This window comes from Methylobacterium sp. 275MFSha3.1 (assembly GCF_900108435.1).
In the GTDB taxonomy this organism is placed as follows: Bacteria; Pseudomonadota; Alphaproteobacteria; order Rhizobiales; family Beijerinckiaceae; genus Methylobacterium.
The window spans coordinates 1-47,637 of the sequence record NZ_FNWP01000032.1 but is presented as its reverse complement, the minus strand read 5'-3'; the positions used below and the strand labels follow the sequence as shown (position 1 = coordinate 47,637).

44 protein-coding genes, 1 tRNA gene and 1 rRNA gene are annotated in these 47,637 nt (G+C 73.0%); 19 read left to right on the top strand and 27 right to left on the bottom strand.

From position 1 onward, the window contains the following. From BLW78_RS27320 to BLW78_RS27295, 6 genes are all read left to right on the top strand, one after another. A partial coding sequence (locus BLW78_RS27320; protein ID WP_139307753.1) for a helix-turn-helix transcriptional regulator occupies positions 1-855 on the top strand: 855 nt, incomplete at its 5' end. 95 nt (positions 856-950) lie between these two features. Next, positions 951-1,121 carry a CsbD family protein gene (locus BLW78_RS27315; RefSeq protein WP_020096302.1) on the top strand — a complete coding sequence of 57 codons (171 nt, stop codon included), beginning with the start codon at positions 951-953 and terminating at the stop codon, positions 1,119-1,121. Between the two features lie 90 nt (positions 1,122-1,211). After that, on the top strand, positions 1,212-1,715 hold the full coding sequence (locus BLW78_RS27310) for a CsbD family protein (RefSeq protein WP_091683262.1): 504 nt from the start codon (positions 1,212-1,214) through the stop codon (positions 1,713-1,715). 108 nt (positions 1,716-1,823) lie between these two features. Further along, positions 1,824-2,747, top strand: a complete 924-nt coding sequence (locus BLW78_RS27305) for a PhnA-like protein (protein ID WP_091683261.1) — start codon at positions 1,824-1,826, stop codon at positions 2,745-2,747. Positions 2,748-2,844: 97 nt separating this feature from the next. Next, positions 2,845-3,069, top strand: a complete 225-nt coding sequence (locus BLW78_RS27300; protein WP_091683260.1) for a CsbD family protein — start codon at positions 2,845-2,847, stop codon at positions 3,067-3,069. 80 nt (positions 3,070-3,149) lie between these two features. Continuing rightward, positions 3,150-3,545 carry a CsbD family protein gene (locus BLW78_RS27295; RefSeq protein WP_091683259.1) on the top strand — a complete coding sequence of 132 codons (396 nt, stop codon included), beginning with the start codon at positions 3,150-3,152 and terminating at the stop codon, positions 3,543-3,545. A gap of 138 nt (positions 3,546-3,683) precedes the next feature. Here BLW78_RS27295 and BLW78_RS27290 read toward each other — a convergent pair whose 3' ends face one another. From BLW78_RS27290 to BLW78_RS27275, 4 genes are all read right to left on the bottom strand, one after another. Further along, a complete protein-coding gene (locus BLW78_RS27290; RefSeq protein WP_091683258.1) occupies positions 3,684-4,013 on the bottom strand; it encodes a DUF6285 domain-containing protein in 330 nt (109 codons plus the stop codon). Continuing rightward, complete coding sequence (locus tag BLW78_RS27285) at positions 4,010-5,050, bottom strand: phosphotransferase family protein (protein WP_091683257.1); 1,041 nt, start codon at positions 5,048-5,050, stop codon at positions 4,010-4,012. The genes BLW78_RS27290 and BLW78_RS27285 overlap by 4 nt, the downstream gene beginning before the upstream one ends. 17 nt (positions 5,051-5,067) lie before the next feature. Further along, on the bottom strand, positions 5,068-6,246 hold the full coding sequence (bktB, locus tag BLW78_RS27280; protein WP_091683256.1) for a beta-ketothiolase BktB: 1,179 nt from the start codon (positions 6,244-6,246) through the stop codon (positions 5,068-5,070). A gap of 96 nt (positions 6,247-6,342) precedes the next feature. Continuing rightward, positions 6,343-7,548, bottom strand: coding sequence for an acyl-CoA dehydrogenase family protein (locus BLW78_RS27275; protein WP_091683255.1), 1,206 nt, complete (start codon positions 7,546-7,548; stop codon positions 6,343-6,345). A gap of 176 nt (positions 7,549-7,724) precedes the next feature. On the opposite strand from BLW78_RS27275, the gene BLW78_RS27270 reads away from it, so the two are divergent. From BLW78_RS27270 to rclC, 4 genes are all read left to right on the top strand, one after another. Next, positions 7,725-8,438, top strand: a complete 714-nt coding sequence (locus tag BLW78_RS27270; protein ID WP_091683254.1) for a TetR/AcrR family transcriptional regulator — start codon at positions 7,725-7,727, stop codon at positions 8,436-8,438. A gap of 85 nt (positions 8,439-8,523) precedes the next feature. After that, positions 8,524-9,507, top strand: coding sequence for a cupin domain-containing protein (locus tag BLW78_RS27265; protein ID WP_091683253.1), 984 nt, complete (start codon positions 8,524-8,526; stop codon positions 9,505-9,507). A gap of 87 nt (positions 9,508-9,594) precedes the next feature. Beyond that, positions 9,595-9,942, top strand: coding sequence for a carboxymuconolactone decarboxylase family protein (locus BLW78_RS27260; RefSeq protein ID WP_020096313.1), 348 nt, complete (start codon positions 9,595-9,597; stop codon positions 9,940-9,942). Positions 9,943-9,978: 36 nt separating this feature from the next. Next, complete coding sequence (rclC, locus tag BLW78_RS27255) at positions 9,979-10,635, top strand: reactive chlorine resistance membrane protein RclC (protein ID WP_091683252.1); 657 nt, start codon at positions 9,979-9,981, stop codon at positions 10,633-10,635. On the opposite strand, the gene gph is transcribed toward rclC, so the two are convergent. Both gph and BLW78_RS27245 read right to left on the bottom strand, forming a co-directional pair. Further along, a complete protein-coding gene (gph, locus tag BLW78_RS27250) occupies positions 10,632-11,330 on the bottom strand; it encodes a phosphoglycolate phosphatase (protein ID WP_091683251.1) in 699 nt (232 codons plus the stop codon). The two genes, rclC and gph, sit on opposite strands and share 4 nt — an antisense overlap. 142 nt (positions 11,331-11,472) lie before the next feature. After that, on the bottom strand, positions 11,473-11,817 hold the full coding sequence (locus BLW78_RS27245) for an MliC family protein (protein ID WP_091683250.1): 345 nt from the start codon (positions 11,815-11,817) through the stop codon (positions 11,473-11,475). Positions 11,818-12,263: 446 nt separating this feature from the next. Between BLW78_RS27245 and BLW78_RS27240 the strand changes: the two genes are divergently transcribed. After that, entirely contained in the window at positions 12,264-14,183 is a 1,920-nt protein-coding gene (locus BLW78_RS27240) for a putative bifunctional diguanylate cyclase/phosphodiesterase (protein ID WP_244527074.1), read from the top strand. Between the two features lie 28 nt (positions 14,184-14,211). On the opposite strand, the gene BLW78_RS27235 is transcribed toward BLW78_RS27240, so the two are convergent. The 4 genes from BLW78_RS27235 to BLW78_RS27220 all read right to left on the bottom strand — a co-directional run bounded on the left by BLW78_RS27235 (position 14,212) and on the right by BLW78_RS27220 (position 17,809). Continuing rightward, on the bottom strand, positions 14,212-15,783 hold the full coding sequence (locus tag BLW78_RS27235; RefSeq protein WP_091683263.1) for an ABC transporter substrate-binding protein: 1,572 nt from the start codon (positions 15,781-15,783) through the stop codon (positions 14,212-14,214). A gap of 60 nt (positions 15,784-15,843) precedes the next feature. After that, complete coding sequence (locus BLW78_RS27230; protein WP_091683248.1) at positions 15,844-16,464, bottom strand: glutathione S-transferase family protein; 621 nt, start codon at positions 16,462-16,464, stop codon at positions 15,844-15,846. Between the two features lie 67 nt (positions 16,465-16,531). Beyond that, positions 16,532-17,554, bottom strand: a complete 1,023-nt coding sequence (gene ruvB, locus BLW78_RS27225; RefSeq protein ID WP_091683247.1) for a Holliday junction branch migration DNA helicase RuvB — start codon at positions 17,552-17,554, stop codon at positions 16,532-16,534. Beyond that, entirely contained in the window at positions 17,555-17,809 is a 255-nt protein-coding gene (locus BLW78_RS27220) for a DUF6894 family protein (protein ID WP_020096048.1), read from the bottom strand. Positions 17,810-18,035: 226 nt separating this feature from the next. On the opposite strand from BLW78_RS27220, the gene BLW78_RS27215 reads away from it, so the two are divergent. From BLW78_RS27215 to BLW78_RS27195, 5 genes are all read left to right on the top strand, one after another. Then, complete coding sequence (locus BLW78_RS27215) at positions 18,036-19,136, top strand: SMP-30/gluconolactonase/LRE family protein (RefSeq protein ID WP_091683246.1); 1,101 nt, start codon at positions 18,036-18,038, stop codon at positions 19,134-19,136. Between the two features lie 164 nt (positions 19,137-19,300). Then, positions 19,301-19,657: a hypothetical protein gene (locus BLW78_RS27210; protein ID WP_026605381.1), complete on the top strand. Its 357-nt coding sequence runs from the start codon at positions 19,301-19,303 to the stop codon at positions 19,655-19,657. Positions 19,658-19,893: 236 nt separating this feature from the next. Next, positions 19,894-22,476: a PAS domain-containing protein gene (locus tag BLW78_RS27205; protein ID WP_091683245.1), complete on the top strand. Its 2,583-nt coding sequence runs from the start codon at positions 19,894-19,896 to the stop codon at positions 22,474-22,476. A 221-nt stretch (positions 22,477-22,697) separates the two neighbouring features. Beyond that, positions 22,698-23,258, top strand: a complete 561-nt coding sequence (locus BLW78_RS27200) for a PAS domain-containing protein (RefSeq protein ID WP_042672945.1) — start codon at positions 22,698-22,700, stop codon at positions 23,256-23,258. Continuing rightward, entirely contained in the window at positions 23,239-26,715 is a 3,477-nt protein-coding gene (locus BLW78_RS27195; RefSeq protein ID WP_091683244.1) for a CheR family methyltransferase, read from the top strand. The genes BLW78_RS27200 and BLW78_RS27195 overlap by 20 nt, the downstream gene beginning before the upstream one ends. A gap of 204 nt (positions 26,716-26,919) precedes the next feature. Here BLW78_RS27195 and BLW78_RS27190 read toward each other — a convergent pair whose 3' ends face one another. The 14 genes from BLW78_RS27190 to BLW78_RS27125 all read right to left on the bottom strand — a co-directional run bounded on the left by BLW78_RS27190 (position 26,920) and on the right by BLW78_RS27125 (position 40,465). Beyond that, positions 26,920-27,336, bottom strand: a complete 417-nt coding sequence (locus tag BLW78_RS27190; protein ID WP_020096054.1) for a DUF1236 domain-containing protein — start codon at positions 27,334-27,336, stop codon at positions 26,920-26,922. A 44-nt stretch (positions 27,337-27,380) separates the two neighbouring features. Next, positions 27,381-27,611: a hypothetical protein gene (locus BLW78_RS27185; protein ID WP_056524541.1), complete on the bottom strand. Its 231-nt coding sequence runs from the start codon at positions 27,609-27,611 to the stop codon at positions 27,381-27,383. Between the two features lie 166 nt (positions 27,612-27,777). Next, positions 27,778-29,190 carry an amidase gene (locus tag BLW78_RS27180; RefSeq protein ID WP_091683242.1) on the bottom strand — a complete coding sequence of 471 codons (1,413 nt, stop codon included), beginning with the start codon at positions 29,188-29,190 and terminating at the stop codon, positions 27,778-27,780. Continuing rightward, entirely contained in the window at positions 29,171-30,103 is a 933-nt protein-coding gene (locus BLW78_RS27175; protein WP_091683240.1) for a DUF1028 domain-containing protein, read from the bottom strand. Before BLW78_RS27175 ends, BLW78_RS27180 begins: the two co-directional genes overlap by 20 nt. Positions 30,104-30,252: 149 nt before the next feature. Then, positions 30,253-30,996: an ABC transporter ATP-binding protein gene (locus BLW78_RS27170; protein WP_091683238.1), complete on the bottom strand. Its 744-nt coding sequence runs from the start codon at positions 30,994-30,996 to the stop codon at positions 30,253-30,255. Continuing rightward, positions 30,989-32,830 carry a branched-chain amino acid ABC transporter ATP-binding protein/permease gene (locus tag BLW78_RS27165; RefSeq protein WP_091683237.1) on the bottom strand — a complete coding sequence of 614 codons (1,842 nt, stop codon included), beginning with the start codon at positions 32,828-32,830 and terminating at the stop codon, positions 30,989-30,991. Before BLW78_RS27165 ends, BLW78_RS27170 begins: the two co-directional genes overlap by 8 nt. Continuing rightward, complete coding sequence (locus BLW78_RS27160; protein WP_020096060.1) at positions 32,823-33,656, bottom strand: branched-chain amino acid ABC transporter permease; 834 nt, start codon at positions 33,654-33,656, stop codon at positions 32,823-32,825. Before BLW78_RS27160 ends, BLW78_RS27165 begins: the two co-directional genes overlap by 8 nt. 357 nt (positions 33,657-34,013) lie before the next feature. Beyond that, positions 34,014-35,180 (bottom strand): substrate-binding protein, encoded by a 1,167-nt coding sequence (locus BLW78_RS27155; RefSeq protein WP_020096061.1) that lies wholly within the window; start codon positions 35,178-35,180, stop codon positions 34,014-34,016. A gap of 37 nt (positions 35,181-35,217) precedes the next feature. Further along, complete coding sequence (locus BLW78_RS27150; protein WP_020096062.1) at positions 35,218-36,063, bottom strand: nitrilase family protein; 846 nt, start codon at positions 36,061-36,063, stop codon at positions 35,218-35,220. A gap of 175 nt (positions 36,064-36,238) precedes the next feature. Next, complete coding sequence (locus tag BLW78_RS27145; protein WP_020096063.1) at positions 36,239-36,865, bottom strand: ANTAR domain-containing response regulator; 627 nt, start codon at positions 36,863-36,865, stop codon at positions 36,239-36,241. Further along, positions 36,862-38,016, bottom strand: a complete 1,155-nt coding sequence (locus BLW78_RS27140) for a transporter substrate-binding domain-containing protein (protein ID WP_091683235.1) — start codon at positions 38,014-38,016, stop codon at positions 36,862-36,864. Before BLW78_RS27140 ends, BLW78_RS27145 begins: the two co-directional genes overlap by 4 nt. Before the next feature lie 110 nt (positions 38,017-38,126). After that, complete coding sequence (locus BLW78_RS27135; protein ID WP_091683234.1) at positions 38,127-38,621, bottom strand: hypothetical protein; 495 nt, start codon at positions 38,619-38,621, stop codon at positions 38,127-38,129. A 10-nt stretch (positions 38,622-38,631) separates the two neighbouring features. Next, positions 38,632-39,777 carry a zinc-dependent alcohol dehydrogenase gene (locus BLW78_RS27130; protein WP_244527075.1) on the bottom strand — a complete coding sequence of 382 codons (1,146 nt, stop codon included), beginning with the start codon at positions 39,775-39,777 and terminating at the stop codon, positions 38,632-38,634. 109 nt (positions 39,778-39,886) lie between these two features. Beyond that, a complete protein-coding gene (locus tag BLW78_RS27125) occupies positions 39,887-40,465 on the bottom strand; it encodes a DNA-3-methyladenine glycosylase (RefSeq protein WP_042670544.1) in 579 nt (192 codons plus the stop codon). Positions 40,466-40,618: 153 nt separating this feature from the next. On the opposite strand from BLW78_RS27125, the gene BLW78_RS27120 reads away from it, so the two are divergent. Beyond that, positions 40,619-42,343 (top strand): adenylate/guanylate cyclase domain-containing protein, encoded by a 1,725-nt coding sequence (locus tag BLW78_RS27120; protein ID WP_056524564.1) that lies wholly within the window; start codon positions 40,619-40,621, stop codon positions 42,341-42,343. Positions 42,344-42,465: 122 nt separating this feature from the next. On the opposite strand, the gene BLW78_RS27115 is transcribed toward BLW78_RS27120, so the two are convergent. Beyond that, entirely contained in the window at positions 42,466-43,725 is a 1,260-nt protein-coding gene (locus BLW78_RS27115; RefSeq protein ID WP_091683231.1) for an MFS transporter, read from the bottom strand. Positions 43,726-43,818: 93 nt separating this feature from the next. On the opposite strand from BLW78_RS27115, the gene gcvA reads away from it, so the two are divergent. Next, the gene (gene gcvA, locus BLW78_RS27110) at positions 43,819-44,706 is read left to right on the top strand and encodes a transcriptional regulator GcvA (RefSeq protein WP_091683229.1); all 888 of its coding nucleotides are present in this window, start codon (positions 43,819-43,821) and stop codon (positions 44,704-44,706) included. Between the two features lie 210 nt (positions 44,707-44,916). Beyond that, the gene (locus BLW78_RS27105) at positions 44,917-47,061 is read left to right on the top strand and encodes a helicase-related protein (RefSeq protein WP_091683227.1); all 2,145 of its coding nucleotides are present in this window, start codon (positions 44,917-44,919) and stop codon (positions 47,059-47,061) included. Between the two features lie 67 nt (positions 47,062-47,128). Here BLW78_RS27105 and BLW78_RS27100 read toward each other — a convergent pair. Together BLW78_RS27100 and rrf are read right to left on the bottom strand one after the other, a co-directional pair. Beyond that, a tRNA-Met gene (locus tag BLW78_RS27100) sits at positions 47,129-47,205 on the bottom strand. 106 nt (positions 47,206-47,311) lie between these two features. Then, positions 47,312-47,427, bottom strand: a 5S ribosomal RNA gene (rrf, locus tag BLW78_RS27095). Positions 47,428-47,637 lie beyond the last annotated feature (210 nt).

The window sequence follows — 47,637 nt, the reverse complement described above, 5'->3', positions numbered from 1 at the left end:
GGCGGCACGATCCCGCAGATGGAGGCCTGCCTCGACCTGCCCGACGGCGGGAGCCGCTTCGTGATCGTCGCCGGGCAGCCGATCGAGATGGGCGACGAGCCCTGCATGCTGTTCACCTTCGCGGACCTGGAACTGCGCCGGAAGGCCGAGGCCGCCCTGCGCCAGAGCGAGGAGCGCTTCGCCAAGGCGTTCCGGCTGACGCCGATCCCGACCGTGCTGGTGCGGGCCGAGGACGGCCAGGTCACGGGCGTGAACGAGGCGTTCAGCCGGGTCTTCGGCCTGGGCGGGGACCGCGTCGTCGGCCGCTCGCTGGAGGAGGCCGGCCTGTGGGTCGCCGAGAAGCAGCGCCTGCAGGTCGAGGCCGCCCTGGAGCGGCAGGGCTACGTGCTGGGTCTCGAGGTGTGCCTGCGCCACGAGAGCGGCGCGAACCTCGACTGCCTGGTCTCGGCCGAGCGGATCACGATCAACGACGCCGATTTCCTTCTTCTGGTGTTGCAGGACATCACCGAGCGCAAGCACTCGGAGCGGGAGCTATTCGACGCGATCGAGACGGTGATGGCCGACACGTCGTGGTTCAGCCGCGGGCTGATCGAGAAGCTGGCGAACCTGCGCCGGCCTCGCCGGGAAGGCGGCGACGCGGCGGCGCCGAACCTGACCGTGCGCGAGCGCCAGATCCTCAACCTGATCTGCTCGGGGCTCAGCGACGACGCGATCGCGCGCAAGCTCGGGCTGTCGCGCAACACGGTGCGCAATCACGGCGCCGCCCTGTACCGCAAGATCGGCATCCACAAGCGCAGCGAGGCAGTCGTTTGGGGGCGCGAGAACGGCTTTCCCCTGAACATTTCTGACGGATGAATACCGCCATACTGGTACAACCAAACCATTGATCCGGCGCGCCCGGCGTACATCTTCCGCTCGGCAAGGGTTTTCTCACGCATGACGAGGCGCCCATGACCGAAGACAGGAAGACACCGTCCGCCGAGCACCTCAAGGGCTCGGTGAAGGAGGCCATCGGCAAGCTGACCGGCGATGCCCGGACGGAGACCGAGGGCCGGCGCCAGAAGCGCGACGCGCCCGGATCGAAGGCCGGCTCCGGGCCCGCGGGCTCCGGCCCGCGCTGACGGACGTCACCCGGCGCCTCACGGTGAGGCGCCCCCACCACGAGGGCGATCGCGGAGGCGGTCGCCGACGCGACGACGAAGGAGAACGACATGGTCGATACCAATCGGATCACGGGCGCGGCCCGGGAACTCGGCGGCAAGGTGCAGGGCGCGTTCGGCGACCTGACCGGCTCGCGGCGGGACTCGGTCGAGGGCCGCGCCCGCGAGGCCGCCGGACAGGCCGAGACCCTCTACGGCCAGGCCAAGGACACCGTGCGCGACGCGGCCGACCACGTGGCCGACGCGGCCCGCGACCTCGGTGGTCGGGTCCGCGACGCCGTCGACGATCTCGGGGCCGACGACGTCGAGGCCCGCGCCCGCCGCGCCCAGGGCGCCGCGCAGGACCAGTACGCCCGCGCCGAGCGCGGCGTCCGCCACGCCGCCGAGGAGGCGTACGACTACGCCGAGGACGCCTACGCGCGCGGCAGCCACGCCCTGCGCCGCGGCACCCGCGAGGTCGGCCAGCAGGTCGCCGAGTACCCGCTCGCCGCCCTGCTCATCGCCGGCATCGCGGGCTTCGGCCTCGGCCTGCTCGTCAGCGCCCGCCGCGACTGAGCCGCGACTGAGCCGTGTCCCGGCAGTCCCCGGGCCTTCCGGGCCCTCCGGGCCCTCCGGGGGCCGGCGGCCCCACGAATTTCAGCGATCCACCACCGGAGTGACAGCGTGACCACCATCCAGACCGTTGCAACGCCCCTCGCGCCGGACGCGCACGCCGACACGCGCGCCGTCCTGCTCAACCAAGTCTCCTGGGGCGCCATCTTCGCCGGCGCCGTGACCGCGCTGGTCACCCAGGTGATCATCAACCTCGTCGGCGTCGGCGTCGGGCTGGCCTCGGTCGGCACGACCGCCGCCGACAATCTCTCCGCCTCCACCGTCTCCATGGGCGCGGGCGCGTGGTTCGTCGCCTCGGGCCTCGTCGCCTCGCTGGCGGGCGGCCTCATCGCCGGGCGGCTCTCGGGCAAGGCCCTTCCGGGTGCGGCCGCCCTGCACGGGCTGGTCTCCTGGGCGGTCACCACCCTGGTGGTGCTGTACATGCTGACCTCGGCCGCCAGCGGCCTGGTCGGCGGCACGCTCGGCACCGTCTCGAGCGCGCTCGGCGGCGCCGGCAACCTCGTCGGCGGCACGGTGCAGACCGCCGCCCAGGCGGCGGCGCCGTCGCTGTCGAAGATCTCGAACCCGCTCGACGGCATCGAGGACAAGGTCCGCCAGCAGGCCGCCGGCCAGGACCCGCAGGCCGCCAAGGACGCGGCCGTGGCGGCGGTGAAGGCCGTCCTGACCGGTGACCCGGCCCAGAAGGAGCAGGCCAAGACCCGCGCCGCCGACGCCCTGGCCAAGGCGCAGGGCATCACGCCGGATCAGGCCAAGGCGCAGATCGACGACTACCAGAAGCAGTACGAGCAGGCGGTGGCCAGCGCCAAGCAGAAGGCCGAGGCCGCTGCCGTGACGGCGAAGTCGGCGGCCACGCAGGGCGCGTTCTACGCCGCGCTGGCGCTGATCCTGGGTGCGCTGGCGGCGTATGTCGGCGGTCGGATGGGCGCTCCCAAGCCCGCGACTCTGCTCGGCGCCTACGAGACCCGGCGCGTCTGACACCTCCCTCTGACACCTTCACCGGCCCCCGCGTCGATCGCGGGGGCCACCACCGGCCGGGGAGACCGGCCCCACCAGCGAAGCAGGAGCACACGCGATGAGCAGCACGACCGACAAGATCAAGGGCCTGGCCAACGAGGCGGTGGGCAACGTCAAGCAGGCGGCCGGCAAGGCGACGGGCAACGACAAGCTGGTGGCCGAGGGCAAGGCGCAGGAGCTGAAGGGCGAGGCGCAGGAGCTGAAGGGCGAGGCGCAGAAGACCGTCGGCGACGTCAAGGACGGCGCCAAGTCCGTCGCCGACAAGATCACCGGCAAGCACTGAATCCGTCCCGCGGCGCCGGCTCCCCGGCGCCGCCGCCCCCGCCGAGGCGGGGCTCCATTCCCCGACACCAGGAGAGCTGCATGAACCGCGACCAGATCCGCGGCGCGTCCCGCCACCTCAAGGGCCGCGCCCAGACCGCCCTGGGCGGCCTGACCGGTGACCCGGGACGCCAGGTGCGCGGCGCCGTCAACCAAGTGGCCGGCGGCGCGCAGTACGCCTACGGCCGCGCCCGCGACCGCGCCGAGGACCTCACGGAGGACCTGGCGGAGAACGGCCGCCATCTGGCCGAGACCGCCCGGAGACGGGCCGACCACCTGATCGACGAGGGCCGGGACCGCGCCCGGGACGCGCGCCGCCGCGGCGCCGATTACGGCCGGCAGGCGATCCGCACGGCCGACGCCAACCGCACCAACACCCTGCTGGGCCTGGCCGCCGTCGCTTTCGCGGCGGGATGGCTCGTTCGCCGCACCCGCTGACGGAGGCTTTTCCGATGCTGCGCAAGCTCCTGACGGCCTTCATCGTGCCGAAGCTCATCGCCTATCTCGGGCGCCGCTACGACCGGCGCCGGGGCACCGGCCGCACCTACTGACGCCCGGATCCGGAGCCCGGGATCGCTAGCCCGGGGCCTTCCAGATGCCGGCGGCGATCCGTGTCGTCTCGACGAGCGCGGCGTGGAGCGCCGCGTCCCCGTCGCGCCGGCCGGCGCGGATCGCCGCGACCAGCTCGGCCGGCGATCCGGCGCCGCCCAGCGCCCGCTCCCAGGCCCCGGCCGCCGCGCCGGCCTGCGCGATCTCCCGCATGACCACGCCCATCGCGTTGGCGGCCATCAGCAGGACGTAGCGCTGGCGCCCCGACAGGGCCGGCGCGACCTCGTCGAGGAGGCTCTGCCGGGCGACCGACAGGAGGGCGGCGCCCGCGGGCGCGTCCGGGAAGGATTCGCTCATCGGGCTCCCCACCGCTCGGGCGCGGTCTCGCGCAGGATCGCGGCCTCGAGTTCGGGCACCATCCGGCCGGTCAGCGCCAGCTCCAGCGACGTCTCCTGACCGGAGACGTGGCGGTGGCCCTGCTCCAGGGCGATCACCGCCCAGCGCAGATGCGCCATGACCTCCCAGTAGCGCACCGCCTCCGGCTCGATCGCGCGCCCGCTCTCGGCCTCGTAGCCGCGGTAGAAGGCGGCCCGCGGGGCGATGCCGCCGGCCTCCAGGTCGGGCCGGCCGAAGCGCCAGCAGGCGGCGCAGAACCAGCCGATATCTTGGACCGGGTCACCCCAGCCGGCGAATTCCCAGTCGAGGATCGCCGTCAGGCCCTCGGCATCGACCATGTAGTTGCCGGTGCGGAAGTCGCGGTGGACCAGGACCGGCCGGGGACAGGGCGGCGCGTGGAGCTCGGCCCAGCGCAGGCCCCATTCGAGGGCCGGGCGCGCGGCGCCGATCCCGTCGAGACTCGCCCGGAGCGCGCGGATCTCGGCCAGGGCCGGCTCCGGCTCGGGCGCGCCGAGGAAGGCGAGGTCGTCCGCCGGGGCGGTTCCCGGGCCGGCCACCGGCAGGATGCCGTGCGTCCGGGCGAGCTCGCGGCCGAGCCGCTCGGCCAAGGCCGCGCGGTCGCCGCCGAGGCTCGTGTCCTTGACCACCCGCGGCCCCAGCCCGACCCCTGAGACGAGGCCCATCAGCGCGAAGGGCGCCCCGACCACCCCCGGATCCGCGCAGAATCCGACCGGCTCCGGCACCCTCACGCCGGCCGCGAAGGCGGCGCGCAGGATCCGGAACTCCTCCGCCCGCGAGCGGCTCGACGCGATGGTGGCGGCCGCGTCCTTGCGCAGGACGAAGCTCCGGGGCGCGCCGTCGACCCGGCACGACAGCATCCAGTTCTCCTGGATCGAGCCGCCGGTCAGCGGCCGGGCGTCGTCGAGCGCGACCGACCCGGCCTCCAGGGTCCGGCCGATCCAGGCGCAGAGCGCCGTCCTCTGATCCGCGTCCAGCATGGTGCCTCAGGGCCGCGTCACGGGACGCGCTCGAGGGCCATGGCGATCCCCTGGCCGCCGCCGATGCACATGGTCACGAGCCCGTAGCGGCCGCCGGTCCGGGCCAGCTCGTAGAGGGCCTTGACGGTGATGATCGCCCCCGTGGCGCCGATCGGGTGGCCGAGGGCGATGGCGCCGCCGTTCGGGTTGACCCTGTCGGGATCGAGGTCGAGGGCGCGGGAGACCGCGCAGGCCTGCGCCGCGAAGGCCTCGTTCGACTCGACGACGTCGAAATCCGCCGCCCGCAGGCCGGTCCGCTCCAGCAGCCGCCGCACCGCCGGCACCGGGCCCATGCCCATCTCGGACGGGTCCACGCCGGCGTGGGCGTAGCCGACGATGCGGGCGAGCGGCGTCGCGCCGTCGCGCGCGGCCCGCGCGGCGCTCGACAGGACGAGGGCCGCCGCGCCGTCGTTCAGCCCCGAGGCGTTGCCGGCCGTGACGCTGCCGGTCTTGGAGAAGGCCGGGCGCAGCTTGGCGAGGTCCTCGGCGGTCGTGGCCTTCGGGTGCTCGTCGGTGTCGAAGGCCACCGTCTCGCGCCGGCGCTGGACCTCGATCGGCAGGATCTGGTCGCGGAACCGGCCCTCGCGGATCGCCCGCGCGGCGCGGGCCTGGCTCTCGGCCGCGAAGGCGTCCTGCGCGTCGCGGGGGACGGCGTAGCGCGCGGCCACGTTCTCAGCGGTGACGCCCATATGGCCGTTGCCGAACGGGTCGGTCAGCGCGCCGAGCATGTAGTCGACCAGCACGGCGTCGCCCATGCGCGACCCGGTCCGCCCGGTGGTCAGGAGGTGGGGCGCGCGGCTCATGCTCTCGGCGCCGCCGGCCACGGCCGTCTCGGCGTCGCCGAGCAGGATGGACTGCGCGGCCGAGACGATCGCCTGCAGGCCGCTGCCGCAGAGGCGGTTGACCGTCATGGCCGGCACCTCCTCGGGAATCCCGCCCTCCATCGCCGCGACGCGGGCGATGTAGGCGTCCCGGGGCTCGGTCGGGATGACGTTGCCGAGGACCACGTGCCCGACCGCCTCGGGCGCGGTCCCGGCGCGGCGCAGCGCCTCCGCGACGCAGCTTGCGGCGAGGACGGAGGGCGGCGTGCCGGCCAGCGCGCCGCCGAACGTGCCGATCGCGGTGCGCACCGCGCCTGTGATCACGACCTCGGTCATACTCTCGGCTTCCTCTCGGCTTCCCTGTCTGGCTCGGCCTGCCGACGCGCCCCGCGCGGCGGGCGGACGGTGTCGGCCCCGCTCAGGCCCCGACGCTCAGGCCCCGACGTCCCACGACCAGAAGGCGTCGCCCTCGGCCTCGAGATTGCGGTTCAGGACCATCTTGTGGACCTCGTCGGCCCCGTCCACGAGGCGGGCCTGCCGGGCGTAGCGGTAGATCCACTCGAGGGGCGTGTCGGTGGAATAGCCCCGCGCGCCGTTGATCTGGATCGCCGTGTCGGCGGCCGCGTGCAGGAGGTTGGCCACGTGGACCTTGGCCATCGACACCTCCTTGCGAGCGAAGCTGCCCCGGTCGAGGGCCCAGGCGGCCTTCATCACCAGGAGGCGGCCGATCTCGATCCGCATCGCGAGGTCGCCCAGCATCAGCTGGATGCTCTCCCGGTCGGCCAGCCGGATCCCGAAGCCGTGCCGCTCGGCCGCGTAGGCCCGGGCGATCTCGACGCAGCGCTTCGACAGGCCGAGCCAGCGCATGCAGTGGGTCAGCCGCGCCGGCCCGAGGCGGATCTGGGTGAGCTTCAGGCCGTCGCCCTCGTTCATCAGGACGTTCTCGGCCGGGATCTCCAGGCCCTCGAACAGCAGCTCGCAGTGGCCGCCGTGTTCCTCCGGCCCCATGATCGGGATGCGGCGCAGGATCCGCCAGCCGGGCTGGTCCCGGTGGAACAGGAAGGCGGTCAGCCCTTTCCGCGCGTCGTCGGAGGTGCGCGCCATCAGGATGAAGTGCTCGGCCTCTTCGGCCCCGGTGATGTACCACTTGCGGCCGGTGACCACGTAGCCGTCGCCCCGCCGCTCGGCCCGGGTCTGGATCATGCCGGGATCGGAGCCGCCGCCGGGATGCGGCTCGGTCATGGCGAAGGCCGAGCGGACGCGCCCGTCCACGATCGGCGCGAGCCAGCGCGCCTTCTGGTCCGGGGTCGCGACCTTCTCCAGCACCATCATGTTGCCGTCGTCGGGCGCGGCCGAGTTGAACACGACCGGCCCGAAGATCGAGCGGTTCATGGACTCGTAGCAGACCGCCATGCCGACCTTGTCGAGCCCGGCGCCGCCGGTCTGGGGCCGCAGCTGCAGGCACCACAGGCCCTCTGCGCGGGCGAGGCCGCGCAGCCGGGCCAGCTCGGCGAGGCTGATGTTGCCGTGGCCGTCATAGGCGGCCGGATCGGCCTCCAGCGGCAGGATGTGCGCGTCCACGAAGGCCGCGATCCGGGCGCGGTAATCCTCGACGCGCGGGGAGATGGTGAAATCCACGGGGCCACCTCCTGGGTCGGTGCCGACGACGAAAATCGAGCGAGCGCTCGCTTTTTATCGCCTGGATTCGCGCCTGGCAACGGGCTAGACCTCGGGAGCCGCTCCCGGTCGTGGCCACCGCGGGCTGGCGCGACGACGAAACGACGACGGCGCGACGACGGAGCGACGATGGATCGATGAGCCCCGCAGACGCTCTTCCGGTGAACTTTCCGGCGCACCTTCCGGCGAAGGACGCCTACGCCACCGAGGCGATCTGCGCGCGGATCCTGGCGCGGCACCGGGACCGGATCAGCGTCCGGAAGGACCACGTCGCCGTCGCCAACCTCGCGCGGATCATCGAGGCGGTGCTGAAGCTGTCGAGCCGGCAGGGCTTCCACGAGACGAGCCTGCGCGACCTCGCCCGGGCCTCGGGGCTCAGCATGGGCGGGCTCTACTCGTACTTCGACAACAAGAACACGCTGCTGGTGATGATCCTCACCGAGGTGGCCGAGACGGCCGAGGCGGTCCTGCGGCAGGCCCCGGCGGGGCTCGCGGCGGATCCGGCCGCGCATCTGCGCTGGCTGATCGAGACCCATATCCGCCTGACCGAGGCGATGCAGCCCTGGTTCGTCTTCGCCTTCATGGAGGCGAAGGGCTTCCCGGCCCCCGCCCGGACGATGGCGACGGAGAGCGAGGCCGCCACGGAGCGCATCTTCGCCGAGGTCCTCGCCCGCGGCGCGGCGGCGGGCGTCTTCGCGGTCGCCGACGTCGATCTCACCGCGGCGCTGATCAAGCCGCTCCTGCAGGACTGGTACGTGAAGCGGGCCAAGCACCGGAAGCGCGGGATCCCGATCCAGCGCTACATCGCCGGCGTGACCGCCTTCGTCGAGAAGGCCATCGCGGCGGCCTGAACCGGCGCGGCGGACGAACACCCCTGGTCGAGGCCGCCGCGCGCCCTTATGCCGGGCCCGGAGGGCATTCCGGAGCGCGGGGAGCATGGCCGGACCGATCGGGCGCCGCGCGGACGCACACGGAACCGCCGGAATCGACGATCCGCTGAGCGGCCTCGCGCCGCTGCTGCGCGTGCGGCCGCACCTGGACGACGTCTGCCGGTTCGGCGGCGCCTGGGCCGCCCCGCACGCGCCGGAGCCGACGCGGCAGGCCTATTTCCACCTCGTGACGCGCGGCCGCGCCACGCTGCGGCGGCCCGGGGGCGCGCCGCTGCAGGTCGCGGCCGGGGACATCCTGCTCCTGCCGCGCGGCGACGCGCACCTGTTCCACGGCGCGGGGCCGCCGCCGTCGACGCCCCTGCCCGTCGCGGTCCGCCACGCGCACGATCTGCGGTTCAAGACCACCGTCGGGGCCGAGCCGGACGTCGAGCTGATCTGCGGCCGCCTGGCCTTCGAGGCGGCGCCCCAGACCCTGATCGTGACCGCCCTGCCCGACCTCCTCGTCCTGAGCGTCGGCACCGAGCCCCTGGCCACCCGGTTCGCGCCGCTCCTGGCGGGCATCCGCGAGGAGCTGAACGACCTCCGCGCCGGGTCGGTCGCGGTCGCCGAGAACCTCGCGAGCGCGCTGTTCATGATGATGCTCCGCGCGCATCTCGAGGCGTCGGCCCCGGCCGAGGGCCTGCTGCGCCTCCTGGGGCAGCCGCTCACCGCCCGGGCGGTGCTCGCGATGGTGCGCGACCCGGTGCATCCCTGGACGCTGGACGAACTGGCCGCGACGGCCGCCGCGTCGCGGGCGAGCCTCGTGCGCGCCTTCCGTGGGGCGGCGGGCGTCGCCCCGCTGGAATTCCTCACCGACCTGCGGCTCGGGCTCGCCCATCACCGCCTGCGCACCGAGACGGTCCCGCTGGACCGTCTCGCCGCGGAGGTCGGCTACCAGTCCGCGCCCGCCCTCAGCCGGGCGTTCCTGCGCAAGTACGGGATCCGCCCCGGACAGGCGCGGCAGGCCGAGGCGCCCCCGCATGCGGTTTGATCCGCCCGGTCATCGGCCTGCGCCGCGCGGTCATCGAGGGCGCGGCCGGCCCCGACTACCTTCCTCGTCATCACGAAGGAGGTCGTCATGCACATGATCGATTGGAACAGCTACCGCCAGCAGGTCACCGCCGGCGTCGGACACTTCGCCAAGCTCAGCCCCGACACGGTGCGGGGCTACGGCACCCTCAGCACGGCGGGCCAGAAGACCGGCCAGCTCGACGCCAAGACCCGCGAGCTGATCGCGGTGGCGGTGGCGATCTCCCTGCGCTGCGACGGCTGTATCACGGTCCACACCGACGCCGCCCGCAAGCTCGGCGCCACCGAGGCCGAGCTGGCCGAGGCCCTCGGGGTCGCCACCAGCCTCAATGCCGGTGCCGCGGTCGTCTACGCGACCCGCGCGCTCGACGCCTTCGCGGCCTCCGCCGAGGCGTAGCCCCTCCCCCCATCCGATTGAGCAAGGAATCGTGCCATGAACACGCAGGTTCGCCGCGTCCTCGGCCTCGTCTCCGGGCCGGGCTCGAACCGCCTCGGCCTCCAGGCCATGCGGGTCGCCATCGCGGTCATCTTCCTCTGGATCGGCGCGCTCAAGTTCGTGCCCTACGAGGCCGACAGCATCACGCCCTTCGTCGCCAACAGCCCGGTGATGGCGTTCTTCTACGCCCACCCCGACCAGTACGCGCAGCACCTCACCCACGAGGGCGAGCTCAACCTCGCCGCCCGCGCGTGGCAGACGGCCAACCACACCTACGCGTTCTCCCGCGGACTCGGCACGGTCGAGCTGCTGATCGGCCTGCTCGTCCTCGTCGGGCTGGCGTCGCGGCGGCTGGGTCTGGCCGGCGCGGTGCTGGCCTTCCTCACCCCGGTGGTGACCCTGTCGTTCCTCGTGACCACCCCCGAGGCCTGGGTCGCCGCGCTCGGCGACGCCGAGCACGGCTTCCCCTACCTCTCGGGCGCCGGGCGCCTCGTCCTCAAGGACGTCACCCTCATGGCCGGCGCGTGGCTCGTCCTCGCCGACAGCGCCCGCGCCGTCCTCGAGCGGCAGGCCCGGGCGCCGGGCGCCCCCGCCCGCCTCGACCTCGCGGCAAGCCGCCAGGAGGCCGCTAGGAGGCCGCTAGGAGCCCGCTAGGAGGCCGGGGCGCCGTCCCCGGGCAGCGCCTCGATCACCGCCCGCAGGCCGCCGATGTCGTCCAGGACGGCGTCGGCGGTCCGCGCGTCGTCCGGGCGCCCGTAGCCGTAGCGGGCCAGGATGGCGGCGGTGCCGGCGGCGCGGGCGGCCGCGATGTCGTGGTGCATGTCGCCGACCATGACGGCCCGCCCGGGCTCGGCCCGTAGGCGACGCAGGGCCTCCCGCAGCGGCGCGGGATCGGGCTTGCGCTCGGGCAGCGTGTCGCCGCCCACGACCGTGTCGATCAGCGGCGCCAGCCCCACCGCGTCGAGGATCAGGCCGGTGGCGCGGGCCGGCTTGTTGGTGACGATCGCCAGCGCGTAGCCCGCCGCCCGGAGGTCGCGGACCGCCGCGGCGGCGTTGGGGAACAGGGCGGTACCGGCGGCCGCGAGCGGCTCGTACACGGCCAGGAAGGCCGGCAGCAGGTCCGGCGCCCGCTCCGGATCGCCGCCCGAGGCCCGCAGGGCGCGCCGCAGCAGCGCCACCGCGCCGTCGCCCACCATGGCCCGCATCGCGGCGGTCCCGACCGGCGGCAGCCCCTCCCGCGCCAGGGTGGCGTTCAGGGCCGTCCGGAGATCGGCCAGGCTGTCGACGAGGGTGCCGTCGAGGTCGAGGAGGACGGCGTCGAAGCGCGACGGGGGCGCGGGCGCGGGCAAGGAACGTCTCCGCGTCGCGGGCGACGCGCGGCGGGACGCCGACGCCTCAATCTCCGGGACGGGCGGTTCCTAGCGGGTCCGGCGCTGCCGGGCCAGGGTCCGGCACGCGCCCCGAGCATCCCCCGGGCATCCCCCGGGCAGCCTAGCGCGGCTTGGCGTCGGCCGGCGTCCGGTCGGTGCAGGTGACCGGCGTGCCGGCGCCGTCGGTCCACGTGACCGACCGCCCCTTGCCCCGCAGCTCGTGCGTGGCGTCGGCGTAGCGGAACCCCGACCCGCTCAGCTGTACCGGCAGGGTGACGACGGCGCCGTTGTCCGGCCGGACAACCGCCCGCTCCGGCCCCGCGGCGTTCAGGAAGGTGACGGCCAGCGTCCGACCGTTCGGACAGGCGAAGGTCACGTCGATCGTCTCGGCCTGCGCGGGCGCGGCGGCCACGAGCAGCCCGCCGACGAGGATCGCCAGCCGGGCGACGCGGACACGGATTCTCATCGGCCTCTCCTGAGCCCCGCGGCCGCGGCCGCGACGACGATCATCGCCGGGATGTCCTGTCCGGGCAATCGGCGCCGACGGCACGCGAGGCGGCCGGCCGACCCCCATCCACCAGTCCCTGGAAGAGCAGATGGAGCAGCGAGGCAATTGTACGATCCTCGATACAAGTCGAACCGGATCACTTCCCGCTCAACTTGGGACGGAATCGGTAAATCGTCGGCTCGCCCGCCCGGCGGATTGTCTCCCGAGCGCCGCGATGCGGCGCTCGGGTGCGGGGAATAGAGCCGTGGACGACCGCCGTGACAGCTCGCGGCTTAAATATCTCTTTAATGTTAGGAGTATAATAATACGGCAATCTCTCAGACGCAGCTTCGATGAACCGTCCGAAATATCCTTTCTCGATATTGATCGGGAGGTCGACCGCATCCGCCCCGGGTCTGACGGCCATGCGTCAGCTCGCGGAACTGCAGAAGCATATCCCGTCCCTCTACGGACTGCTCTCGGTCAATGCCGGCGCCCTCGCGGTGACGCATTACGGTCTGGCGCCCGCCTACCTGACCCTCGGCATCCCGGGGACCGTGATCGCGCTGTGCCTCCTGCGCGCGATCCACTGGTGGCGCTTGAGGCCCGAGGCCCTGGACGAGGCGCAGGCCGCCCGCCACCTGCGGCGGACGACGGTGCTCACGGTCTTCTTCTCCGTCGCCTTCGTGATCTGGGCGATGGTCCTGAACACGTTCGGCGGCCCCTACGAGCAGGGCCACGTCGCGATCTTCGTGGCCGTCACGGTGATCGCCTGCATCTTCTGCCTGACCTACCTGCCCCTGGCGGCCTTCCTGGTCACCGGCATCGTCATGGGCGTGTTCCTGTTCTGCTGCGTGACGAGCGGGAACCACGTGTTTCTCGCCATCGCGGCCAATACGGCCTTCGTCACGGCCGTGATGGTCCGCATCCTCAACACCAACTACCGGGCCTTCGTCGCCCTCGTCGCGTCCCAGGCCGTGGCGAGCCGGCTCTCGGAGGAGAACGCGCGCCTCGCCCAGACCGACAGCCTGACCGGCCTCCCCAACCGGCGCTACTTCTTCCAGAAGCTCGACGAGGCGCTCCGGTCGTCCTCCGGGGCGGACATGGCCTTCGCCCTGGCGATCTTCGATCTCGACCGGTTCAAGCCGATCAACGACACCTACGGGCACAATGTCGGCGACCGCGTCCTGGCGGAGGCCGGCCGGCGCCTCGCGGCCTTCGCGGGGGCGGACGTGGTGGTGACGCGGCTGGGGGGCGACGAGTTCGGCGTGATCCTGCGCGCGCCGGCTTCGGCCGCGGCGGCGCTCGCCTTCTGCGACGGCGTCTGCACGGCGCTGCAGCGGCCGATCCGGATCGGCGACATCCAGGTCGTCACCGGCTGCTCGGGCGGGCTCGCCCTGCCCTGCCGGGTCTCGCACGACGCCGACGCCCTGTTCGACCGCGCCGATTACGCGCTCTACCATTCCAAGGAGCAGCGGCGCGGCGCGACGACCCTGTTCTCGCAGGAGCACAAGGACGCGATCCGCGCCGAGCAGGCGGTGGAGACGGCCTTGCGGACGGCGGACCTCGCCGCCGAGATGGTGCTGCACTACCAGCCGGTCCTCGACCTCGCCACGGGGCGGACCGCCTTCGTAGAGGGTCTGGCGCGCTGGACGAGCCCGACGCTGGGCCGCGTCGCGCCGGACCGGTTCATCGCGGCCGCCGAGCGCGGCGGCATGATCCACACGGTGACGCTGCTGCTTCTGCGCAAGGCGCTCGCCGACTGCGCGCAGCTCCCGCCCGGGACCGGCCTGTCCTTCAACCTGTCCGCCCACGACCTCGCCTCGCCCGAGACCGTCCTGTCGATCCTGGCGGCGGTGCGGGGCAGCGGCATCGACCCGCGCCGCCTGACGCTCGAGCTGACCGAGACCGCCCTGATGCGCGACTTCGACCACGCCAAGGCGGCCATCACCACCCTGCGCAGCCTGGGCATCAAGATCGCGCTCGACGATTTCGGGACTGGCTATTCCAGCCTGGGCTACGTCCACCGCCTGCCGCTGGACAAGATCAAGATCGACCGCGGCTTCATGGCCGACATCGACACCGACCGGGGCTGCAGCCTCGTCTCCACGATCCTGGACCTGTGCCGCAACCTCGGCCTCGACGGGATCGTCGAGGGGATCGAGACGGAGGCGCAGCTCGACGTGGCGCGGCGGCACGGCAGCCGCTACGCCCAGGGCTACCACATCGGCCGCCCGATGCCCCTCGGCGACCTGCTGGAGCGGCTGGAGCGCGAGGGCGCGGCGGAAGCGAAGGTAGCGGCAGAGGCAGCGGCAGAGGCCGGCACGGTGCGCCGGAGGGCCTGAGGCGGCCCCGGCGCGAGGCGGAGCCGCCTCAGGCGCGCCGGAGGTTCCAGAGGATCGGGAAGCCCGGGAGGCGGCCCGTGAGGTCGCGCCGGTAGGACGTCATCGAGCGGTAGGAGCCGACCGGCACGAACACGACCTCCTCGAGGGCGATCCGCTGCATGTCGGCGCAGATTGCCCGGCGCGCCTCCGCGTCGGGGGCCGCGAACCACGCGGTCCGGAGCGCCTCCAGCCGCGGCACCGACGGCCAGCCGAACCACGCGTTCGGCCCGCTGGCCCGGAGCGGCTGCAGGGCGGCGGGGTCGGCGTTGTCGAAGGACGAGAAGGTGGTGAGCAGCACCGACCAGCCGCCCTTCTCGACGGGCTCGCGGGAGACGCGCCGCTGGATCACCGTGCCCCAGTCGCTCAGGGCCAGGTCGACGTTGAAGCCGATCCGGGGGAGCAGGTCGGCCGCGACCTGGGTCAGCGCCGCGGGCGCCAGCAGGTCCGTGGGACCGATGAGCCGGATCTTCGCGCCGTCGTAGCCCGAGGCCCTGAGCGCCGCGCGGGCCGCCTCCAGGCTGCGCGGCCCGGTGAGCGCCTCCAGGCCGACCTGGCTCGCCATCGGCGTGCCGGGCGTGAAGATCCCGCAGCGGTCGTCGTAGGCCCCGGGATCGTCGCCGACGATCGCCGCCATGAAGTCGCTCTGGACGATCGCCGGCAGCACCGCCCGGCGCACCGCGACGTCGTCGAAGGGCGGCTGCAGGTGGTTCATCCGCAGGATCGCCGGGTTGGTGAGCCGGTCGAGGCCCTCCACCACGATGTCGCGGTTGCGGGCGAGCAGCTGCTGGAGCTCGGGCGGCGGCTGCTCGTACCAGTCGATCTCGCCGTTCTGCAGGGCCGCCGCCGCGGTGGCGCCGTCGGCGATGATCCGCCACTCGATCCGGTCGAAATGGGCGACCTTGCCGCCGGCCGTCAGGCTCGGTGTGCCGGGCGCCGGCACGTAGCCGGGGTGGCGCTCGTAGACCATCAGGCTGCCCGAGTTGAACTCGTCGGCCTTCCAGCGGAACGGCCCGGAGCCGGTGGCGTCGGTGATCTGCTTGTACGGGTCGGTCCGGGCGACCCGCTCGGGCATGACGAAGGCCGGCTGGCTGACGCTCGCCAGCGCCTGCGGCAGGAGCGGGAACGGTGCCTTCAGCCGGAACACGATGTCGGTGTCGCCGTCGTGGGCGAGCTCGTCGGTGGCGGCCATCAGGGTCTGGCCGAAGCCATTGCGCGCCGCCCAGCGCCGGATGCTGGCTACGCAGTCCCGCGCCAGGACCGGCGTGCCGTCGTGGAAGCGCAGGCCCGCGCGCAGGGGGATCGTCACCCGGCGCCCGTCCTGCTCGACCTTGAGGCCGGCCGCCATCTGCGGCTGCGGCCGCAGGTCGGCGTCGAGGCCGAACAGCGTGTCGTAGACCACGTAGGCGTGGTTGCGGGTCACGATCGCCGTCGTCCAGATCGGATCGATGGAGGTGACGTTCGCCTGGGGGACCATGCGCAGGACCCGGGCGCCCTGCGCCCGCCCGACGGAGGGGGCCGCCAGGGCCGCGGCCCCCGCGGCCAGGAAGGTGCGTCGCCTCATCGTCACTCCCCGAACGGTGGATTCCGGCGTCGCAAGCGCCGGACCAGGGGGCGCCCCGCCTCAGCTCAGCGGGACGGCGAAGCCCCGCTGCACGGCGGGGCGCTCCATCATCCGGTCGTACCAGCGCCGGACCTGCGGGTAATCGGCGAGGTCGACCTGGTGGCGCTCGTGGCGCCACGCCCAGCCGAGGATCGCGAAATCCGCCACCGAGAGCGGCCCCGCGACGTACGCGACCTGCGCGAGGCGCCGGTCCAGCACGCCGTAGAGCCGGTGCGTCTCCTTGCTGTAGCGGGCGAGCCCGTAGGCGCGGTCGGCCTCCGCGACGGTCAGGAAGTGGTGGACCTGGCCGGGCATCGGCCCGAAGCCGCCCATCTGCCACATCAGCCATTCCAGGGCGGCGACGCGCTGCCGTCGGTCCTCGGGCAGGAAGCGGCCGTTCTTCTCGGCGAGGTAGAGCAGGATCGCGCCGGACTCGAACACCGGGATCGGGGACCCGTCCGGCCCGTCCGGATCGACGATGGCGGGGATGCGGTTGTTCGGGCTGATCGCCAGGAAGTCCGGCGCGTGCTGCGCCCCTTGCGTGATGTCGACCGGGATGACCCGGTAGGGCAGCGCCATCTCCTCCAGCGCCACGCTGATCTTCCGGCCGTTGGGGGTGTTCCAGGCGTAGAGATCGATCATCGCGGGCGCCTCCGCTGTGCCGAGGGAAGCTAGGGCCCGTGACGGGATCCGGCAATTCGGCCGGCGCTCAGGCGGCGACCGGGGCCGGCTCCGGCTCCGGCAGGCCGAGATGCCGGTAGGCGTGTCGGGTGAGGACGCGTCCGCGGGGTGTGCGCTGCACGAAGCCGCGCTGGATCAGGTAGGGTTCGATGATGTCCTCGATCGCGTCCCGCGGCTCCGACAGCGCCGCCCCGATCGTCTCGATCCCCACCGGCCCGCCCCCGAACGCGCGCGCGATCAGGCTCAGGTACTTGCGGTCCATCACGTCGAGACCCGCCCCGTCCACGTCCAAGAGCTGCAGCGCCCGGTCGGCGATCGCCCGCGTCACCGTCTCGGCCTCCGCCACCACCGCGAAGTCCCGCACCCGCCGCAAGAGCCGACCGGCGATCCGCGGCGTGCCCCGCGCCCGACGGGCGATCTCGTTGGCGCCCTCCGCCGACATGCCCAGGCCCAGCACCCGCGCGCCGCGCGCCACGATCTGCTCCAGCTCGTCGATCTCGTAGAACTCCAGCCGGATCGGGATGCCGAACCGGTCGCGCAGCGGCGTCGTCAGCAGCCCCGCCCGCGTCGTGGCGCCGACCAGCGTGAACTTCGGCAGCTCGATCTTGACCGAGCGCGCCGCCGGGCCCTCGCCGATGATCAGGTCGAGCTGGTAATCCTCCATGGCCGGGTAGAGGATCTCCTCGACCGCCGGGTTGAGCCGGTGGATCTCGTCGATGAACAGGACGTCGCGCTCTTCCAGGTTGGTGAGCTGGGCGGCCAGATCCCCGGCCTTGGCGATCACCGGCCCGGAGGTCGAGCGGAAGTTCACGCCGAGTTCGCGCGCCACGATCTGCGCCAGCGTGGTCTTGCCGAGCCCGGGCGGCCCGACGAACAGCACGTGGTCGAGCGCCTGCCCGGTCTTCCTCGCCGCCTCGATGAACACCTGCATGTTCGCCCGCGCCGCCCGCTGACCGATGAACTCGGCGAGGCTCAGGGGGCGGATCGTCTGATCCGGCTCCGCGGCCGCGGCACCGGCCCCCTGCGCGACCGTCCTGATCGGCGCCGCCATTCAGGCCGCCCTGGCGCGACCCGACGCCTTCTCGAAGGGCTGCACGAAGGGCTGCACCAGGACCCGCCGGCCCGAGAGGTCGTGCACGCTCACCCGCCACTCGGCCCAGTCGGTGCGGTTGGCCAGCGAGCGCCGCACGTCGGAGGCGACCTTGCGGGCGCGGTCGACGAGGCGCGCCGTCGCGCGCACCTCGGTGCCGCGGGCGTCGAACACGCATTCGAGGCCGTTGGTGCAGTGGAACCGGTACTTGGCCATCCCTCGCTCCTCCTCGGCCGCCCCGCGCGGCGCTCACCCTGTGTTCACTATATGTTCTGTTCTCGGCCGGATCCAGCCCCGGCGAAGCGTCGCAGGCGTCCCCGGAACGGACCCGCGCCGGACCCGCGCCGGCCTCACGACTGCGGCCGATGGGACCGGACCGGAACACCGCGCGCCCCGCGGGCTTACCGGGCGAGACGCCTCACCGCCGGACCGGGATCCCACCATGCGCGCCACGCTCCTCGCCCTCCTGCTGGCCGCCGGCCTCGGCGCGCCCGGCCGCGCCGCCGAGGCGCCGGCGGGGTCCGACGCCCTGAAGCCGATGGTGGAGTCGAACGACCTCGTCTTCAACGGCATCACCCGGTCCGCGGACGGCCGGCTGTTCTCGCCGTTCCAGCGGCAGAGCCAGGACAAGGGGATCGAGCTCGGCGAGTGGCGGGACGGCAAGGCGGTCCCGTACCCCGACGCGGCCTGGAACGCCTGGAAGACGGGTGACGACCCGGCCAAGGCCTTCGTGGCGGTCAACGCCATCCGGATCGGGCCGGACGGGGATCTCTGGGTGGTCGACAAGGGCGCGCCCGGCATGGGCGCTGCGCCGCTGCCGGGCGGCCCGAAGCTCGTGCAGATCGACCTCGCCACGAACGCCGTGCGCAGGGTCTACCCGCTGCAGGCGGCGACCACCGAGAAGAGCTTCATCGACGATTTCCGGTTCAACGGCGGCCACATCTACCTGACGGATGCCGGCCAGCCCGGGCTGATCGTCCTCGACCGCGAGACCGGCGGCCTCCGGCGGGTGCTCGACGGACACTGGTCGACGATCGCGCAGCGCCCGCTGACCGGCCAGGGCCGGGTGCTCCGGGACGACAAGGACAAGCTGCTCTTCATCCACGCCGACCAGCTGGAAGTCTCGCCGGACGGCAAGACCTTCTACTACCAAGCGTGCACCGGGCCGCTCTACAGCATCGAGACCCGGTACCTCGACGACGCGGCCGTGAGCGACGACGAGCGCGCCCGGCACGTCAAGCTCCACGCCGCCACAGTGGCGACGGGCGGCACCGCCATCGACGCGGGCGGCACCATCTACGCGAGCGACACGGACGGCCTGCGGATCCTCAAGATCGCGCCGGACGGGACCGTGAGCACGCTGGTGCAGGACCCGCGGCTCGTGTGGGTCGACGCGATGTGGATCGACGAGCAGGGCGGCCTGTGGATCCCGGCGGCGCAGATGAACCGCACGCCGGCGATGAGCGGCGGCGCGGCCTCGACGGTCAAGTTCCCGACGACGATCTACCGGATGCAGATCGACGCCGAGCCGCTGCGCAACTGAGGGCGGATCGGCCCGGTCCCAGGGGCGGCCTCGCGTCGGGCGGGCGGCGGCTGACGCCGAACCCGGAACCCGGGTTACAAGTTGGATCGAGGCGGGTGCCGGGCCCGGGACCCTGTACCGGGATCCGGCACCGAGGCTCGGCACGAGGAGAGGATGGACCGACCATGCGCAGGATGCAGTCGTCGCGGTGGGCCGGCGCCTTCCTGGCTGCCGGCCTGGTCGTCGCGTTCGCCCCGCCGGCGCGGGCCGACGCCGCGCTGGTCCTGCGGGAGACCCGGCTGCACACGCCGCCGGACTCGCACGAGCCGCAGCGGGCGATGGTCAACCTGCGCAACACCGGCCCGGACCTCGCGACGAACGTGACCGTGCTCTGCACCTTCACGGGGGCCGGCGGGACGGTGCTCGACACGCAGCAGGCCTCGGTGCCGGAGGTCGTGAGCCTCGCCGACGTGCAGGCCGAGACGATCTACTACGGCTGGCCCCGCGCGAGCAGCGCCACCTGCCGCCTCGCCGAGCCGTAGCCGGCGGCCCCCGTCGCCCGCCGGGCCGGCCGACGCAGCCTTAGCGGTTTCCGCGCGTTATGGTCCCGGTCCCGTGGCGTCCCAGGTCCGTTTCCGGCAGAAGGCGCCCACGCCCCGCCCCTCTGTCGCAGCGCCAGCCCCGTGCCCGTATCCCTCGCCCTCCCGATTTTGGCGATCCGCCCCGACCGCCCCGCGCGGCCGGCGGGGGAGTCCATCGCGACGCACGGGCGCTGAGCGTGGACGAGACGGGGACCGAGGCGCTCCTGCGGCGCGCCCGCGCGCTGGAGGCGGAGGCCGCCGGGCTCCGGGCGCGGGCGGCCGCCACCGGCGCTGAGGCGGACGCCCCGACGCTCCCGCAGCCCCCCGCCGACCTGTCCGGGGCCGGCCTCGCCCTCCGGGAGGCCGAGGCGCGCCTGCTGCGGGCGCAGGAGGCGGGCGGGATCGGCCTGTTCACCGTGGGGGTCGCGGACGGGCTCCTGCACCCGACCCCGCAATTCTGCCGGCTCTACGGCCTGCCGGAGCGCGACACCTACCCGGCCGAGCTGGTCGAGGCGCTGATCCTGCCGGAGGACCGGGCCCTCGTCTCGACGGCGGCGAGCCGGCGCCGCGGCGACGCCCCGCGGGACGTCGCCTACCGGATCCGGCGGCCGGATACCGGCGAGATCCGCTGGATCGCCCGGCAGGGGGAGATCGAGCGCGACGCCGCGGGGCGGCCGGTGCGGTTCTCCGGGGTCGCGCGCGACATCACCGAGCAGCGGGAGGCCCGCGACGCCCTGCGCGCCGGCGAGGAGCGCTACCGGACGCTGTTCGAGGCCATCGACGACGGCTTCTGCATCATCGAGTTCTTCGACGGCCCGCACGGCCCGCTGAGCGACTACGTCCACGTCGAGGCCAATCCCGGCTACGAGCGCCACACCGGCATCGCCGGCATCGTCGGGCGGACGCTGCGCGACCTCGTGTCGGCCGAGGACGCGGAGGCCTGGCTCGAGCTCTACGGCGGCGTGCTCCGCACCGGTGTCCCGATCCGGTTCGAGCGCTTCTTCGCCCAGGCCGACCGCTTCATCGACGTCTCGGCGGCCCGGATCGGGCCGGCGAGCCGGCGCCAGGTCTCGGTGCTGTTCCGGGACATCACCGCGCGCCGGCAGGCGGAGGACGCCCTGCGCGCCAGCGAGGCGCTCGCCCGGACCAACATCGAGCGCGTGCAGCTCGCCCTCGCGGCCGGCGCCATCATCGGCACGTGGCACTGGGACCTGCCGAGCGACCGGTTCACGGTCGACGAGGGCTTCGCCCGCAGCTTCGGCCTCGACCCGGCGCTGGGCCGGGACGGCATCCCGCTCGCCCGGATCGTCGCGACCGTGCATCCGGACGACCAGCCCGGGCTGGCCGCGGCCATCAACGCGGCCGTCGCCCGGGGCGGCGCCTACGCGCACCAGTACCGGGTCCGCCGGGCGGACGGGCGCTACTACTGGCTGGAGGCCAACGGCCGCGTCGACCACGCGCCCGACGGCACGCCCCTGAGCTTCCCCGGGGTCCTGATCGACGTGGACGAGCGCCGCGCCGTCGAGGCCGAGCGGGACCGCGTCGCCGCGGCGCTGCGCAGCCTCAACGAGACCCTGGAGCAGCGGGTCGCCGAGCGGACGGCCGAGCTGATGCGCGCCGAGGAGGCCCTCCGCCAGTCGCAGAAGATGGAGGCGGTCGGCCAGCTCACCGGCGGCCTCGCCCACGACTTCAACAACATGCTGGCCGGGATCGTCGGCTCGCTGGAATTGATGCAGACCCGGATGCTGCAGGGCCGGGTCGGCGACCTCGACCGCTACATCGGCGCGGCGCAGGGCGCGGCCAAGCGCGCCGCCGCCCTGACCCACCGCCTGCTGGCCTTCTCCCGCCGCCAGACCCTCGACCCGAAGCCGACGGACGCGAACCGCCTGGTCGAGGGCATGATGGAGCTCGTGCGCCGCACGGTCGGCCCCGCCGTGGCGATCGAGTCGGTCGGGGCCGGCGGCCTGTGGCCGACGCTGGTCGACCCGAGCCAGCTCGAGAACGCGCTGCTCAACCTGTGCATCAACGCCCGGGACGCGATGCCGGCGGGCGGGCGCATCGTCATCGAGACCGCCAACCGCTGGCTCGACCACCGGGCCGCCCAGGAGCGCGAGCTGGAGCCGGGGCAGTACGTCACGCTCTGCGTCTCGGACAACGGCACCGGCATGACCCCCGACGTGGTCGCCAAGGCCTTCGACCCGTTCTTCACCACCAAGCCGATCGGCGAGGGCACGGGCCTCGGCCTGTCGATGATCTACGGCTTCGCCAAGCAGTCCGGCGGGCAGGTCCGGATCTACTCGGAGGTCGGCCAGGGCACGATGGTCTGCCTCTACCTGCCCCGCCATCTCGGCGAGGCGGAGGCCGAGGTGTGCCTGCCGGACCTCGCCCACGCGCCCCGCGCCGAGCAGGGCGAGACGGTCCTGGTTGTGGACGACGAGCCGACCGTGCGGATGCTGGTCACCGAGGTGCTGGAGGATCTCGGCTACGCGGCGATCGAGGCGGCGGACGGTGCCTCGGGCCTGAAGGTGCTCAAGTCGGACGTGCGCGTCGACATGCTGATCACCGATGTCGGCCTGCCCGGGGGCATGAACGGCCGCCAGATGGCCGATGCCGGCCGCCAGCACCGCCCGGACCTGAAGGTCCTGTTCATCACCGGCTACGCCGAGAACGCCGCCCTCAACCACGGCCATCTCGGCCCCGGCATGCAGGTGATGACGAAGCCCTTCGCCCTGGAGGCGCTCGCGACCCGCATCCGCGGCATCATCGGCGGCGAGGGCTGAGGCCCGGAGGCCCGGGCGGGCGGTTCGCCTCCGGCACACGGCGTCGCAGGCCCGCGCGGAACGGGTTCTCCGGCCCGGGCGTCATTGCCATACCGCGCCGGCGCGCCCATGAGGGCGACCTCGCGGGCACCATCGCGGGCGTCCTCGGCACGGGGCCCGGCGGGCGGGCCCGGGAGCGGACCGGCAGGGCCGCGCCGAACGGAGGCGACAGGGAAGCTACCGTGGACACGCAGACCATCCCGGCCGAACTCACGACCTTCTTCGAGAAATCCCACATCGCCCTGGCGCTGGCCGCGGCGGGCGACGACAACGTCCTGCTCCTGGTGAACGAGCGGTTCCACCAGCTCACCGGCTACACGGGCGCGGAGGTCGTCGGGCGCAATTGCCGCCTCCTCCAGCGCGACGCCGACAACCGGGAGGCGCGGGCCAAGATCCACGCCTTCCTGGAGAACGACCGTCAGGACACGGTGCGCACGCCGATCGTGAATTTCCGCAAGGACGGGAAGCCCTTCGTCAACCTTCTGTACATGTCCAAACTGAAGGCGCTCTCGGGCGAGGTGCGCTTTCTTTTCGCATCCCAATTCGACGTCAGCCGCTCGCAACCTGAGTTGCTTTCCGCCTACGATGCAGAACTGGGCCGGACCCTGTCCCGGCTGACCCCGACGCTTGCGGAGAGTGGGCTCGTCATCGAGGGCTCGCTGATGACGATCGCCAACACGGTCGCCACGGTCGCGCAGGCCAAGCTCACGCTCGCGGATCTCGATGCACCAGGATTTCCTTAACGCCCCCGGAGGCGAGGCCTCGGAGGTCCTGGACGGCGCCGGGACGGTGACGGCGCCGCCCTTCGCCGGGCCGGTCGTGGGAATCGGTGCCTCGGCGGGCGGGCTCGAGGCCCTGCGGGAGATGCTGGCGCGCGCCCGGCCGCCGACCGGCATGGCCTTCGTCATCGTCCAGCACCTCGACCCCAACCACGAGAGCATGCTGGCGCAGCTCCTCGACCGGCAGACCGAGCTGGAGGTTCTCCAGTGCGAGGGCGGGGAGCGGATCGCGGGCGACAAGGTCTACATCATCCCGCCCGGGCGCGGCCTCGTCATCCAGAACGGCGTCCTCGAACTCACCCACTTCGTCCAGCCGCGGGGCCTGCGCCGGCCGATCGACGACTTCTTCCTGTCGCTCGCGGTCGACCAGCAGGCCAACGCCGCCTGCGTGATCCTGTCGGGCACGGGGGCCGACGGCACGACCGGCCTGCGGGCCATCAAGGAGCACGGCGGCGTCTGCGTGGTGCAGCAGCCCGACACCGCCCGCTACGACGGCATGCCGCTCTCGGCGGTCGGGACCAGCCTCGTCGACTTCGTGCGGCCGCCGGGCGAGATCGTCGACTGCCTCACCACCTTCTTCCGCCGCCGCGGCACCGACGCCGTCGACGCCGAGTCCCGCCTCGTCGCCGACCACATCGACGACCTCTGCCGGGTCATCCGCGCGGCGGTGGGCCACGACTTCGCCGGCTACAAGCGGACCACCCTGGTTCGGCGGGTCGAGCGGCGCATGCACGTCCTCGGGCTCGAGTCCGGCCGGGCCTATCTCGGCCGCGTCCGGGCCGACAAGACCGAGTGCGAGGCGCTGTTCCGCGACCTCCTGATCAACGTCACCCGCTTCTTCCGCGACGCCGAGATGTTCGAGCTCCTCCGGGAGCGCGTGGTGGAGCCCCTGCTGCGCACCCGCGATCCCGAGGAGGACATCCGGGTCTGGATCCCGGGCTGCTCCAGCGGCGAGGAGGCCTACAGCATCGCCATGCTGTTCGCCGACGCCGCCCGCCGCCTCGGCCTGCCGCCGGCGGTCCAGATCTTCGCCACCGACATCGACGAGCGCATGCTCCAGATCGCCCGGGAGGCGACCTACCCGGCCGCCGCGCTCGCCGACATCCCGGCCCATCTGCGGGAGCGCTACGTCATCCTCCACGCCGAGCGCTTCACCGTCGCGGCCGAGATCCGCGACCTGATCCGCTTCTCCAGCCACAGCCTGGTCAAGGACCCGCCCTTCTCGCGGGTCGACCTCCTGTCCTGCCGCAACCTGCTGATCTACTTCGACGAGCGCCTCCAGCAATCGGTGGTGCCGCTGTTCCACTACGCGGTCCGGCCGGGGGGCTACCTGTTCCTCGGCCCCTCGGAGAGCGTCAGCCGCTTCGAGCACCTGTTCCCGGTCATCGACCAGCACGCCCGCCTGTTCGAGCGGCCGCCGGGCGCGCCGCAATACCCGATCGACCTGCCCGGAAGCGCCCGCCGGGGCGAGGCCCGGCGCGGCGGGCGCGAGGAGCGGCGCGGCGAGCCCTCGATCGCCGACGAGACCGTGGCGGTGCGACGCGTCATGGAGCGCTACGCCCCGCCCAGCATGGTGCTCAACGAGGACGGCGGCATCATCGCCGCCTACGGGCGCCTGAGCCGCTACTTCGACTTCCCGGTGACCCGGACCGGCGGCACCAGCGCCATCACCCTGGCGCGCCCGGGCCTGCGCGACGTCATCGGCCCGCTGCTCCGCCAGACCCGCGACGCGCGCAAGCGCGTGGTCGTCCGCGACGTGGAGATCCGCTCGGAATACGGCGTCCAGCCGGTGGAGCTGATCTGCGATCCCCTGCCCGACGGCTCGATGCTCCTGGTCCTGCGCGACACCGGCGCCTTCCGGGCGGCGGACGACCTCGACCTGATCGAGATGGATGCCGGCGGCGACCACGTCGAGGCGCTGGAAGAGGAGCTGCTGCGCACCCGCTACAAGCTGCGCTCGGCGGTCGAGGAGCTGGAGACGACGAACGAGGAGCTGAAGAGCTCCAACGAAGAAATGATGTCGATGAACGAGGAGCTCCAGTCGACGAACGAGGAGCTGTCCACGGTCAACGACGAGCTGAAGACCAAGGTCGAGCAGCTCACCATCGCCAATGCCGACCTGCGCAACTTCTTCGAATCCACCGACCTCGCCGTCGTGGTGCTCGACCGCGAGCTGAAGGTGCGCAGCTTCACCACGTCGGCCACCACGATCTTCCCGCTGCAGCCGGGCGATCGCGGCCGCCCCCTCGCCGACGTGTCGAGCCGGCTCGCCGGGCACGAGTACCTGCACGACGCCCAGGAGGTCTGCGCCGGCGGCTCGGTGATCCAGCGGCGCGTCGCCACCCGGGACGGGGAGCGCACGCTCTCGCTGCGGGTGCTGCCCTACCGCCTGCAGAACGGCAGCGTCGACGGCGCCACCCTGGTGCTCACCGACATCACCGAGGCGCTGTCGCTGGAGCGCCAGCTCGCCGCGGAGCGCGAGCGGCTGGAACTGGCCGTGAAGGCCGGGGGCATCGGCGTCTGGGAATACAGCCCCGATGCCGGGACCGTCGTGGTCGACAGCATCGCCGGCACGATGTTCGGCCTCGCTCCCGACACCCCGCACCCCACCGCGTCCCTGGCGGCCAGCGTGCTGCCCGAGGACCGTCCCGGCTTCGAGGCGGCGCTGTCCGAGGCGGCGCACGGGCTAAACGAGTTCGAGGCGCGCATCCGCGTGCGCGCCGCCGACCACGCGCCGCGGCACATCCGCAGTTACGGGCGCCTGACCCGGAGCGGCGACCGGAAGCGGATCGTCGGCGTCTGCATCGACGTGTCGCCCGAATACGCGCTCGCCGAGACCCGCGACCTGATGCTGCGGGAGATGAACCACCGGGTGAAGAACCTGTTCGCGATCATCGGCGGCATGATCTCGGCGGGCGCCCGCACGCACCGGGAGATCGGCGTCTTCGCCACCGACATGCGCGACCGCATCTCGGCGCTCGGGCGGGCGCATTCCCTGGCCGACCCGTCCGACGGCCAGGGCATGAGCGACCTCGCCGGCCTGATCGGCGCGACCCTGCGCCCGTACCGCGACCACGTCCCCACGGTGATCGAGGGCCCCCTCGTGGCGATCAACTGGCGGCACGTGTCGTCGCTGGCGATGATCCTGCACGAGTGGGCGACGAACTCGGTGAAGTACGGCGCGCTCGGGGCCGACGACGGCGCGCTGTCGGTCACCTGGGACCGGCAGGAGGCGGGACTCGTCCTGGACTGGTGCGAGCGGATGGCCCGTGTCCCGGAGCCGAGGCCCGGACGAGGTTTCGGGACGATGCTGGTGGAGATGTCGCTGCGCCAGCTCGAAGCGACCGTGACGCGCAGCCACGACGCCGCCGAGTACCGGATCACGCTGCATCTGCCCGAGGCGGCACTCCTGCGGGGCTGACGCGCGCTCAGGGATATCCGTGCGTCGGCCGTCCTTGCGAGCGCAGCGAAGCAATCCCGTCGGCGCCACGCTTGCCGATGCTGCGCGACCCTGGATTGCTTCGCTGCGCTCGCAAAGACGGCGAGGTCTCCCGATCCTTCACTGCGGGTTCGGGAGGAGTCACGATGCCGGAGGGCGCCGGACGAACCGGCGCCCCGCCCCCCCTCAGTCGATGACTTCGACGATGCGGTGGCCGCGATCGACCAGGACGGGCTGGTCGTTCACGATGGTGTAGCGGTAGCCCGGGCGCACCCGGTACTCGGTGGGCACGTCGTAGTAGGTGACGCTGTCCTCCGGCAGCACGGTGCCGACCCGGACCGGGCCGCCCCAGCTGTAGGAGCGCGCGCCGCGCTCGCGGACGTAGCTGCGGAACCGCGGGCGGTCGTCGACGCCCAGGATGCCGCCGACCGTGCCGGTCGCCGCGCCGACCGCGCCGCCGACGATGCCGCCGACCGGGCCGGCCGCGTCGGCGCCGACCGCCGCACCCTCGGCCGCGCCCCGCAGGGTGCCCTGCGCCTGGGCGGCCGCCGGGAGGGCGAGGAGGCCGGCGGTCGCCAGCGACAGAAGAAGCTTGTTGGTCATGCTGAGATCTCCAGGGTCGTCAGGGCGCGGCTGTCCGCCGAGGATCAGTTGCAGCCTTCCTTGTGGACGGTCTTGGAGTTGCCCATGCCGTCCTCCTTGTGGACGGTCTTCGAGCCGCAATCGACGCTGCCGGTGGTGACCTCGCGCTTCTCGACGACGGTGTCGCGGTGGTCGACGACGGCGGGCCCGTCGCGGCGGATGACGGTGGTCTCCTCGGCGCTCGCCGCACCGCACAGGGCCGCGAACAGGGCGCCCGAGAGAATGATGTTGCGCATTGGTAGCCTCCTGACTTCAATCGAAGCCAGCAACGGCAGCGGCGGAGAAAGGGTTCCACGCGCATTGATCGGTAGATCACGCGGATATTCGCGATGCGGCACCGTATTGGTTGTGTACAATCGACCGCCCCGGTCCCGCACAGCTTCGCGGGACCGGGGCGGCGCTTCAGCCGGCCAGGGGCGGCATCCGGGACCACCAGTCGTGCGCCCGCTCGTACTGGTGGGCGACGCGCAGGATCTCGGCCTCGGCGAAGGGCCGGGCGGCGATCTGGAGGCTGATCGGCAGGCCGCGCCGGTCGAAGCCGCAGGGCAGCGCGATGGCGGGCAGGCCCGCGAGGTTGAACGGGTAGGTCAGGCGCCAGGAGGCCGCCAGCACGCTCTCCGCGCGCCCGCCGAGCGCCACCGCCGACTCGTCCGTCCGCCACGCGGTCAGTGGCGAGGCCGGGCCGACGATCACGTCGGCCTCGGCCAGGACGGCGGCCATCTCGTCCATGATCAGGGCCCGCACCTGCTCGGCCCGCAGGTAGTCCGGCCCGGTCACGAGCCGGCCCATCTCCACGAGGTCGCGGACGTCGGCGGCGAAGCCCGCCACGTGGCCCCGGGCGAGGCTGCGGTCGTGGTAGGCGGTCGAGGAGGCGAGCTCGATGGCGTAGATGGCGCCGAGGCCGTGGCGCAGGGACGGCACCGCGACGTCGCGCACCGCGCAGCCCCGGTCTTCGAGGAAGCGGAGCGCCGCCTCGACGGCGGCGGCGACGTCGTCGTCGATTGCGTCGAAGAAGTGGTTGCGGATCACCGCGACCCGCAGGCCCCGGATCGGCCGGTCGAGCCCGGCCGTGTAGTCGGGGACCGGGGCCGCGCTGGCCGCGGGATCGCCGGGATCCGGGCCGGCGAGCGCCTGCAGCATCAGGGCGGCATCAGCCACGGTCAGGGTCAGCGGCCCGGCATGGTCGAGGGACCAGGAATGCGGCACGATCCCCGACCGGCCGACCCGGCCGTAGGTCGGCTTGAGCCCGACGATCCCGCACAGGGCGGCCGGGATCCGGATCGAGCCGCCCGTGTCCGAGCCGAGGGCGGCCGGGCAGAGGCGGGCCGCGACCGCCGCGCCCGAGCCGCCGCTGGAGCCGCCGGGCACCCGGTCGGGGTCCCAGGGGTTGCGGGTCGGCGGCGTGACCATGCCCCAGGCGAATTCGTGCATCCGCGTCTTGCCGAGGATCACCGCGCCGGCCGCCCGCAGCCGCGCCACGGCGTGGCTGTCGGCCGCCGGGAAGGTCAGCGCCTCCACCGCCGTGCCGGCCCGGGTCGGCATGTCGGCCGTGGTGTAGTTGTCCTTGATGGCGATCGGGATGCCGTGGAGCGGGCCGCGCGGCCCCGTCCGGGCGATCTCGGCATCGGCCGCGCGCGCGGCGTCGAGGGCCGCGGGCGAGAGGTGGACGACGCTGTTCAGGGCGCCGTCGAGGCGCGCGATCCGGTCGAGGCTGGCGCCGACGAGCTCGGCGCTCGACAGCTCCCGCGCCGCGATCCGCCGCGCGAGCTCGGTGATCGGGGCTTGCCAGAGGGGGTCAGTCGCGGCGGTCGTCATGGGGCACCCGGCGGTAGGGGAGCGTCGGATCGAACACGACCGGCGGGTGGATATCCGCGAGGTCGAGGTCGCGGAGCCGCGCGATCTCGGCGAGCACCGGCGCGAACTGGGCCAGCAGGTGGGCGACCCGCCGGGGCTCCTGGCGCAGGCCGACGACGTCGCGCAGGAGGTCGGGGGCTGCATCCCCGGCGGTGCCCGGCCGCTCGGCGGGGGGCCTGAGCAGCATCGCCACGACGTCGTCCGGCAGGGCGCCGGCCGGGCCGTCCTTCCGCGGCATGCCGGCCACGAACGGCACGAGCTGACGGCGGGCGACCAGGAGAACGCGGCGCAGCTCGGCCACGGGCTCGGCGTGCTCGTCGACCCGCAGGTCGAGGCGCGGGTAATCCTCGGCGGCGACGATCTTGAGCGCCGCCGACTGCTTGCCGCGCCGGTCGCCGCCGGCCGCGTCGCCGGCCTCCAGGGCGCGCATCAGCCGCTCGTCGAGATCCTGGGCGGCGCTCCCCTCGAAGGCCTCCGCCATGGCGTCGACCACGCCCGGCCCGGCGAGCATGTTGCCCTGGACGGCGTAGCCGGCCCCGGTGCGGTGACCGGCCGCCGGCGTGCAGCCGGCGCCGGTCCAGGCGGCGGCCCGCCCCTGCCCGTCGACGAGGCCGAGCTGGCGCAGGTCCGGCCGGTCGTCGGTGGCGAGGGCCGCCGCCAGCGCGGCGTCGGGATCCTGCCCGCCGGCCAGCCCGTCGAGGATGCGGGCGGCGAGGTAGGGGTTCACCCAGGACTGGGTGGTGACGGCCCCGATCCCGGCCCTGAGGAACGGGCACAGGCCGCCCACCGCCGGGACGGCGCTCGCCACCGCGACGCCGAGCTGGCCGGTCCGCGGGCAGCGGGCGGCGATCGAGAAGGTGTTGAGTTCTCTCATGCGCTTACGGCTTCCTCCTCCCTGCTCCCGATCCACCGCCGTCTTTGCGAGCGCAGCGAAGCAATTCAGCAGCGCCCCATCCGGGAGCGTGGCGCGACCCTGGGTCGCTTCGCTGCGCTCGCGATGACGGTGGTGGATCCGGGTCGATCTCACACCGCCAGATGATCGATGACGCGTGCCCGCGCGTCCGGCGCCTGGGCGGCCCCGCTGTCGACGATCTCGCCGAGCTTGAGCACCGCGTAGCGGTCGGCGAGCGCCAGTGCGAAGGCGACGTGCTGCTCCACCACCAGCATGGACACGCCCGCGGCCCGCTCGGCCTGGAGCACGCCGCGCAGGCGCTCGACCATGGAGGGCTGCACGCCCTCGGAGATCTCGTCGATCAGCAGGAGGCGCGGGCGCAGCATCAGGGCGCGCCCGAGGATCAGCATCTTCTGCTCGCCGCCCGAGAGGGTGCCGGCCCGCTGGGCCAGCCGGTCCTTCAGGAACGGGAAATGGCCGAACAGCCGCTCCAGCGCCTCCGGCAGCATCCGGTCGGAGGGTACCGCGAGGCGCAGGTTGTCGCGGATCGACAGGTCCTGGAACAGGGGCTGCTCCTGCGGCGCGTAGCCGACGCCGAGCGCGTTGAGCTTGGCCGGCGTGAGGCCGGCGAGCGCCTGGCCCCCGACCGTGATGGCGCCGCCGCGCAGGGCCACCATGCCCAGGACGGTCTTGAGCAGCGTGGTCTTGCCCATGCCGTTCTTGCCCAGCAGCGCCACGATCTCCCCCGGCCCGACCGAGAGGGACACGTCCTTGACGATGGCGACGGCGCCGTAGCCGCTCGACACCCGGTCGAGGGCGAGGGCGGCCCCCGCCGGCGCGATCTGCCGTGCTGCCCGCCGTGCTGCCTCACCCATGGGCGCCTCCCGAGTAGATGGTCCGGACCAGTTCGGAGCCCACGACGTCCTCGACCGTGCCGTCCAGGACCAGCCGGCCCTGGTGCAGCACCACGATCCGGGACGAGATCTCGCGCACGAAGTCGAGGTCGTGCTCGACCAGCACGGCGGCGATCTGGCCCTCGGCGGTGAGCGCCTTGAGGACGGTCCCGATGGTGGTGCGCTCGGCCTTGGTCAGGCCGGCGGTGGGCTCGTCGAGCAGGATCAGCCGCGGCTCCAGCGCCACCACCATGGCGAGCTCCAGCGCCTGCTTCTGGCCGTGGGACAGGAGGCGCGTCGGCTGCGTCAGCTGGCGGTCGAGGCCGGTCATGCGCAGGACGTCGAGGGCCGGCTGCGGCAGGCCCAGCGTCTCGGCCCGCCCGACCGGGCTCAGGCCGTCGTGGGACGCCCGGGCGAGGCGGAGGCAGTCGGCCACCGACAGGCTCTCGAACACGCTCGCCACCTGGAACTTGCGCCCGACGCCGAGGCCGACGATCCGGTTCGGCGTCAGCCCGGTGATCGGCGTGCCGCCGACGGCGATCGCGCCCTTGAACGGCTCGGTGCCGTCGCTGAGGCAGCGCATCAGCGTGGTCTTGCCGGCGCCGTTGGGCCCGACGAGGCTGACGAGCTCGCCCGCCCGGATCTCGAGGTCGATGCCCTCCAGCACCGTCAGGGCGCCGTAGGCCTTGGCGAGGTTCTCGACCTTGAGGATCGGGGTCCCGGTCGCCTCGGTGCCGGTCACCTCCGACCCGGCCGCCTCGGTCCCGGCCGCCCGCGCGACGAGGCGCGGCGGCGCCGGCTGCCGCCGGCCCACCGGCAGCGCCCGCCAGAGGCGGCCGACGAGGTCGGCGAGGCCGCCCGGCAGCAGGATGATGATGACCACGAAGGCCGAGCCCAGGAGGAGCTGCCAGAGGAACGGCAGGTCGCCCGAGAGATTCGCCGCGAGGTAGTCGATCGCGACGGTGCCGAGCACCGGGCCGAGCAGCGTGCCGCGGCCGCCGAGCGCCACCCAGATGACCAGCTCGGTGCCGAACAGGAAGCCGGCATTCTCGGGCGCGACCACGCCCGAGGCGTTGGCGAACAGGAAGCCCGCGAGCCCCGCCACCGCGGCGAGGGACGCGGTGAGCCGGATCTGCAGGCGCCGCGGGTTGAGGCCGAGATAGGCGCAGCGCGCCTCGTTGTCCCGGAGCGCCACGAGGGCGCGGCCGGCATCGGCCCGGACCAGGATCCAGGCCGCCAGCGTGACGGCGATCAGGAACAGGGCCGCGAGGCGGAAATAGCCCTCGGTCTCGAAGGGCAGCACGTCGAAGCCGACGAGGCCGCTGCTGGAGCCGGTCCATTCCCCGCCCGCGTAGATGAGCTGCACGACGACGATCGGGACGACGAGCGAGATCACCGAGGCGTAGAGCGGGGTCGAGCGGTGGTAGAAGGACAGCCAGCCGACCGCGAGGCCGAGCAGGGCCGGCGCGACGAGCGCCGCCGCGATGGCCGCGGCGATCCCGAGCGGCGTCGCCCCGTAGGCGGCGAGGATCATCGCGGTGGCGTAGGCGCCGATGCCGAAGAACGCCGCCTGGCCGAAGGTCAGGATCCCCGCGAAGCCCCAGAGCAGGTCCACCGTGACGGCCAGCACCGCGTAGATCATCGAGCGGGTCAGGACGTTGACCGCGAAGGTGTCGAGGACGAGCGGCGCGATCCAGAGGGCCAGCGCCGCCAGGCCCGCGACCACGAAGGGCGCGGCGCGGGACAGGCGGCGTCCGCGGGGCGCCGCGGCGGCGCGCTCGGTGGCGGGCTCGGTGGCGGGCAGGGTCTCAAGCACGGGAGAAACCTTTCGGGCTGATCCGCAGCACGAGGGCGGCGAGCACCGCGACGGCGATGCTGCCCAGGATCGGGCTCACGAAGGTGCTGATCAGGACCTGCGCGGCCCCGAAGACCAGGCAGGCCGCCGCGAGCGCCAGGTACGAGGCGTCGGCGACCATCACCAGCATGAAGGCGCCGATCAGCCAGGAGACGCCCATGTTGGGGTCGACGCTGGTGAGCGGCGTCAGCAGGACGCCGGCGAGGCCGGCGAAGCCGGCGCCGAGCATGAACACGACGAGGCGCACCCGGCCCGTGTCGATGCCGAGGCTGCGCGCCAGGGTCTCGTTCATGATCACCGCCCGGGCCGAGAGGCCGAGCCGGGTCCGCTCGATGGTGAGCGCGAACAGCGTGCCGATCGCCAGCGCGATGCCGAGCGCCACGAGGCGGTAGGCCGAGTAGTCGACGCCGAGGAACGCGACGGTGCCGGCGTAGAGGTTCGGGGTGAGCTGGACGTCCCGGCCGAAGGCCAGGGTGATGAGCTGCCCGACCACGATGCCGAGCCCCCAGGTGGCGAGAATCGCGTCCAGCGGCCGCCGGTAGAGCGGGCGGATGATGAAGTGCTCGGCGAGGCCGCCGAGCGCCGCGCCGACGACGAAGGCGAGCGGCAGGGCCAGCCACGGATTGAGCCCGAGCCGGGCGGTCACCACCGCGCAGTAGGCGCCGACCGTCAGCCACGCCCCGTGGGCGAAGTTGATGATCTTGAGCACGCCGAAGATCGCCAGGAGGCCGATCGCGACGATGAACAGGATCGCCGCCGTGGTCAGGATGTCGAGGGTGAGCAGCATCGGGGTTTCCGGGTGCGCGTGTCGTCGCGGGCTGAGGGAGGGATTTGGCGGGTGACGACGGTCCCCTCCCCCTCTGCGGGCTTGCCGAGTCACGTATCGACCACGGCACCGCGGCTTCCGGACCGGGCGCGGGTCCCCTCTCCCGTGCGGGAGAGGGACAGGGTGAGGGGTGTGACCTCTCCGGAGAAGTCTCGTCCGAGACAGCGCGACGACGGCGCGCTCGATCCTGGAGCGTCTAATCCCTCACCCCCAACCCTCTCCCGCACGGGAGAGGGGGCACGTGGCGCTCCGTCATCGACGTCGCGCGAGACGGGTGGATATCGTCGCCCGCCCGGGCGAGGCCTCGTGCCCCGCCCCTCACTGCAGCTTCGGGCACTGCTCGCCGGGATCGACGTCCTTGAAGGTGCCGGCGACCTTCACGGTGCCGTCCTTCTGGATCTGGCCGAGATACATGGTCAGCGGCGCGTGGTGCTGCTTGCTCATGGTGATCGTGCCCCGCGGCCCGGTGAAGCTCACGGTCGGGAGCGCCTCCAGGACCTTGGCGGTCTCGGTCCCGCCCGCCTTCTCGACGGCGGCCTTGTAGAGGTAGATCGCCTCGTATTCCGGCACCGAGAGGTCGTTGGGCGTGCGCAGCTCCGCGCCGAACTTCTTCTGCATCGCCGCCAGGAACGCCTTGTTCTCCGGGCTGTCGATCCCGGTGACGTAGGAGGCCGAGAGGTAGACGCCCTCGGCGTCCGCGCCCATGCTCTTGGCGGTGCCCTCGTCCAGCGCGAGGTTGGCGAAGGGCAGCGACACGCCCGCGCCGCGCAGCTGCTTGGTCAGCGTCACGTTCGGCGCGCCGCCCGCCGTCGAGGTGATCAGCGCGTCGGGCTTGGCCTCCTTCAGCTTGGAGATGATCGCCGTCCAGTCGCTGCCGTCCATCGGCAGGTACTCCTCGCCGACCACCTTGCCGCCGGTCTTCTCGACGTAGCTCTTGGCGAAGCCCAGCATGCCGCGGCCGAAGGCGTAGTCGCTGCCGATCAGGAAGTAGGTCTTGGCGCCCTTCGCCTTGAAGGCGTCCACCACCGGCGGCACCTGCTGCTCCGGCACCCAGGCGTCCACGAACATGTTCTTGTTGCAGGAATGGCCCTCGTAGAACGAGGTGTAGATGTACGGCACCTTCCCCTTGGTGACGGCGGGCAGGCCGGCGTTGCGGGCCGCGCTCGTCTCCATCGAGATCAGGACGTCGACCTTCTTCTGGTAGATCAGGCTGTCGAAGGCCTTCTGGGCGCCGGCCGCCCCCGAGGCGTCGTCGGCCACCTCCAGGACGAGCTTGCGGCCGAGGACGCCGCCCTTGGCGTTGATCTCCTCCACGGCGAGCTCGGCCGACTGCACCACCGAGGGGGCGACGACGCTGTTGGCGCCCGACAGGCCGATCGGGATGCCGATGACGATCGGCTTGCCGTCGGCGGCCTGCGCGGCCGTGGCGGCCTGCGCGGCGGCGAGGGCGAGCGCCGCGGCGCCGACGAGGGACCATTTCACCATGAACGAACTCCTTGGATGACGACGGTGCGAAGCGGGCTCAGCCGTAGATGTCGGCGCGGCGGTCGCGCAGGAGCGAGTTGAACGCGTTGAGGTCCTTGCGCCCGGCCGCGTCGAGGTCGACCAGCGCCGAGACGGTCTCGGTCCGGTCGCGGCTCGCCGGGCCGGCGAGCGGCCAGCCCTTGGGGCCGATGATCAGGCTCTGCCCCTCGAAGGGCTGGCCGCGCTCGACGCCGACCCGGTCGGCGCAGGCGATGAAGATGCCGTTCGAGTGCGCGGCGGCCCGGTGCAGGGTGTTGGCCATGGCGGCCTCACCGTCGGGCTGGTCGGGCATCGGCACCCAGTTGGTCGGGATGCAGACGATCTCGGCGCCGGCGAGCGCCAGCTGCCGGAAGGTCTCGGGGAACCAGCCGTCGTAGCAGATGGCGACGCCGACCTTCCCGAGCGCGGTGTCGAAGACCGGGAAGCCGAGATCGCCCCTGGCGAAGAACACGTTCTCCTGGTCCCAGAGATGCGCCTTGCGGTAGGTGCCGATGTAGCCCTCGGGCCCGACGATCACGGCGGCGTTGTAGAGGGTCTCGCCGGCGGATTCGGCGATCCCCGCCACGATGTGCACGCCGAGCTCCGCGGCGAGCGCCGCCCAGGCGCGGGTGGTCGGGCCGTCCGGCACCGGCTCGGCCAGCGCGGCGGCCTCCGCGGCGGATTCGAACACGTAGCCGGTGCTCGCGAGTTCCGGCAGCACGATCAGCCGGCCGCCCTCGGCGGCGGCCGCGCGGACGAGGTCCGACGCGCGCGCCATATTCGCGTCGACCGCGCCGAATTCCGGCTCGAACTGGATGCACGACACCCGTATCGGCGGGCGCGCGGGATCGTTCGCCTGGACCATGAGAGCTCCGAAACGCAAAAAGCCCCTGGGCGCGGAGACAGATCATCCGCGAACCAGAGGCTTCAAAGCCGTGATGTCGTGCAGCACTGCTGCTGCGGGGCAACCTTGCCCGGTTAGACTACGATACGCACCCCGAAACAGACCGCAAGACCATAAATGCGGCAGGCTGCTGCGATCAAGTCTTTTCCGCCAACGCGATGCGCAGGCCGAGTCCGCTCATCGCCTCGTGGGCGGAGACCACGCTCTCGGCCACGCTCGCCATCGGCACACGGGCGGCGGTGGCCCGGTCCCGGAGCATCTTGTAGGCGGCGTCCTCGTCGATCCGGTTCAGGTCCACGAGCAGCCGGACCGCCTTCTCGACGGTGCGGCGGCCCTTCATGGTCTCCTCCAGCCGGTTGATCTTGCTGGTGAGCCGGCCCTCGTAGCCGCGCCGGTAGCGGGCCAGGGCGAACTGGGTGAGCACGCCCCGCGGGTGGAGCGGCTTGTTGAGCACGCCGTGGGCGTTGACGTCCGCGATCGCCTTGAGCGAGGTCGGGCTCTCGTAGGCCACGATGGCGATGACCGCCGGCTCGATCGCCTCGATCGACGGCAGCAGGTGCATCACCTGGGCGTCGTCGAGCTGGATGAACAGCGTGTCGATGTCGGCCGGCAGGGCGGCGGGCGGCGGCCACGCCAGGGAGACCGCGCAGCCGAGGCGGCGGAGCTGCTCCAGCAAAGCGGCGGCCTCCTCGTCCCGGGGATGGATGACGAGGGCGCGGGCGCGCCGCAGGTCGTCCAGGATCTTGCGGGCGGGGGCGGTCACGCGGCGAGCCCCTCCTCCAACCAGTTCGTCTCGAACCGGGACCACGCGAGGTACGGGTCGGGCCGCACCGGCCGCCGCGCCCGCCAGACGACGTCGAACTGCCCGTCCGCGCGGGCGACCCCGATGCCGGGGGTGAGCCAGATGTGGCGCGTCTCGCCGTCGAAGGCGAGTTCGCCCTCCGGCGCCGCGAGGCGCTGCCGCAGGGCCGCCGCGCCGAGGCGCTCGGCGTCGAGGGTGCCGGCCTCCGCGAGCGCCCGGGCGAAGAGGTGGACCTGCGCGTAGGCGGTCTCCGACCACATGCTGGTGGGGCGCTCAGGCCCGAACCGGGCCTGGAAGGCGGCGACGAAGCGCCGGTTCTCCTCGCCGGGCAGCGCGCCGAAATACGGCGCCGCGAGGACGTGGCCGGTGCAGTGCTCGGGGCCGATCGCGCGGATCTGGCCCTCCGCCAGGGTGAGGCTGGCGATCGGGCAGCGGGCGCGGTCGATGCCGGACGCGGCGTAGGCGCGGTAGAGCCGCTCGGCGCCGCGCCCGACCACCGTGGAGAAGACCGCGTCCGGGGCAGCGTCGCGGATCGCCGCGATCATGGCGGCGTGGGCCGCGTCGTCCGCGTCGAGGGCCGCGTAGAGCTCGCCCGCGATGGTCCCGCCCTTCGCCTCGATCAGGTCGCGCATGACCCGGTTCGATTCCCGCGGGTAGATGTAGTCGGACCCGATCAGGAAGATCCGCGGCCCGTGCTCCTGCATCAGGTAGTCGGCCAGTGCGAAGACGTTCTGGTTGAGGGTCGCGCCGGTGTAGATGATGTTCTCCGAGTACTCGAAGCCCTCGTAGATCGACGGGTACCAGAGCAGGCCGTTGTGCCGCTCGACGGTGGACATGACCGACTTCCGGCTCGCCGAGAGCGAGCAGCCGAACACCACCTCGACCCCGTCCTCGGCGAGCATCCGCCGGGCCAGGGTGCGGTAGGCGTCGGTGTCGCCGGCGGGGTCGTAGCAGACGGGCTCGATCGGGCGCCCGAGCACGCCGCCCGCCCGATTGACCTCCTCGATCGCCAGGGCGGTGCCGAGGAAGTGCTCGGTCTCGGTGATGCCGCTCACCCCGCTGCGGGAGAACAGGACACCGACCCGCCACGTCGCTTCATCCTTGGCCGCCATGGTCCCCCCGGGCTCGCCGCAGGCACCCGGAGGGCTGCGCGCCCCGCTGTCCTAGCCGACGGAGGACCCGCCGCGAAAGCCGTTCCCCGCGCCGTCGTCCGGGGGCAGCCCTAGCGCCGCTCCGCGCGGGCGAGGCGCGAGACCAGGATCCCGAGCCCGATCGCCGCGCCGGTCAGCGCGAGCTTCGCCGCCAGCCCGGACCGGTTGTGGGCCAGCTCGGCCCGGGCGCCCATCTCGGCCGGGACGTTGGGGACGCGGCCCCGCGCGAGGTCGTCGACCACGCCCTCGACCACGTTCACCCGGTCGGCGGCCATCAGCATCAGCCAGTGCGCCCACTGGGACTCGCTGTAGCGGAACGCCTGCCGGCGGATGACGCCGCTCACGCCGCGCGGCGGAACCGACGTGCCGACGACCGCCGGCCGGGCGTTGTACTCGATCGAGGTGAGGACCTCGACGCGCGCCCGCTGCTTCGGCGGGCGCGTCCAGTTCATGCCCCGGCTGTCGTCGCGCGCGATGTCGCGCATCGGGTAGGTCGGATCGTTCTGCGGATCCGCGTCGACGCCCCAGCCCGGGACCGTCGACGGATCGATCGGACGGTTTCTCATCGCTCCCTCCTCACGCGCGTGCCGTCGGGGGGACGAGGACCGGCTTGATGCACTCATCGAGCTTGGCCGAGAAGAGATGGTAGGCATCCGCGGCCTCCTCGAGGGGCACCTTGTGGGTGATCAGTTCCTTGGGGTTGAGGCGGCCCGCCTCGATATGGGCGATCAGCTTCGGCAGCAGGCGCTTCACCGAGGCCTGGTTGGCCCGGATGGTGATGCCCTTGTTCAGGACGTTGCCGATCGGGATCAGGTTGCCGGTCGGCCCGTAGACCCCGACGATCGAGACGATCCCGCCCTTCTTGACCGCGTTGATCGCCCAGTGGAGCGCCACCGCCGAGCCGCCCTCCAGCTTCAGCTTGGTCCCCATCAGGGTGTGCAGGGCGCTCCCCGCCGCGTCACCGCCGACCGCGTCGATGCAGACGTCGGCCCCGAGGGAATCGGTGGTCTTCTTCAGGAAGACCACGGGATCCCCGATCGAGCGGAAATTGTAGACCTCGGCGGGACAGTAGCGGCGGGCGAAGTCGAGCCGGTACTCGACATGGTCGATCACGATCACCCGCCCGGCCCCGAACAGCCACGCGCAGCGCGCCGCCATGATGCCGACCGGCCCGGCGCCGAAGACCACGACGGTGTCGCCGCGCTGGATCCCGCCCATCTCGGCCGCCTGATAGCCGGTCGGCACGACGTCGGTGAGCAGCACCGCGTCATCGAGGTCCATCGTCTCGGGGATCTTGCACGGGCCGACATCGGCATAGGGCACCCGGACGTACTCGGCCTGGCCGCCGTCGTAGCCGCCGGCGGTGTGCGAGTATCCGTAGATGCCGCCGACCGCGGTCGCCTGCGCGTTCGCCTCGTGACAGTTCCCGAACAGCCCCTGCTTGCAGAAGTGGCAGCGGCCGCAGGCGATGTTGAACGGGACCAGCACGTGGTCGCCGACGGCGAGATTGCGCACGCCGGAGCCGACCTCCTCAACAACGCCCGTGAATTCGTGGCCGAACGTCGTGCCGACGCGCGTATCCGGCACCATTCCATGGTACAGGTGAAGATCAGATCCGCAGACGCAGGTTCGCGTAACTCGGATGACCGCATCCTCAACATGCTCGCACACGGGGATCGGCTTGCGATCGACGCGCACGCGGTACGGCCCGCGGTAGTTCATCGCCAGCATGCCGGGGCTCCCTCGTCCACGACCGGGGAACCGCAGGCGGATGCCCAAGTTCCCGGCGGCCGCGGCGGGGCGCGAGGTGGCGCGCGGTGGGCGGCCGCCCTCACCCGGCGGCCGGCCCTGCCTTCCGCGCCGGGCGGCTCACGAACCGGGAGCCGGCGAGCAGGAAGCGCCAGGGCGTCTCGGCGCCGCGGGTGATGCCGATGCGCCGGTCGCTGACCACGTCGCCGCCCCCGGAATCGCCCGCGGCGCGGGGCTCGAACCGGAACGGCGCCCGCGCGAGGGGCGCCCCGTCGAGCGCGTCGGTGACGCCGAGGGCCTGGCAGAGGCGGCCGGGGCCGGCGCAGAGGAGGCGCGGATCCTCCAGGCCGCGGCGCGCCCGCATGGCGGGAAGCCCCTCGGTCGGCGCGAGGGCCCGGAGCAGCACGGCGCTGCCGGGCTCGCAGACGAGGTTCAGGCACCAGTGCATCCCGTAGGAGCGGTACACGTAGGCGTGGGCCGGCGGGCCGAACATGCTGGCGTTGCGCCGGGTCGGGCCGCGGAAGCTGTGGGAGGCCGGATCGGTGCTGTCGTAGGCCTCGGTCTCGACGATGATCCCGCCGGCCGCGCCGACGAACAGGCGGGCGCCGATCAGGTCGGAGGCCACCGCGGCGGCGCTGCGGGCGAAGAAGGTGTCCAGCATCGGGGCTCCGGCGCGGGCGGCCCCGCGCGATCCGCGTCGACGGGATCCGGCGAAACGCGGGCGATTAGAAATAAATCGGACGCAACGGAAGTCTTGCTGGTACGAGGGGCCCGTGAATGGCGGGCCCAGAACCGATCCCCTCGGACCTCCAGCATGGTGCGCACAGCCTCGATCGCGACGCTCCGGTCCGCCGAGTCGGGCGCGCAACCCCGGTCGGCCCCGCGCGCCGCGCGGCTCCGCCTGAACCTGCGGCGCCTCCGGCTGGCCAGCGGCCTGATCCTGTTCGGCTACGTGCTGACCCACCTGCTGAACCACGCCCTGGGCAACGTCTCCCTCGACGCCATGGAGGACGGCCTCGACCTCGTCACGGCCGTCTGGCTCAACCCCGTCGGCCTGACGCTGCTCTACGGCGCCCTGGTGGTCCACCTGCTGCTCGGGCTCCAGGCCCTCTACGCGGCCCGCTTCTTCCACTGGCGGCCGTCCGAGACCCTGCAGCTGGTCTCGGGCCTGCTGATCCCGCCGCTGCTCATCAGCCACATCGTCGGGACCCGGGTCTCCTTCGTCACCGAGGGGCTCGACAAGGGCTACGCGCAGGAACTCTACGCCTTCTGGATCGCCTCGCCGATCCTCGGCCTGATGCAGGTCACGGTCCTGGTCGTCGCCTGGATCCACGGCTGCATGGGCCTGTATTTCTGGCTGCGGCTGAAGCCCGGCTTCGACCGCATGGCGCCCTGGCTGCTGGCGCTCGCGGTGCTGGTGCCGGTCCTGTCGCTGCTGGGCTTCGCGCAGGGCGGCCGGATGGTCATGACCCTGGCGCAGGATCCGGCGTGGCGCGCGGCGGCGCTCCAGCCGGTCCATGTCGGGCTGCCCGACCAGGTGGCGCGGCTCGCCGCCGTCCGGGACGGGCTGCTCGGGACCTACGCGGGCCTCGTGGCGGCGGTGATCGCGGCCCGCGGCGCGCGGACGCTCGCCGAGATCAAGCGCGGCACGATCCGGCTCAGCTACCCGGACGGACGGGTGGTGCGGGTACCCCGCGGCACGAGCGTGCTGGAGGCGAGCCGGCGCAACCGGATCCCCCACGCCAGCGTGTGCGGCGGCCGCGGCCGGTGCTCGACCTGCCGGATCCGGGTGACGGACGGCAGCGACGGGGCGCCGGCACCCGGCCGCACCGAGCGGGCGGTGCTGGAGCGCATCGCGGCCGGCCCGGGGGTGCGCCTCGCCTGCCAGTTCCGGCCCGAGACCGACATGGCCGTGGTGCCGCTGCTGCCGCCGCAGCCGCGCATGCGCCAGGCCGACCTGCTCGACCGGGCGCAGTCGGGCGAGGAGCGCTTCATCGTGGCGATGTTCGTCGACCTGCGCGGCTCGACGCGGCTCGCCGAGGAGCGCCTGCCCTACGACACGGTGTTCATCATCAACCGCTTCCTCGGCGCGGTCGGCGACGCCGTGCGCGAGGCCGGCGGCTCGACCAACCAGTTCCTCGGCGACGGCCTGCTGGCCCTGTTCGGCCTGGAGACGGAGGCCGAGGCGGCCGCCCGGGAGGCCCTCAGGGCGATCGACCTCATCGCCGAGTCGGTCGACACGCTGAACGGGCTCCTGGCGGCCGACCTGGAGCACACCCTCCGGTACGGGATCGGCGTGCATGCCGGCCCGGCGATCGTCGGCGAGATGGGCGACGCCACTGACGCCCGGTTCACGGCGCTCGGCGACACCGTCAACGTCGCGGCCCGGCTCCAGGGCCTGACCAAGGTCCTCGGCTGCGTGGCGGTGGTGTCGGAGGCGGTCTACGCGGCGGCCCGCGTGGCGCCGGCGGAGATCCGGGACGTGGCGGTGGACGGCCGGTCCGAGGCCGTCCGGGTCAGCACCCTCGGAAACGCCTGACGCGAACGTCGTTGCGAGCGGAGCGAAGCAATCCAGAGTGGTACCGCGGTTCTCGGCGTCGCGCATCCCCGGGTCGCTTCGCTGCGCGCGCGATGACGGGTGATCCGAGCGGACGGCGCGCCTCAGGCCCGCTGCCGGTGCGCCGCCCCGAGGCGCGGCGCCAGAGCCAGCATCAGCGGCACCACGGCGAGCGCCGTCCCGGCCGCCGCCACGGCCGCCCAGTGCGGGCCGGCCGCGTCGCCGAGCCGCCCGTAGAGCAGCGGTGCCGCCAGCGCGCTGCCGCCGAGCGTCCAGGTGTAGAACACCGCGAAGGCCCGCTCGACCCGGCCGCCGGGCGCCAGCTCCGGGACGGTCCCGTAGAGGACCGACGAGGTGCCGTTCAGCATCACGCCGAGCAGCGGCAGCAGGATCAGCCCGGGAGCCAGCGGCAGCACGATCACCGCCAGGATCGCCAGTGCCGTCCCGGTCTCGGTGAGGATCACGGTCCGGGTCACGCCGAGGCGTTCCCCGAGGCGCCCGCAGACCGCCTTGCCGAGCGCGCCGCCGACGAAGACCAGCGACAGGGCGAGGCCCACCGTGGTCAGCGCCGCGCCCTTCTCCTGCAGCAGGAACGGCAGGTAGAGCAGGAAGGCCGGCCGCGCGGCGTTGTCGAGCATGCCGATGGCGACGAGCAGCCGGAAGCCCGTGCCGCTCCCCGGCCCGGTCGCGGACGGATGGGCCGCCGGACGCGCAGCGGCGCCGCCGCTGCGTGACGCCGGATCACGCGGCAGCAGGCGCGCGACCGCGAGCGCGACCACGATCCCGGCGCCGGCGATCACCCAGAGCGCGTGCCGCCAGCCCGTCAGGGTCAGCAGCAGGCCGACCAGGGGCGGGACCGCCGCCTTCCCGAGATCGCCGGTGAAATTGTAGGTGCCGAGCGGGCCGCGGGCGCCGGGCCCGTAGGCCCGGGCGATCACCGCGGACGCCAGGGGATGCTGGGTGCTGCTGCCGGCGCCGCCGAGCAGGAGCCCGATCCCGAGCCCGACGAGGCCGCCCGAGGCGCCGGCGATCGCGTAGCCGGCCGCGCTGAGCACGGTGCCGAGCACCAGCACGGTGCGGGCACCCCAGGCCTGGGCGAGGCGGCTCGCCGGCATCTGCAGCGCCGCCAGGGCGCCGTTGTAGAGGGAGCGCAGGAACGCCAGGGCGACGTAGTCGAGGCCGAACTCCGCCTGCCAGACCGGCAGCAGCACGTAGATCAGGTCCGTGTAGCCGTCGTGCAGGGCGTGGTTCACGCCGGTGGCCACCAGCGTGCGCCGGGCGTCCGGCAGGGACGCGGCCCGGGAGGACGCGGTTTCGGAAGACGCGGTTTCGGAAGACGCGGTCAGATCGGACGCGACGGACATCCAGCCATCCTTCGTGGTGCGGCATCAGGATGGCGCCCTGGCCCGGAGCTGACAAACGACTTATGCTGACGCTCGCGTGAGGAAACCTGACCCGTGCACCGTCGCCTGCCGCCCCTCAACGCCGTGAAGGCCTTCGAGGCGGCCGCGCGGCACGGGAGCTTCACCCGCGCGGCGGACGAGCTGCGGGTCACCCACGGGGCGGTCAGCCGGCACGTCCAGACACTGGAAGGCTGGCTCGGGCTGCCGCTGTTCGAGCGCCACAACCGGCGGGTGGTCCTCACCGAGGCCGGCACGGCCTACGCTACCGAGATCGGCGCCGCCCTCGACCGCATCGCCCTGGCCACCGCCCGGCAGGCCGAGCGCGGACGGCCGCGCCTGCTGCACGTGAACGCGCTGGCGACCTTCACACTCCGCTGGCTGATCCCGCGCCTGTCGGGCTTCCAGCGAGCCAACCCGTCGATCGAGGTGCGGCTGACCACCTCGAACGTGCCCCTCGCCAGCCTGGCGGAGCCGTTCGACGTGGCGATCCGGGGCGGGCCGGACAGCCGGCCGGGCCACCGCGCCGAGCCGTTCCTGTCCGAGCGGCGCATCCCGGTCTGCAGCCCGGACCTGCTGCAGCGGCTGCCGCTCCGGGTGCCGGAGGATCTCCGGCAGCACACGCTGCTGCACGCCGCGACGCTGCCGCGGGTCTGGCCCGACTGGCTGCGCGCGGCGGGCGTCCCGGACCTGGCGCCGCGGGCCACGGTGACGCTGGAGCATTTCTACCTGACCCTCCAGGCCGCCCTCGACGGGCTCGGCGTCGCCATGGGGCCCGAGCGGCTGGTCGCCGACGACGTCGCGGCCGGGCGCCTGACCCTGCCCTTCCCGGGCCCCGCCCTGCCCGCGCGGAGCTACTACACCTACATCCCCGAGCCGCGGGCAGAGGATCCGGCGGTCCGGGCCTTCTGCGGCTGGCTCGCCGAGGCGGCGCGGCATCCGTAACGCTCCGTCATCGCGAGCGCAGCGAAGCGACCCAGGGCTGCGCGCCTTCCGTCCGGAGGGCACCGACTGGATTGCTTCGCTGCGCTCGCAAAGACGGCGGAGACGCGCATCAGGGATGGCGTGCCGCCTCCGCCCGGCGCATGGATCGGATCCGGAACGCCCCCGACCGCGTCGGGGTTGGCGTCAGACGCTTCTGCCGAAGGTGACCGCATGGCGCGCAAGCGTCTCCGCCCGACGATCGAGAGCCTGATCGAGTCCCTGGGGCGGCTCGGCGTCGCCCCGGAGGCGGTCGACCTCGACCGGCTGCTCGCCCAGCTCGACCTGCCCGATTACGGCGCCGAGGTCGACGACGACCGCGTCGCCCGGGCGCTCCGGGAGATGCGGGCCGCCCGGGCCTTCGCGGAGACCGGCGTCCCGGCGATCCGGAAGGCGATCCCCAATCTCCGGGCCGTGGTTACCAAGGACCACCGCATCACCTGGCTGATCCGGACCGAGATCCCGCTCCTCGACAACGGCCGCCTGGACCTGCGCCTCGACGTGGCCCCCGAGCCGGAGGCGGCCGAGATCCTCGCCCGCATGGCCGCCCGGAACGACCCGACGCACCGCCTGGAGGCCCTGCGCGACGCCGTGACGCGCACGGCCCTCCAGGCGACCCGCGCCCTGCACAAGCCGGTCGACCGGCTGCGGGCGCAGCTCCTCGTCGACCTGCGCGAGGTCGGGGCGGACGCCGCCGCCTACATCGCCCACATGGGCCGCTCGCTCCGGTCGCGGGTCTTCACGTACGGCCCGAAGCTCGCCCGCGGCCTCAACGACACGCTCACCCCCGTCCGCCGCCACGCCAAGGCGGTGGCGCGCGAGGGCTCGCGCCTGCGGCGGCTGCGCGATCAGGTCGGCTTCGGCGCCTATATCGAGCGGTTCACCGCCGCCCGGCGCCTCGACCGGAAGATCGTGTTCCACATGGGGCCGACCAATTCCGGCAAGACCTACGCGGCGCTGCAGCACCTGAGCGCGGCCGAGACCGGGGCCTACCTCGCGCCGCTCCGGCTGCTGGCGCTGGAGAACTACGAGACCCTGCGCGAGCGGGGCCTGCACGCGGGCATGATCACCGGCGAGGAGGTGCTGGGCGAGGCCGACCCGACCCACACCGCCCGCACCATCGAGACCGCCGACCTGACCCGGCCGATCGACGTGGCGGTGATCGACGAGATCCAGATGCTGTCGGACCCCGACCGCGGCTGGGCCTGGACCAACGCGCTGTTCGGCGTCGCGGCGCGGACCGTGATCGTCTGCGGCTCCGACGACGCCCTGTCGTATGTCCGCCGCGCCGCCGAGGCCGCCGACGAGTCCCTGGAGGTGATCCCCTTCACCCGCAAGTCGCCGCTCCTGCTGCTGGAGGAGCCGGTGCCGTTGGAGAAGGTCGAGGCCGGGGACGCGGTCGTGGCCTTCTCCCGCCGGGCCGTGCACGAGAACCGCGAGGTCCTCGTCGCCCGCGGCCACCGGGTCGCGACCATCTATGGCGCCCTGTCGCCGGAGGTCCGCCGGGCCGAGGCCGCGCGCTTCCGCTCCGGCGAGGCCAACGTGCTGGTGACCACCGACGCGATCGGCATGGGGCTCAACCTCGGCCCGCTGAAGCGGATCGTCTTCTCGGCGGTGCGCAAGTGGGACGGGACCGCCGAGCGGGCGCTGACCCATTCCGAGATCCGGCAGATCGCCGGCCGGGCCGGCCGCTACGGCCACCAGGATGTCGGCTACGTGGCGGCGACCGACCCCTACGCCGCCGAGCCGATCCGCACCGCCCTCTCGGGCGCACCGACGGCGCCGGCGGCCGACACGCGCTTCTTCGTCCGCCCGGATCTCGGGGCGATCCGCTCGGTGGCCGAGGAGATGCGCACCCACAGCCTGCACGAGGTGCTGACCCACTTCGCCCGGGCGACCTTCTACGCGGGCTCGCCGTTCCAGCCCTCGGCCCTGGAGGAGGTGCTGGAGGTGGCCCGGATCGTCGACCGGGCGCGGCTGCCGATCGAGGAGAAGTTCGCCTTCTCGGTCTGCCCGATCGACCGGCGCGACGAGATTGCCATGGGGCTGCTGGAGCGCTGGTGCCAGGCGCGGGCCGCCGGCCTCACGGTCCCGGCTCTGCGCGGCAACCTCTCGGGCGCGCTCGACTACCAGGAGCGGACCGTGAAGCTCGCCAGCGCCTATCTGTGGCTGTCGCGGCGCTTCCCCGAGACCTTCGACGACGTGGACGCCATCCGCCACATGCGCGGCCGGGCCAACGACGCCATCGAGCATCACCTGCGCGAGACCGCGACCCGCAAGGCCGAGCGGCGCAGCCGGCGACCTGTCGGGGCGCGGTGAGACGCGGCATCAGGCCATGAAAAAAGCCCGCTGCGCGTTCGGCGCAGCGGGCTTTGTCAGATGACGTTGGTTGCGGTGACAGGATTTGAACCTGTGACCTTCAGGTTATGAGCCTGACGAGCTACCGGGCTGCTCCACCCCGCGCCAAGTCTGTGCGGCTGGTCCGGGTACGCCAGCTCTGGCGAGCGGGCGGCGTGTCCGGGGGCCGGATCGGTGTTCGTGTCGAGGGAATGGTGATTGCGATGGGCGGGTCTGGCGGCGACCGACTCTCCCGTGTCTTGAGACACAGTACCATGGGCGCTGGCGTGTTTAACGGCCGAGTTCGAGATGGGATCGGGTTCTGGGCACGCCGCTCAGGCCACCAGACCGGCGCATCGCAATTCGTTTGGCACTGGGCGGCGCAGGGTGCTGCGACGGCGAGTGCTGTGTTCGGCAAGCAGGCAGCCTCATCGCTGCGGGTCTTCTTATAACCGTGGCTGTGTGCCCGTCACCCGCTTTGCAGCGGCTGCCGGTCACACACGGACACGGATCACGAGAGCGATCAAGCCAATCGGGCGATTAGTACCGGTCGGCTCA

Bases quoted from the DNA above. Each gene is read 5' to 3' on its own strand.
- BLW78_RS27315 (WP_020096302.1), top strand. From the start codon at position 951: ATGACCGAAGACAGGAAGACACCGTCCGCCGAGCACCTCAAGGGCTCG.
- BLW78_RS27310 (WP_091683262.1), top strand. From the start codon at position 1,212: ATGGTCGATACCAATCGGATCACGGGCGCGGCCCGGGAACTCGGCGGC.
- BLW78_RS27300 (WP_091683260.1), top strand. From the start codon at position 2,845: ATGAGCAGCACGACCGACAAGATCAAGGGCCTGGCCAACGAGGCGGTG.
- BLW78_RS27295 (WP_091683259.1), top strand. From the start codon at position 3,150: ATGAACCGCGACCAGATCCGCGGCGCGTCCCGCCACCTCAAGGGCCGC.
- BLW78_RS27290 (WP_091683258.1), bottom strand. From the start codon at position 4,013: ATGAGCGAATCCTTCCCGGACGCGCCCGCGGGCGCCGCCCTCCTGTCG.
- BLW78_RS27285 (WP_091683257.1), bottom strand. From the start codon at position 5,050: ATGCTGGACGCGGATCAGAGGACGGCGCTCTGCGCCTGGATCGGCCGG.
- bktB (WP_091683256.1), bottom strand. From the start codon at position 6,246: ATGACCGAGGTCGTGATCACAGGCGCGGTGCGCACCGCGATCGGCACG.
- BLW78_RS27270 (WP_091683254.1), top strand. From the start codon at position 7,725: ATGAGCCCCGCAGACGCTCTTCCGGTGAACTTTCCGGCGCACCTTCCG.
- BLW78_RS27265 (WP_091683253.1), top strand. From the start codon at position 8,524: ATGGCCGGACCGATCGGGCGCCGCGCGGACGCACACGGAACCGCCGGA.
- BLW78_RS27260 (WP_020096313.1), top strand. From the start codon at position 9,595: ATGCACATGATCGATTGGAACAGCTACCGCCAGCAGGTCACCGCCGGC.
- rclC (WP_091683252.1), top strand. From the start codon at position 9,979: ATGAACACGCAGGTTCGCCGCGTCCTCGGCCTCGTCTCCGGGCCGGGC.
- BLW78_RS27245 (WP_091683250.1), bottom strand. From the start codon at position 11,817: ATGAGAATCCGTGTCCGCGTCGCCCGGCTGGCGATCCTCGTCGGCGGG.
- BLW78_RS27240 (WP_244527074.1), top strand. From the start codon at position 12,264: ATGCGTCAGCTCGCGGAACTGCAGAAGCATATCCCGTCCCTCTACGGA.
- BLW78_RS27235 (WP_091683263.1), bottom strand. From the start codon at position 15,783: ATGAGGCGACGCACCTTCCTGGCCGCGGGGGCCGCGGCCCTGGCGGCC.
- BLW78_RS27230 (WP_091683248.1), bottom strand. From the start codon at position 16,464: ATGATCGATCTCTACGCCTGGAACACCCCCAACGGCCGGAAGATCAGC.
- ruvB (WP_091683247.1), bottom strand. From the start codon at position 17,554: ATGGCGGCGCCGATCAGGACGGTCGCGCAGGGGGCCGGTGCCGCGGCC.
- BLW78_RS27220 (WP_020096048.1), bottom strand. From the start codon at position 17,809: ATGGCCAAGTACCGGTTCCACTGCACCAACGGCCTCGAATGCGTGTTC.
- BLW78_RS27215 (WP_091683246.1), top strand. From the start codon at position 18,036: ATGCGCGCCACGCTCCTCGCCCTCCTGCTGGCCGCCGGCCTCGGCGCG.
- BLW78_RS27210 (WP_026605381.1), top strand. From the start codon at position 19,301: ATGCGCAGGATGCAGTCGTCGCGGTGGGCCGGCGCCTTCCTGGCTGCC.
- BLW78_RS27195 (WP_091683244.1), top strand. From the start codon at position 23,239: ATGCACCAGGATTTCCTTAACGCCCCCGGAGGCGAGGCCTCGGAGGTC.
- BLW78_RS27190 (WP_020096054.1), bottom strand. From the start codon at position 27,336: ATGACCAACAAGCTTCTTCTGTCGCTGGCGACCGCCGGCCTCCTCGCC.
- BLW78_RS27185 (WP_056524541.1), bottom strand. From the start codon at position 27,611: ATGCGCAACATCATTCTCTCGGGCGCCCTGTTCGCGGCCCTGTGCGGT.
- BLW78_RS27180 (WP_091683242.1), bottom strand. From the start codon at position 29,190: ATGACGACCGCCGCGACTGACCCCCTCTGGCAAGCCCCGATCACCGAG.
- BLW78_RS27175 (WP_091683240.1), bottom strand. From the start codon at position 30,103: ATGAGAGAACTCAACACCTTCTCGATCGCCGCCCGCTGCCCGCGGACC.
- BLW78_RS27170 (WP_091683238.1), bottom strand. From the start codon at position 30,996: ATGGGTGAGGCAGCACGGCGGGCAGCACGGCAGATCGCGCCGGCGGGG.
- BLW78_RS27160 (WP_020096060.1), bottom strand. From the start codon at position 33,656: ATGCTGCTCACCCTCGACATCCTGACCACGGCGGCGATCCTGTTCATC.
- BLW78_RS27155 (WP_020096061.1), bottom strand. From the start codon at position 35,180: ATGGTGAAATGGTCCCTCGTCGGCGCCGCGGCGCTCGCCCTCGCCGCC.
- BLW78_RS27150 (WP_020096062.1), bottom strand. From the start codon at position 36,063: ATGGTCCAGGCGAACGATCCCGCGCGCCCGCCGATACGGGTGTCGTGC.
- BLW78_RS27140 (WP_091683235.1), bottom strand. From the start codon at position 38,016: ATGGCGGCCAAGGATGAAGCGACGTGGCGGGTCGGTGTCCTGTTCTCC.
- BLW78_RS27135 (WP_091683234.1), bottom strand. From the start codon at position 38,621: ATGAGAAACCGTCCGATCGATCCGTCGACGGTCCCGGGCTGGGGCGTC.
- BLW78_RS27130 (WP_244527075.1), bottom strand. From the start codon at position 39,777: ATGAACTACCGCGGGCCGTACCGCGTGCGCGTCGATCGCAAGCCGATC.
- BLW78_RS27125 (WP_042670544.1), bottom strand. From the start codon at position 40,465: ATGCTGGACACCTTCTTCGCCCGCAGCGCCGCCGCGGTGGCCTCCGAC.
- BLW78_RS27120 (WP_056524564.1), top strand. From the start codon at position 40,619: ATGGTGCGCACAGCCTCGATCGCGACGCTCCGGTCCGCCGAGTCGGGC.
- BLW78_RS27115 (WP_091683231.1), bottom strand. From the start codon at position 43,725: ATGTCCGTCGCGTCCGATCTGACCGCGTCTTCCGAAACCGCGTCTTCC.
- BLW78_RS27105 (WP_091683227.1), top strand. From the start codon at position 44,917: ATGGCGCGCAAGCGTCTCCGCCCGACGATCGAGAGCCTGATCGAGTCC.